The sequence below is a fragment of the Glutamicibacter sp. 363 genome, assembly GCF_052379505.1.
In the GTDB taxonomy this organism is placed as follows: Bacteria; Actinomycetota; Actinomycetes; order Actinomycetales; family Micrococcaceae; genus Glutamicibacter.
In genome coordinates this window covers 1-57,671 of record NZ_JBQSYR010000006.1, presented here as the reverse complement: position 1 = coordinate 57,671, position 57,671 = coordinate 1, and the positions used below count along the sequence as shown (strand labels likewise).

The 57,671-nt window shown below is 61.7% G+C and carries 52 protein-coding genes (1 of these 52 running past the window's edge); 38 read left to right on the top strand and 14 right to left on the bottom strand.

The genetic code is table 11. The features are described from left to right. From carB to ACT3UA_RS05055, 8 genes are all read left to right on the top strand, one after another. Positions 1-2,388: the 3' portion of a carbamoyl-phosphate synthase large subunit gene (gene carB, locus ACT3UA_RS05090; protein ID WP_096284776.1), read on the top strand. Its footprint begins 891 nt before the window's first position; only the last 2,388 of its 3,279 coding nucleotides appear in the window; its start codon lies beyond the left edge, outside the window; it ends in the stop codon at positions 2,386-2,388. After that, positions 2,381-3,214: an orotidine-5'-phosphate decarboxylase gene (pyrF, locus tag ACT3UA_RS05085; protein WP_096284774.1), complete on the top strand. Its 834-nt coding sequence runs from the start codon at positions 2,381-2,383 to the stop codon at positions 3,212-3,214. Before carB ends, pyrF begins: the two co-directional genes overlap by 8 nt. Positions 3,215-3,347: 133 nt before the next feature. Continuing rightward, complete coding sequence (gene mihF / locus ACT3UA_RS05080; protein WP_047119171.1) at positions 3,348-3,683, top strand: integration host factor, actinobacterial type; 336 nt, start codon at positions 3,348-3,350, stop codon at positions 3,681-3,683. Between the two features lie 3 nt (positions 3,684-3,686). Then, positions 3,687-4,250: a guanylate kinase gene (gmk, locus tag ACT3UA_RS05075; protein ID WP_096284772.1), complete on the top strand. Its 564-nt coding sequence runs from the start codon at positions 3,687-3,689 to the stop codon at positions 4,248-4,250. 10 nt (positions 4,251-4,260) lie between these two features. Continuing rightward, the gene (rpoZ, locus tag ACT3UA_RS05070) at positions 4,261-4,521 is read left to right on the top strand and encodes a DNA-directed RNA polymerase subunit omega (protein WP_444615655.1); all 261 of its coding nucleotides are present in this window, start codon (positions 4,261-4,263) and stop codon (positions 4,519-4,521) included. Positions 4,522-4,588: 67 nt separating this feature from the next. Next, positions 4,589-5,824: a bifunctional phosphopantothenoylcysteine decarboxylase/phosphopantothenate--cysteine ligase CoaBC gene (gene coaBC / locus ACT3UA_RS05065; RefSeq protein WP_096284768.1), complete on the top strand. Its 1,236-nt coding sequence runs from the start codon at positions 4,589-4,591 to the stop codon at positions 5,822-5,824. A 77-nt stretch (positions 5,825-5,901) separates the two neighbouring features. Beyond that, positions 5,902-7,107: a methionine adenosyltransferase gene (gene metK, locus ACT3UA_RS05060; RefSeq protein WP_096284766.1), complete on the top strand. Its 1,206-nt coding sequence runs from the start codon at positions 5,902-5,904 to the stop codon at positions 7,105-7,107. A 7-nt stretch (positions 7,108-7,114) separates the two neighbouring features. After that, positions 7,115-9,076, top strand: coding sequence for a primosomal protein PriA (locus ACT3UA_RS05055; RefSeq protein ID WP_096284764.1), 1,962 nt, complete (start codon positions 7,115-7,117; stop codon positions 9,074-9,076). A 7-nt stretch (positions 9,077-9,083) separates the two neighbouring features. On the opposite strand, the gene ACT3UA_RS05050 is transcribed toward ACT3UA_RS05055, so the two are convergent. Both ACT3UA_RS05050 and ACT3UA_RS05045 read right to left on the bottom strand, forming a co-directional pair. Next, entirely contained in the window at positions 9,084-9,950 is an 867-nt protein-coding gene (locus tag ACT3UA_RS05050) for an alpha/beta fold hydrolase (RefSeq protein ID WP_096284762.1), read from the bottom strand. Positions 9,951-9,959: 9 nt separating this feature from the next. After that, entirely contained in the window at positions 9,960-10,997 is a 1,038-nt protein-coding gene (locus ACT3UA_RS05045; RefSeq protein ID WP_255248381.1) for a sugar-binding transcriptional regulator, read from the bottom strand. A gap of 78 nt (positions 10,998-11,075) precedes the next feature. Here ACT3UA_RS05045 and ACT3UA_RS05040 point away from each other — a divergent pair, with 78 nt between their 5' ends. The 3 genes from ACT3UA_RS05040 to glpK are packed head-to-tail and all read left to right on the top strand — an operon-like array spanning position 11,076 to position 15,079. Continuing rightward, the gene (locus ACT3UA_RS05040) at positions 11,076-12,755 is read left to right on the top strand and encodes a glycerol-3-phosphate dehydrogenase/oxidase (RefSeq protein WP_255248380.1); all 1,680 of its coding nucleotides are present in this window, start codon (positions 11,076-11,078) and stop codon (positions 12,753-12,755) included. A 54-nt stretch (positions 12,756-12,809) separates the two neighbouring features. Beyond that, entirely contained in the window at positions 12,810-13,541 is a 732-nt protein-coding gene (locus ACT3UA_RS05035; RefSeq protein WP_096284758.1) for an MIP/aquaporin family protein, read from the top strand. Between the two features lie 17 nt (positions 13,542-13,558). Further along, positions 13,559-15,079 (top strand): glycerol kinase GlpK, encoded by a 1,521-nt coding sequence (gene glpK / locus ACT3UA_RS05030; protein ID WP_096284756.1) that lies wholly within the window; start codon positions 13,559-13,561, stop codon positions 15,077-15,079. Between the two features lie 111 nt (positions 15,080-15,190). Here the strand turns inward: glpK and ACT3UA_RS05025 are convergent, their stop codons facing one another. After that, positions 15,191-16,981, bottom strand: coding sequence for an HNH endonuclease signature motif containing protein (locus tag ACT3UA_RS05025; RefSeq protein ID WP_096284754.1), 1,791 nt, complete (start codon positions 16,979-16,981; stop codon positions 15,191-15,193). Between the two features lie 143 nt (positions 16,982-17,124). On the opposite strand from ACT3UA_RS05025, the gene ACT3UA_RS05020 reads away from it, so the two are divergent. From ACT3UA_RS05020 to holA, 6 genes are all read left to right on the top strand, one after another. Further along, positions 17,125-17,409: a hypothetical protein gene (locus tag ACT3UA_RS05020; RefSeq protein WP_255248379.1), complete on the top strand. Its 285-nt coding sequence runs from the start codon at positions 17,125-17,127 to the stop codon at positions 17,407-17,409. A gap of 262 nt (positions 17,410-17,671) precedes the next feature. Further along, positions 17,672-20,191 (top strand): leucine--tRNA ligase, encoded by a 2,520-nt coding sequence (leuS, locus tag ACT3UA_RS05015; RefSeq protein ID WP_444615669.1) that lies wholly within the window; start codon positions 17,672-17,674, stop codon positions 20,189-20,191. A 9-nt stretch (positions 20,192-20,200) separates the two neighbouring features. Then, a complete protein-coding gene (locus tag ACT3UA_RS05010) occupies positions 20,201-21,133 on the top strand; it encodes a DegV family protein (RefSeq protein ID WP_105569044.1) in 933 nt (310 codons plus the stop codon). A gap of 21 nt (positions 21,134-21,154) precedes the next feature. After that, positions 21,155-21,787 (top strand): ComEA family DNA-binding protein, encoded by a 633-nt coding sequence (locus ACT3UA_RS05005; RefSeq protein WP_105569045.1) that lies wholly within the window; start codon positions 21,155-21,157, stop codon positions 21,785-21,787. Next, on the top strand, positions 21,784-24,054 hold the full coding sequence (locus ACT3UA_RS05000; protein ID WP_444615654.1) for a ComEC/Rec2 family competence protein: 2,271 nt from the start codon (positions 21,784-21,786) through the stop codon (positions 24,052-24,054). The genes ACT3UA_RS05005 and ACT3UA_RS05000 overlap by 4 nt, the downstream gene beginning before the upstream one ends. Before the next feature lie 34 nt (positions 24,055-24,088). Next, on the top strand, positions 24,089-25,081 hold the full coding sequence (gene holA / locus ACT3UA_RS04995; protein WP_096284746.1) for a DNA polymerase III subunit delta: 993 nt from the start codon (positions 24,089-24,091) through the stop codon (positions 25,079-25,081). Positions 25,082-25,098: 17 nt separating this feature from the next. On the opposite strand, the gene ACT3UA_RS04990 is transcribed toward holA, so the two are convergent. From ACT3UA_RS04990 to ACT3UA_RS04980, 3 genes are all read right to left on the bottom strand, one after another. Then, positions 25,099-25,530, bottom strand: coding sequence for an SRPBCC domain-containing protein (locus ACT3UA_RS04990; protein ID WP_176484119.1), 432 nt, complete (start codon positions 25,528-25,530; stop codon positions 25,099-25,101). 163 nt (positions 25,531-25,693) lie between these two features. Then, on the bottom strand, positions 25,694-25,954 hold the full coding sequence (gene rpsT / locus ACT3UA_RS04985) for a 30S ribosomal protein S20 (RefSeq protein WP_096284742.1): 261 nt from the start codon (positions 25,952-25,954) through the stop codon (positions 25,694-25,696). Between the two features lie 170 nt (positions 25,955-26,124). Then, positions 26,125-26,691 carry a type II toxin-antitoxin system PemK/MazF family toxin gene (locus tag ACT3UA_RS04980; protein ID WP_096284740.1) on the bottom strand — a complete coding sequence of 189 codons (567 nt, stop codon included), beginning with the start codon at positions 26,689-26,691 and terminating at the stop codon, positions 26,125-26,127. A gap of 112 nt (positions 26,692-26,803) precedes the next feature. On the opposite strand from ACT3UA_RS04980, the gene lepA reads away from it, so the two are divergent. Both lepA and hemW read left to right on the top strand, forming a co-directional pair. Continuing rightward, on the top strand, positions 26,804-28,648 hold the full coding sequence (gene lepA, locus ACT3UA_RS04975) for a translation elongation factor 4 (RefSeq protein ID WP_096284738.1): 1,845 nt from the start codon (positions 26,804-26,806) through the stop codon (positions 28,646-28,648). After that, on the top strand, positions 28,649-29,878 hold the full coding sequence (hemW, locus tag ACT3UA_RS04970) for a radical SAM family heme chaperone HemW (protein ID WP_096284736.1): 1,230 nt from the start codon (positions 28,649-28,651) through the stop codon (positions 29,876-29,878). It begins immediately after the preceding gene. Positions 29,879-29,895: 17 nt separating this feature from the next. Here hemW and ACT3UA_RS04965 read toward each other — a convergent pair whose 3' ends face one another. Both ACT3UA_RS04965 and ACT3UA_RS04960 read right to left on the bottom strand, forming a co-directional pair. Next, a complete protein-coding gene (locus ACT3UA_RS04965; RefSeq protein WP_096284734.1) occupies positions 29,896-30,297 on the bottom strand; it encodes a DUF4870 domain-containing protein in 402 nt (133 codons plus the stop codon). A gap of 91 nt (positions 30,298-30,388) precedes the next feature. Next, on the bottom strand, positions 30,389-31,258 hold the full coding sequence (locus tag ACT3UA_RS04960) for a DUF3097 domain-containing protein (RefSeq protein ID WP_096284732.1): 870 nt from the start codon (positions 31,256-31,258) through the stop codon (positions 30,389-30,391). A gap of 125 nt (positions 31,259-31,383) precedes the next feature. On the opposite strand from ACT3UA_RS04960, the gene hrcA reads away from it, so the two are divergent. Genes hrcA through ACT3UA_RS04945 form a run of 3 tightly spaced genes read left to right on the top strand, consistent with a single transcriptional unit; the run spans position 31,384 to position 34,349 of the window. Beyond that, positions 31,384-32,397: a heat-inducible transcriptional repressor HrcA gene (gene hrcA, locus ACT3UA_RS04955; protein WP_096284730.1), complete on the top strand. Its 1,014-nt coding sequence runs from the start codon at positions 31,384-31,386 to the stop codon at positions 32,395-32,397. Positions 32,398-32,448: 51 nt separating this feature from the next. Beyond that, positions 32,449-33,573 carry a molecular chaperone DnaJ gene (gene dnaJ, locus ACT3UA_RS04950; RefSeq protein ID WP_096284728.1) on the top strand — a complete coding sequence of 375 codons (1,125 nt, stop codon included), beginning with the start codon at positions 32,449-32,451 and terminating at the stop codon, positions 33,571-33,573. Positions 33,574-33,575: 2 nt separating this feature from the next. Continuing rightward, positions 33,576-34,349: a 16S rRNA (uracil(1498)-N(3))-methyltransferase gene (locus ACT3UA_RS04945; RefSeq protein WP_096284726.1), complete on the top strand. Its 774-nt coding sequence runs from the start codon at positions 33,576-33,578 to the stop codon at positions 34,347-34,349. An 81-nt stretch (positions 34,350-34,430) separates the two neighbouring features. On the opposite strand, the gene ACT3UA_RS04940 is transcribed toward ACT3UA_RS04945, so the two are convergent. Next, positions 34,431-35,243, bottom strand: a complete 813-nt coding sequence (locus ACT3UA_RS04940; protein WP_096284724.1) for a GerMN domain-containing protein — start codon at positions 35,241-35,243, stop codon at positions 34,431-34,433. A 398-nt stretch (positions 35,244-35,641) separates the two neighbouring features. Here ACT3UA_RS04940 and ACT3UA_RS04935 point away from each other — a divergent pair, with 398 nt between their 5' ends. The 5 genes from ACT3UA_RS04935 to ACT3UA_RS04915 all read left to right on the top strand — a co-directional run bounded on the left by ACT3UA_RS04935 (position 35,642) and on the right by ACT3UA_RS04915 (position 40,878). Further along, on the top strand, positions 35,642-36,670 hold the full coding sequence (locus ACT3UA_RS04935) for a PhoH family protein (protein WP_096284722.1): 1,029 nt from the start codon (positions 35,642-35,644) through the stop codon (positions 36,668-36,670). After that, a complete protein-coding gene (gene ybeY, locus ACT3UA_RS04930; RefSeq protein WP_096284720.1) occupies positions 36,667-37,140 on the top strand; it encodes an rRNA maturation RNase YbeY in 474 nt (157 codons plus the stop codon). The genes ACT3UA_RS04935 and ybeY overlap by 4 nt, the downstream gene beginning before the upstream one ends. 3 nt (positions 37,141-37,143) lie before the next feature. After that, positions 37,144-38,436 carry a hemolysin family protein gene (locus ACT3UA_RS04925; RefSeq protein ID WP_096284718.1) on the top strand — a complete coding sequence of 431 codons (1,293 nt, stop codon included), beginning with the start codon at positions 37,144-37,146 and terminating at the stop codon, positions 38,434-38,436. Continuing rightward, positions 38,426-39,388 (top strand): GTPase Era, encoded by a 963-nt coding sequence (era, locus tag ACT3UA_RS04920; RefSeq protein WP_096284716.1) that lies wholly within the window; start codon positions 38,426-38,428, stop codon positions 39,386-39,388. The genes ACT3UA_RS04925 and era overlap by 11 nt, the downstream gene beginning before the upstream one ends. Positions 39,389-39,642: 254 nt before the next feature. Beyond that, positions 39,643-40,878, top strand: coding sequence for a serine hydrolase domain-containing protein (locus tag ACT3UA_RS04915; RefSeq protein WP_096284714.1), 1,236 nt, complete (start codon positions 39,643-39,645; stop codon positions 40,876-40,878). 166 nt (positions 40,879-41,044) lie between these two features. Here ACT3UA_RS04915 and ACT3UA_RS04910 read toward each other — a convergent pair whose 3' ends face one another. The 3 genes from ACT3UA_RS04910 to ACT3UA_RS04900 all read right to left on the bottom strand — a co-directional run bounded on the left by ACT3UA_RS04910 (position 41,045) and on the right by ACT3UA_RS04900 (position 43,743). Further along, positions 41,045-41,863 carry a type II CAAX endopeptidase family protein gene (locus ACT3UA_RS04910; protein WP_096284712.1) on the bottom strand — a complete coding sequence of 273 codons (819 nt, stop codon included), beginning with the start codon at positions 41,861-41,863 and terminating at the stop codon, positions 41,045-41,047. A 39-nt stretch (positions 41,864-41,902) separates the two neighbouring features. After that, a complete protein-coding gene (locus ACT3UA_RS04905; RefSeq protein ID WP_444615653.1) occupies positions 41,903-42,478 on the bottom strand; it encodes a DUF4396 domain-containing protein in 576 nt (191 codons plus the stop codon). Between the two features lie 92 nt (positions 42,479-42,570). Continuing rightward, the gene (locus ACT3UA_RS04900; protein ID WP_096284710.1) at positions 42,571-43,743 is read right to left on the bottom strand and encodes an FAD-dependent oxidoreductase; all 1,173 of its coding nucleotides are present in this window, start codon (positions 43,741-43,743) and stop codon (positions 42,571-42,573) included. Between the two features lie 344 nt (positions 43,744-44,087). Here ACT3UA_RS04900 and leuA point away from each other — a divergent pair, with 344 nt between their 5' ends. From leuA to ACT3UA_RS04885, 3 genes are all read left to right on the top strand, one after another. Continuing rightward, positions 44,088-45,827, top strand: coding sequence for a 2-isopropylmalate synthase (gene leuA, locus ACT3UA_RS04895; RefSeq protein ID WP_096284708.1), 1,740 nt, complete (start codon positions 44,088-44,090; stop codon positions 45,825-45,827). A 93-nt stretch (positions 45,828-45,920) separates the two neighbouring features. Then, entirely contained in the window at positions 45,921-46,670 is a 750-nt protein-coding gene (gene recO, locus ACT3UA_RS04890; protein ID WP_096284706.1) for a DNA repair protein RecO, read from the top strand. After that, positions 46,667-47,473, top strand: a complete 807-nt coding sequence (locus ACT3UA_RS04885) for an isoprenyl transferase (RefSeq protein WP_096284704.1) — start codon at positions 46,667-46,669, stop codon at positions 47,471-47,473. The genes recO and ACT3UA_RS04885 overlap by 4 nt, the downstream gene beginning before the upstream one ends. On the opposite strand, the gene ACT3UA_RS04880 is transcribed toward ACT3UA_RS04885, so the two are convergent. Beyond that, complete coding sequence (locus ACT3UA_RS04880) at positions 47,470-48,507, bottom strand: alpha/beta hydrolase (protein ID WP_176484118.1); 1,038 nt, start codon at positions 48,505-48,507, stop codon at positions 47,470-47,472. The two genes, ACT3UA_RS04885 and ACT3UA_RS04880, sit on opposite strands and share 4 nt — an antisense overlap. Before the next feature lie 61 nt (positions 48,508-48,568). Here ACT3UA_RS04880 and ACT3UA_RS04875 point away from each other — a divergent pair, with 61 nt between their 5' ends. Continuing rightward, positions 48,569-49,633 carry a quinone-dependent dihydroorotate dehydrogenase gene (locus ACT3UA_RS04875; RefSeq protein WP_096284700.1) on the top strand — a complete coding sequence of 355 codons (1,065 nt, stop codon included), beginning with the start codon at positions 48,569-48,571 and terminating at the stop codon, positions 49,631-49,633. A gap of 374 nt (positions 49,634-50,007) precedes the next feature. Here the strand turns inward: ACT3UA_RS04875 and ACT3UA_RS04870 are convergent, their stop codons facing one another. Next, positions 50,008-50,601, bottom strand: a complete 594-nt coding sequence (locus ACT3UA_RS04870) for a DUF3043 domain-containing protein (RefSeq protein ID WP_096284698.1) — start codon at positions 50,599-50,601, stop codon at positions 50,008-50,010. A gap of 69 nt (positions 50,602-50,670) precedes the next feature. Here ACT3UA_RS04870 and ACT3UA_RS04865 point away from each other — a divergent pair, with 69 nt between their 5' ends. The 7 genes from ACT3UA_RS04865 to ACT3UA_RS04835 all read left to right on the top strand — a co-directional run. Next, a complete protein-coding gene (locus tag ACT3UA_RS04865; protein ID WP_096284696.1) occupies positions 50,671-52,080 on the top strand; it encodes a dipeptidase in 1,410 nt (469 codons plus the stop codon). 134 nt (positions 52,081-52,214) lie between these two features. Continuing rightward, positions 52,215-52,589, top strand: coding sequence for a HesB/IscA family protein (locus ACT3UA_RS04860; RefSeq protein WP_096284694.1), 375 nt, complete (start codon positions 52,215-52,217; stop codon positions 52,587-52,589). Positions 52,590-52,802: 213 nt separating this feature from the next. Next, positions 52,803-53,693 (top strand): aa3-type cytochrome oxidase subunit II, encoded by an 891-nt coding sequence (ctaC, locus tag ACT3UA_RS04855; RefSeq protein WP_096284692.1) that lies wholly within the window; start codon positions 52,803-52,805, stop codon positions 53,691-53,693. A gap of 5 nt (positions 53,694-53,698) precedes the next feature. Next, the gene (ctaD, locus tag ACT3UA_RS04850) at positions 53,699-55,417 is read left to right on the top strand and encodes an aa3-type cytochrome oxidase subunit I (RefSeq protein WP_096284690.1); all 1,719 of its coding nucleotides are present in this window, start codon (positions 53,699-53,701) and stop codon (positions 55,415-55,417) included. A 2-nt stretch (positions 55,418-55,419) separates the two neighbouring features. Next, positions 55,420-55,821: a cytochrome c oxidase subunit 4 gene (locus tag ACT3UA_RS04845; protein WP_096284688.1), complete on the top strand. Its 402-nt coding sequence runs from the start codon at positions 55,420-55,422 to the stop codon at positions 55,819-55,821. Between the two features lie 84 nt (positions 55,822-55,905). After that, complete coding sequence (locus tag ACT3UA_RS04840) at positions 55,906-56,688, top strand: GntR family transcriptional regulator (protein ID WP_096284686.1); 783 nt, start codon at positions 55,906-55,908, stop codon at positions 56,686-56,688. Positions 56,689-56,896: 208 nt separating this feature from the next. Then, positions 56,897-57,671: DUF4158 domain-containing protein (locus ACT3UA_RS04835; protein WP_444615652.1), on the top strand; the 775-nt coding region annotated here is incomplete at its 3' end.

The window sequence follows — 57,671 nt, the reverse complement described above, 5'->3', positions numbered from 1 at the left end:
ATCGAGATGAATCCGCGCGTCTCGCGCTCCAGTGCGCTGGCCTCCAAGGCCACCGGCTTCGCGATCGCCAAGATCGCCACCAAGCTGGCCGTGGGCTACACCCTGGATGAGATCCCGAACGACATCACGAAGAAGACCCCGGCCTCCTTCGAGCCGGCCCTGGACTACGTGGTGGTCAAGGTTCCGCGCTTCGCCTTCGAGAAGTTCCCGGCGGCCGACAAGACCCTGACCACCACGATGAAGTCCGTCGGCGAGGCGATGGCCCTGGGCCGCAACTTCACCGAGGCGCTGCAGAAGGCCCTGCGCTCGCTGGAGCAGAAGGGCTCCGAGCTGTCCTTCGAGCCGATCCCGGAAGCGGAGCACGAGGCCGTGCTGGCCTCCATCGTGAAGGGCTCGACCGAGCGCCTGTCGCTGGTCCAGCGCCTGCTGTTCTCCGGAGTGTCCATCGAGCGCCTGTTCGAAACCACCGCCATCGACCCGTGGTACCTGGATCAGCTGGCGCTGATCAACGAGACCGCGCAGCTGATCGCCGCGAACAAGGACCTGTCCGAGGAGCTATTGCGCGAGGCCAAGCGCCACGGCTTCTCCGACGCGCAGATCGCGGCGTTGACCGGCAAGTCCGAGGCGGTCATCCGCGGGATCCGCCACGCGCTGGGCGTGCGCCCGGTCTTCAAGACCGTGGACACCTGCGCTGCCGAGTTCGAGGCGTTCACCCCGTACATGTACTCGACCTATGACGAGGAAACCGAGGTGGTCGCGCATCAGAAGCCTTCGGTGATCATCCTCGGATCCGGGCCGAACCGCATCGGCCAGGGCATCGAATTCGACTACTCCTGCGTGCACGCGGTGATGGCGCTGCGCGCCGCCGGGCACGACACCGTGATGATCAACTGCAACCCGGAAACCGTGTCCACCGACTACGACATCTCCGACCGCCTGTACTTCGAGCCGCTGACCCTGGAAGACGTGCTGGAAATCATCCACGCCGAAGAGCAGTCCGGCGGGGTGCTCGGCGTCTTCGTGCAGCTGGGCGGGCAGACCCCGTTGAAGCTCGCCGCCGAGCTGAAGGCCGCCGGCGTGCCGATCCTGGGTACCTCCCCGGAGGCCATCGACCTGGCCGAGCACCGCGGCGCCTTCCAGCAGGTGCTGGACAACGCCGGGCTGATCGCCCCGAAGAACGGCACCGCGGTGTCCTTCTCCGACGCGAAGGCCATTGCGGACTCCATCGGCTACCCGGTGCTGGTGCGCCCGAGCTACGTGCTCGGCGGACGCGGCATGGAAATCGTGTATGACGAGGCGCATCTGGAGCGCTACATCGCCAACGCCACCGAGATCACCGTGGACCACCCGGTGCTGGTGGACCGCTTCCTGGAAGACGCCATCGAGATCGACGTGGACGCCCTGTTCGACGGCACCGACCTGTACATCGGCGGCATCATGGAGCACATCGAAGAGGCCGGCATCCACTCCGGCGACTCGTCGTGCACCCTGCCTCCGATCACCTTGGGCCCGGATGTGCGCGACCGCGTGGCGGCAGCCACCCGGGCCATCGCCGAGGGCGTGGGCGTGCGCGGGCTGATCAACATCCAGTTCGCGCTGGCAAGCGACATCCTCTACGTGATCGAGGCGAACCCGCGTGCCTCGCGCACCGTGCCGTTCACCTCGAAGGCCACCGGCGTGCAGCTGGCCAAGGTCGCCGCCCTGATCGGCGTCGGGCACAGCATCGCCGAAATGCGCGGCACTTCGCTGCCGGCCACCGGCGACGGCACCCACCTGCCGGATTCGGCACCGATCGCGGTGAAGGAAGCGGTGCTTCCGTTCGCTCGCTTCCGCACCCCGGAGGGCAAGGTCGTCGACTCGCTGCTGGGCCCTGAGATGCGCTCCACCGGCGAGGTGATGGGCATCGACAAGTACTTCGACACCGCCTTCGCCAAGTCCCAGGCGGCGGCGAACAACCCGCTGCCTACCGGCGGCAAGGTCTTCGTCTCGGTCGCCAACCGCGACAAGCGCTCCATCGTGATCCCGGTCAAGCACCTGGCCGACATCGGGTTCGAGATCCTGTCCACCGGCGGCACCGCCGAGGTGCTGCGCCGCAACGGCATCCCGACCCAGGTGGTGGGCAAGGTCCACGAAGGCGGCGAGTCGATCGTGGACTTGATCAACGCCGGCCAGATCGGCCTGATCCTGAATACTCCGACGGGCTCCGAAGCCCGTGGGGACGGCTACGAGATCCGTGCCGCCGCCGTTTCGGTGGGCACCCCGATCATCACCACCGTGGCCGAGTTCGGCGCCTGTGTGCAGGCCATCGACGCGCTGCGCGAATACGAGTGGGACGTCACCAGCTTGCAGGAGCACGACAAGAACCTGCGCGGGGCCCGCAATGCCTAACTTCGGAACCCGCCTTCGGGCGGCGATGGAGGCCTCGGGGCCCCTGTGTGTGGGCATCGACCCGCACCCGGGGCTGCTCCGGGCGTGGGGGCTGGAGGACAGCGCCGCCGGAGTGCGATCTTTCTCACTGACCGTGGTGGAAGCCATGGCCGGGGCGGCCGCAATTCTCAAGCCGCAGGTCGCTTTATATGAGCGATTTGGCTCGGCCGGATTCGCCGCCCTGGAAGAAACTCTGCGCGCAGCAAAATCCGCGGGAATTTTAACCCTCGCGGATGCCAAGCGTGGCGACATCGGATCGACCATGGCAGCCTATGCGACCGCGTGGTTGGACGATGCCTCGCCACTGGCCAGCGACGCGGTGACGCTGAGCCCATACCTGGGCTACGAGTCCCTGCGCCCGGCCATAGACCTGGCCGCGCAGACCGGTCGCGGAGTGTTCGTCTTGGGGCTGACTTCGAACCCGGAGGGGCCCTCCGTGCAGCATGTAGGCGGGGAAAAGTCGGTTGCAAAATCGATTATTGACCAAGTCAGTGCCGAAAATGCGGATGCTGAAGATATGGGCCATGTGGGCTTGGTGGTCGGCGCAACGATCGGAGATGCCCCCAAGAAATTGGGCATCGACCTGAGTCTGACCAAGGCTCCCTTGCTCACCCCGGGTCTCGGCGCCCAAGGGGCTACAGCACAGGATATCGCCACCGCTTTCGCCGGCAGCTACCGCCAGGTGCTAGGCACGAGCAGCCGCGACATCCTCCAGGCCGGGCCTAGTGTAAACGCATTGCGCGCAAAAGCGTTGCAAGTACGCGATGAATTATTGGCCGCCGGCTAAATAAATAGCAGAATCGCGTTGTGGCTATTACAGTTTCTGGTAGCCACAACGCGATTACTCTTGCAAAAACCGCGTTTGATCGCTATGTTCACAACATAGCCATAGTCCACTACACATTAAGGATGGCTGAACGATGGTACTGCGAGAACTCTCAGACGAAGACCGCATCCGGGCCCGCGCCAAGGCATTGGCCGCCCGCACCCGCCGTGCGGAAATTAAAGCCCAGTTCAGTGCCGGCAAAATCTCCATCACGGAGGTACTAGACTTGGTATACGAAGATGAGGCTGTGGGACGCATGCGTGTCATGGACCTCTTGGAGTCGGTGCCGGGTGTCGGCGAAGTGCGCGCAGCGAATCTGCTGGAGCGTCTTGGCATTTCCCCTTCGCGTCGCTTGCGCGGATTGGGACGCAAGCAGCGCACGGCAATCACCGAACACTTCAAACAATCTCCGCCAAAAACGAAAGTGTAGTCAATGACCGCTGCGTCGGTAACCGTTCTAGCCGGCCCTACGGCCGTAGGCAAGGGCACCGTCTCTACCTACATCCGTGACAATTATCCTGATGTCTGGCTCTCGGTGTCGGCAACGACACGGGAGCCTCGGCCGGGGGAACAAGATGGAGTCCACTACTTCTTTGTGGGCCCGGAAAAGTTCCATCAGCTGGTGGACAACGACGACATGCTGGAATGGGCGGTGGTGCACGGGCGCAATAGCTACGGCACCATTCGCTCAACGGTTAATGACGCGGTGGCCAACGGCAAGAAAGTACTGCTGGAAATAGATTTGCAGGGCGCGAGGCAGGTTAAAGAGACGCTGCCCGATGCGAAGTTCGTCTTTTTGGCCCCGCCATCCTGGGACGAATTGGTGCGCCGGCTGATCGGGCGCGGTACCGAAACCGCCGAAGAGCAGCAGCGCCGGCTAGAAACCGCTAAACTGGAACTTGCGGCCGAATCGGAATTCGATGTAACCATCGTTAATGACGATGTTCCACGTGCCGCCGAAGAGCTTGTTGCCCTCATGGGGCTGAAGAATGACTAAAGGGAGTCCTGTGTCCAATCTAGAGGGAATCATTAACCCATCGATCGACTCGTTGCTTGAGACCAACGACTCGAAGTACGCGCTGGTGCTGAATTCGGCCAAGCGCGCACGCCAGATCAACGCCTACTACGCACAGCTGAACGAAGGCCTGTTCGAGTATGTTGGTCCATTGGTTGAGACCAAGTTGAATGAGAAGCCATTGACCATCGCACTTCGCGAACTGGACAATCAGCTGCTCAAGGTCTCGCGGGCCGAGGCCACCGAAGACTAATAGCAAAGATGGCGTCCCGAGCGGACGCCATCTTTTTCTTTAACCACCAGGTTATAAATCACCAAGGATGAACTGCGTGAAGCGTATCGTTTTGGGCGTCTCGGCCGGGATCGCCGCCTATAAGTCAGTGTTGTTGCTTCGCTTGCTGCGCGAGGCCGGGCATCACGTGGACGTGATCCCCACCGAGAACGTGGCTAACTTCGTAGGCAACGCCACCTGGGAGGCCCTTTCCGGCAACCCGGTGACCTCCAAGGTCTTCGACGCCGTCGAATCGGTGAACCACGTGCGTCTGGGCCAGCAGGCAGATCTGGTGCTCGTCGTCCCGGCCACCGCGGATATCATGGCCAAGGCCGCGGCCGGGATCGCCGATGATCTGTTGACCGGCACGCTGCTTGCCACGCGCGCCCCGGTGGTAATGGCCCCGGCCATGCATACCGAAATGTGGCAGCACCCGGCCACACGAGCAAATGTCGACACGCTGCGCGGCCGCGGAGTGAAGGTTATCGAACCCGCCAGCGGGCGCCTGACTGGCAAGGACACCGGCCCCGGAAGGCTTCCGGAGCCCGAAGAGATCCTCGCCGAGATCGCGCCATTGCTGAGCACCCCCCTGCTGGCCGGACAGCGCGTCCTGATTACCGCCGGGGGCACGCGCGAGCCGCTGGATCCGGTGCGCTTCCTGGGCAACCGTTCCTCGGGCCGCCAAGGCGTCGCTCTGGCGCAGGCCGCCCGTGATGCCGGTGCGCAGGTGACGCTGCTCGCGACGCACCTTGAGGTTCCGGCCCCGCATGGGGTCCGCCTGGTCCACGCCTCCAGCGCACTGGAACTGCGTGCTGCGGTTTTTGCCGAAGCGCCGGGAAACGATGTGCTGATCATGAACGCGGCCGTCGCCGACTTCCGACCGGCTTCCATCGAGAATTCGAAGATCAAGAAACGCGACGAGCACTCCGCCCCGGTGATCACCCTGGTGCGCAATCCGGACATCCTTGCCGAGGTGGTCCAGGCGCGTTCCGCGGACGCCACCCTGCCCGGGTTGATCGTTGGCTTCGCCGCCGAGACGGGCGATGAGCACGGCAGCGTGCTGGACTACGGCCGCTCCAAGCTCGAACGCAAGGGCTGCGAAATGCTGGTGGTCAACGAGGTCGGCGCGCAGCTGACCTTCGGGGAGGACACCAATAGCGTTCAGGTGCTTTTCGCCTCGCAGGCGCCCAGCGTGCAGGCCCAGGGAAGCAAGCTGGACGTGGCACGGGTCGTCATAGAGCAGATCGCCGACGCAATAATCGGACATTCACGCGTCACAAAGTGAGCCGCGCCATATAGCGCTTGGTCACGTAACGTCGCAACTAAAAGCAATCGGTCGGTCAGACCAGATAGAGTAAAAAGGTGACTTCAACTAGCCCCGAACTTCGTCTTTTCACCTCGGAATCCGTCACCGAGGGACACCCGGACAAGATTTGCGACCAGATCTCGGATGCAATCCTCGACGCCATGCTGGCGCAGGATCCGAACTCCAAGGTTGCGGTCGAAACGCTGACCACCACCGGACTGGTGCATGTGGCCGGCGAGGTAACCACCAACGGTTATGTCGAGATCCCCGAGATCGTGCGCAGCACCATCCTGGATATCGGCTATGACTCCTCGGCCAACGGCTTCGACGGCGCCCGCTGCGGCGTGTCGGTCTCCATCGGCCAGCAGTCCCAGGAAATCCACGACGGCGTGTTCAACTCGCTGGAATCCCGCGAGGGTACCGCCGAGGGGCCGCGCGACCTGCAGGGCGCCGGCGACCAGGGCCTGATGTTCGGCTACGCCTCGGATGAAACCGATTCGCTGATGCCCACCCCGATCTTCCTCGCTCACCGCCTCTCCGAGCGGTTGACCCAGGTGCGCAAGAACGGACGCATGCCGTTGCTGCGACCGGACGGCAAAACCCAGGTGACCATCGGCTACGACGGGGACACCCCGGTCTCGGTGGATACCGTGGTGGTTTCCAGCCAGCACGCCGCCGAGTACGAGCTGGAGACGCTGAAGGCCGATCTCGCCGAAGAGGTGGTTGCGCCGATTCTGGAGCGCGTGGATCTGGATACCTCGAACGTGAAAATCATTCTGAACCCTTCGGGCCCGTTCGTCATCGGCGGTCCGGTGGGGGATGCCGGGTTGACCGGCCGGAAGATCATCGTGGACACCTACGGTGGTTTCGCCCGCCATGGTGGTGGCGCGTTCTCCGGCAAGGACCCTTCGAAGGTTGACCGTTCGGCGGCCTACGCGATGCGCTGGGTAGCCAAGAACGTCGTCGCAGCAGGCCTGGCCCGCCGCGCCGAGGTGCAGGTGGCCTACGCCATCGGCGTGGCGCGTCCGGTGGGACTCTATGTGGAGACCTTCGGCAGCGAAACGGTTGACCCGGCCAAGATCACCCACGCCATCAACGAGATCTTCGACCTGCGCCCGCTGGGCATTATCGAAGATCTGGACCTCTTGCGTCCGATCTACCGCAAGACCGCCGCGCACGGCCACTTCGGCCGCGACGACAACGATTTCACCTGGGAGCGTCTGGACCGCGTGGACGCGTTGCGCAACTGGTTCAACGCCTAGGAACCAGGTGCAGCAGGATGCCCTGATCTCAGCACCCGAGCCGGCCCGTATCAAACGGGTTGCCCGGGTGCTGATTGATTCTTCGGTCCCGCACCTGGACCGGCTCTTCGACTATGAGGTGCCGCCCTCGATGGTTCAAGGCGCGAGAGTGGGTGCGCGCGTCAAGGTGCCCTTCGGCCCGCAGCAGCTGCCCGGGTTCATCACCGAAATCCTCGAAGACCATCCCTCGCCAATCAAGCTGAAGGCGCTGGCGAAACTAGTCAGCGACCAGGTTGTATTGCACCGTCCGGTCTTCGAGGTCGCCGAGCTGGTGGCCAACCGCTATGCCGGCACCGTGTGGGATGTGGTGCGCCTTGCGGTGCCGCCGCGCGCGGCGAAGGTGGAAAAAGAAGAGCTGCTCGACCAGCTGCCCACCCTGCCCGAATCACCGAATCAGCTAGAGCACTACGAGCAGGGCGCCCAAGCGCTGCAAGCCTGGGCCAATGGGGACACGTTGCGGGCGGTGGCCACCTGGGTGCCGAACTTCTTTGGCTCCTGGCCAGGATTCCTGCTGGATGCCTGCCGCCCGGTGCTGGCGCGCAAGGAACGGGTCCTGCTCCTGGTGCCCGATGCCAGCGATCTGGAACGCCTAGCCGAGCATCTGGACGAGCACTATGGCAAGGATTGCTATGCGCGCTTGCAGGCCGATGACGGGCCGACTCCGCGCTACCGGAATTTCTTGCGCGCCATCGGCGGCCACGTGCACATCGTGATCGGCACCCGTTCGGCGGCCCAATGCCACGTGCCGGACCTCGGGCTGATCGTGCTGTGGCAGGATTCGGACCAATCCCATCGCGAGCAACGCGCGCCCTACCAGCATGCGCGCGAGGTGGCGTTGTTGCGCAGCACGCACGGAAACTGCTCGTTGCTGATCGCCTCGCCATCACGTTCGGTGGAGGCCCAACGCCTGGTCGCTACCGGCTGGGCCATCGAGTTGAAGATGCCGCGTGAGATTTTACGCGCACACACCGCCCGCGTGGTGGCGACCACCAATGATTTTGAACTGGAACGAGATCCGGTGCTGGCCCGGGCCCGAATCCCGTCCCTCGCCTGGCGTGAGGCCACCAAGGCCCTGGAAACCGGCCCGGTGCTGGTCCAGGTGGCCCGCACCGGGTTCATGCCCGCTCTAGCCTGCCAGGACTGCCGCACGCTCGCGCGCTGCCCGCAATGCCAAGGTCCGCTGCAGCTGGGCGGCTCCGGTCATCATGTGGCCTGCAAATGGTGCGGAGAGCAGTATCGCGAGTACCGGTGCGCAGAGTGCAGCTCTCCGCGCATCCGCGCCGCCAGCATCGGCGCCGACCGCACCGCCGACGAGTTGGGCCTCGCCTTCCCGAAGGTGCCGGTGATTTCCTCCACCGGTGCGAAGCCGGTGCGCCGGCTGAGCGGCAAGCCGGCGCTTGTCGTCGCCACTCCGGGGGTCGAACCCTTCGTGGAAGCCGGATACCGTGCGGTGCTCCTCTTGGACGCCGACAAGATGATGGCCCATGACTCCTTGCGCAACACCGAAGAGGTGCTCAGCCGGTGGTTCACCGCAGCCTCTCTGGCCAGCAGCTCCGGGGTCGTGGTGCTCACCGGAACGCCCAGCCCGGCCGGGGCCGCGCTGGTCAGGTACGACCCGGCGAGCTTTGCCGAGCGGGAGCTGGGGGAGCGGCGTGAACTTGGCCTGCCGCCAGCGGTGCGCAGCGCCGTGATCTCCGGCCCCGGGGCCGAACGGCTGATCGCCGCACTGGACCCGGCAATGCGCGAACGGCTTCAAATCCATGGGCCGACCATTATCGACGGGCCACCGATCGAACACCGTTATGTGGTCTTCTACTCCTACGCCGAGGGAGCGGCAGTGACCTCGGCGCTGCGCGCCCTGCGCGCGCGGATGTCCGCGGCCAAGGACCCGGTGGTCAATATCGCGGTGGATCCCGACGAGGTGCTCTGATCCCCGTTTAGGCGTCGATCCGAGCCAGGAATTTGGTGATCGCCGCGGCGGTCTCGGGTGCTTTTTCGTAGTGGATCAGGTGTCCGACGTCTTCGAGCATCACCAGTTCGGCGTGCGCGAAGCTCGCCCGCAGGGTTTCCTGGGTTTGCGCGGTGCCCAGCTCATCGAGCATGCCGCCAACCAGCAAGGCCGGGATGCCGATTGTCCCGGCGTACCCGCCCACCGTGCAGCTGATCGATGCTTGGTAGGACTGGGCCAGGGTGTCGCGTGAATGGAAACCGCCGAAGTAGGCGCGGTGTTGCTCGCGCACGTACGCACGCATTGCCGGATCCTTGCTTTTGGTCATGACCAGGCTCATCGCGTCGGAGAAGAGCTTCGAGCGGAGCACCGCCTCGCCAAGGGGCGCAGGGAGTTTGGCGCACAGCGTGTAGTAGCAGCCGGTGAGCTTGGCGATGAAGGCTTGGGAGGATTCGAGGGCCAACTCGGAAATGGGATTGAGCAGCAGCAGGGCGGAGAAGCCGCGCTGTGTGGCGAGTTTGGCGGCGACCAGCGAGCCGAAGGAATGCCCGAGCAAGATGCTGTGCGCCGGCAGGTGAAGTTCGTCGGCCAGGTCGTTGAGCGCCAGGGCATAGCCGTCGACGTCGTGAGCCAGCTGCATCGAGGTGGATGCGCCGAACCCCGGCAGGTCCGGCACGATGATCGTATATTGCGGCAGCTGCTCGATGATCCGGGTCAGTCCGTGATGATCCCCGCGGAATCCATGGATCGCAAAGATGACCCCGGCGCTGCTTGCGGTGCTGGCCGGATAGCTGAAGACCCTGGTGTTCGAGCCGTGCAGGGCGTGGGTGGTGACCAATTCGGTGCGTGGGCTCATAGCTTAAGCCTACCCGTCCAAGAGGGCCATCGCGGTGCCCTCGTCTATGACCAGTTCGGTGATCAGCCCGCCATTGAGTGCGCCGCGAACGGCGTTGATCTTGCCTCGGCCGGCCACCACGCAGAAGCGCCGTGGCACCTGGCGCAGCGCGGCGAGGGTGGGGCCGGTAGCCCGGGCATTGATCTCGATTTTTGCGTCATTTCCATGCTTGTCGAAGAACACGGTGGCCACGTCGCCCACCACACCCTTCTCTCGCAATTGCCTCGTTTCGGCTTCGCTCAGGTAACCACCGCGGTACACCTGGGAGGCGAGTTTTGAGTCGGCCGCGCCGAGCGAGAAGACCGCCAGGTTCATTTCCTCCTGAATATTCAGCACGCGTCGCACGGAAGTTTCCTGCCACATCGCTTCCCGCGTGCTGGCCTTGTCGAAGAAGGCCGGGACCGGGAACTGTTCGGTGCGCGCGGTGAAGGCCTGGCCGAAGCGGGTGAGGATTTCGCTTGCATAGCGCACACCGCTGGATACCGGGTTGGCGGCCCCATTCAATTGGACGACCACCGAATCATGGGTGGGATGGCTGTTCAAGGCGGCGGAAACCGCTTGCATGGTTTGCCCCCAGGCCACGCCAATGGTCATCGATGAGGAGACCATGGTGCCCAAGTGGTAGGCGGCGTGCGCCGACACGCGTTGGAGGAGTTCGGTATCGTCCATCGAACCGTCGGTAGGCACCAAATGCACGCTGATCCCGTATTGCTCGGCGAGCTGGTTGCCGAGCAGCGCGGACATATTTGCGGAAGGGTTGATCTTCACCGACACCATGCCGGTGCGTTTGGCATGAGCGAGCAGGCGGGAGACCGTGGAGCGTGAAACCCCGAGTTCACGGGCGATTACCTCCATCTTGATGTCCTGCAGGTAATACAGCTGGGCCGCCCGCAACGCATCCTTCGCTTTGGGGCTGGCTTGCACGGATGTGCCAGGATTTGGCAGTTTGTACGGACCGGAGCTGGGGGATATCTGCATCAATGGGACCTTTTCTGCACGTTTGTGCATTTCGTTTGACCGTTTCGTTCCATGGTGACCAGACTAACTGTTGACACGTACCAATCGTCAATAAAGGGGCATGTAATCGTGAATCGGGACCAGCTAGAGCAACTTCGTGCACGGCCAAAGGCGCGCGTGCTCGTTGTCGGCGGCGGCATCAATGGCGTAGCAACTTTCCGCTACCTGGCGATGCAGGGAATCGATGTGGCGCTGGTGGAACGCGGGGACTACTGCCAAGGCGCCTCGGGTGCCAGCTCGCATATGATCCACGGTGGCATCCGCTACCTGGAGAACGGAGAGTTCCGTCTGGTCCACGAATCGGTCCAGGAACGCAACTCCCTGTTGGAGATCGCCCCGCACTATGTGAAACCGCTGCAGACCACGATTCCGATCTTCTCCACCTTCTCCGGCATGCTCAGCGCTCCAATGCGCTTCTTGAGCCACAAGTCGGGAAAGCCCACCGAACGAGGTGCGGCGCTGATCAAGGCCGGCCTGATCATGTATGACGTCTTCGCCGGCATCGGCGGACGCAATACCCCATGGCATAACTTCAAGGGAGCCAAGGCCGCCCGCAAGGATCTGCCCGCTTTGCGCGACGATGTGAAGTACACCGCCACCTACTTCGACGCCTCGGTGCATAACCCCGAGCGGCTCACCCTGGACGTCTTGCGCGACGGACTGAAGGCCAGCGACCAAGCGCGCGCCTCGAACTACGTGGAGCTTGCCGGCGTTGAATCGGGAACCGCGAAATTGCGCGATGTGCTCAGCGGCGCGGAATTTGATTTCGACGCCGAGGTCATCATCAATGCCACCGGCGCCTGGGTTGACCTGACCAACGCGGAGCTTGGCAAGGAAACCAAATGGACCGGCGGCACCAAGGGCTCGCACATCGTGCTGGACCACCCGGAACTGCTTGCCGCCACCGGCGGGCGTGAGATCTTCTTCGAAAACGAAGACGGCCGCATCGTGCTGATTTACCCGATGCTCGGCCGCGTCCTGGTGGGCACCACCGACCTGGAACACGATATGCGTGATCCTGCGGTGTGCACCGAGGCGGAAGTGGACTACTTCTTCGACCTGATCCAACAGGTCTTCCCGCGGATCGAGGTGGCCAAGGAAGATATCGTCTACAAGTTCTCCGGCGTGCGTCCGCTGCCAAACCACGACGATACCGCTCCGGGCTTCGTTTCGCGCGATTACCAGGTGAAGGAAACCCGCCTGACCGATAGCACTACGATGCTTTCGCTGATCGGCGGCAAATGGACCACCTTCCGCGCGCTGGCCGAGAACCTCGGGGGCAAGGCGTTGGATTTCCTGGGCGAAAGCGCGAAGGTCAGCACCGAAGGTGTGGCCATCGGCGGAGGCAAGAACTTCCCGAAGAACGACGGCGAACTTGCCGCCTGGTATGCCGCCCGCGAGCAGCGTGCGCCGCATTCACGCCTGCGCGTGCTGCTCGAGCGCTACGGCACCGGGGCCGACAGCGTGCTGGAGCAGCTCGGCCAGCACGAGCAGCTCCTGGAGCACAGCAGCGAACTGTCCGTTGAAGAACTTGCCTACTTAGCCGAGCATGAGCAGGTCGGTCGCCTGATCGACGTGTTCATCCGGCGCACCAACCTCGCCTTCCGCGGGCTGGTCACCAAAAGTTTGGTCATCGAGGTCGCCTCGCACCTCGTGACGCCAATGGGCTGGGATCAGTCCCAGACCGAAGCCGAGATCGACCATTCGCTCTCGGTACTTGCAGATAGCCATGGGGTCATCCTCGCGTAACCTGCACCGGCCGGCGGCAGGTTGCCGTCGGCCTACGAAATCACTAAGAGGTCAATGTTGTCCACTCACGTGTTTCTTGCCGAATTAGCCGGCACATTCATTCTCCTACTCATGGGCGGCGGTGTCTGCGCCAACGTCGCGTTGAAAGGCACCCTCGGTAGCGCCGCCGGATGGCTTGCCATCAGCTTCGGCTGGGGTCTAGGCGTCTACTGCGGTGTCTGGATCGCCGGTATTTCAGGTGCTCACCTGAACCCTGCGGTGACCCTGGGCTTGATGATCAACCCAGATATCACCGAATACGCACCGGGCGTCGCCATCACCTTCGCCAACACCATGCTCTATTTCCTGGCGCAGCTCGTTGGTGCCTTCCTTGGCGCCGTTGGCGTCTGGCTGGCCTACAAAAAGCACCTCGATGACAAGCAGAACGCCGGCAGCCAGCTTGGCGTCTTCGCCACCGGTCCGGCGATCCGCTCCTATGGCTGGAACGTCGTCACCGAGGTATTCGGCACGTTTGTGCTCGTCTTCGTCATCGCCGGTCTGGGAAAGACCCCGCACCAGCTCGGCCCGCTAGCGGTCGCACTGCTCGTGGTGGCCATCGGCCTGTCCCTCGGTGGAGCTACCGGCTACGCCATCAACCCGACCCGTGACCTCGGTCCGCGACTAGCACACGCTATCCTTCCTATCAAGGGCAAGGGTTCTTCCGACTGGGCCTACTCCTGGGTGCCCATCACCGGTCCGGTCATCGGTGGTCTACTTGGCGGCGTCGCTGCCGGCTTCCTGTTCTAGAAAGAGAGATGTGAATCATGAGTGAAAAATATGTCATCGCCATTGACCAGGGAACGACCAGTTCCCGAGCCATCGTCTTCGATCATGCAGGCGAGGTTGTCTCGGTAGGCCAGCTGGAGCACGAACAGATTTTCCCGGCCGCTGGTTGGGTTGAGCACGACGCAGCGGAAATCTGGAACAACACCCGAGAAGTCATCGGCCAAGCCCTGTCCAAGCAAAACCTGACCCGCCACGACATCGAAGTTGTCGGCATCACCAACCAGCGCGAAACCGCCGTGGTCTGGGACAAGAACACCGGCAAGCCGGTGTACAACGCGATCGTCTGGCAAGACACCCGCACCCAGGACATCGTCGACGAGTTGGCCAAGGACGGGGGAGTCGACCGCTACAAGGACCGCGTCGGCCTGCCACTGGCCACGTATTTCTCCGGAACCAAGATCAAGTGGATCCTGGACAACGTCGAAGGCGCTCGGGAGCGTGCCGAAGCCGGCGACCTGATCTTCGGCACCACTGATACGTGGGTACTGTGGAACCTGACCGGCGGCGTGGACGGCGGCGTGCACGTCACCGACGTGACCAACGCTTCGCGCACCCTGTTCATGGATCTGAAGACGCTGACCTGGGATGAGCAGATCCTGGCGGACTTCGGTGTGCCAGCTTCGATGATGCCCGAGATTCGCTCTTCCTCAGAGGTGTATGGCACCGTGGCCGGCAATCAGCTGCTGCGCGAAGTACCCGTGGCCGGCATCCTGGGCGACCAGCAGGCAGCCACCTTCGGCCAGGCCGCTTTCACCGCCGGTACCGCGAAGAACACTTACGGCACCGGTTGCTTCTTGATCTTCAACACCGGCACCGAGATCGTGCATTCCTCTAACGGTTTGCTCACCACCATGGCCTACAAGCTGGGCGATGCCGCTCCGGTCTATGCCTTGGAAGGCTCGATCGCCGTGGCCGGTTCGCTGGTGCAGTGGTTGCGTGACAATATCGGCATGATCGCCACGGCTCCCGAGATTGAAGAGCTGGCGGCCAAGGTGGAGGACAACGGCGGGGTCTACATCGTCCCGGCGTTCTCGGGCCTGTTCGCCCCGTATTGGCGTGCCGAGGCTCGTGGCGCCATTGTGGGCCTGACCCGCTTCGCGAACAAGAACCATATTGCCCGCGCGGCGCTGGAGGCCACCGCCTTCCAGACCCGCGAGGTGCTTGATGCGGTCAACGCCGACGCCGAGGTGCCTCTGACCGAGCTGAAGGTTGACGGTGGCATGGTTGCCAACGAGAGCCTGATGCAGTTCCAGGCGGACATCCTAGGTGTCCCGGTGGTCCGTCCAAAGGTTACCGAAACCACGGCATTGGGCGCCGCATATGCCGCAGGCCTGGCCGTGGGCTTCTGGAAGGGCCTGGGCGAGCTGGAAACCAACTGGTCCGAGGACAAGCGTTGGGAACCGGCCATGGGTGAAGAAGAGCGCGAGCGCAGCCTGCGCCTTTGGAAGAAGGCAGTGACTCGCACCTTCGATTGGGTGGATGAGGACACGAAGGCCTAACTCGGCCTCGCCGCCCTCGACCTTGTCGATGAGCCGATAGCAGCGGACCCCGAATCAACTGATAATCGTTGATTCGGGGTCCCGCTGTCGTTAACCCTCAACGCCGGGACATCACTCGTCGTTCTCCGGTGGCTCCGGACCAGCTACATCGGGGTCGGGAGCATCACCGAGCTGCAGCGCATCCCAATAGGTGTTGCGCCGCGGTTTCTGCTCCGGGTCCAGATGCGGAGGCAGGATGACGTGCGGCAGGCCGTTGACGTCCACGATCTTAAGCTGTCCGAGATGGCGGCTATGGTGGCCATCGGGGCAGACCGCCGCCCCGGATTTAACACTTGTGGTGCCACCCTCGGCCCAGGGCAGCTTATAGTGATCGATCTCCACGTGATCGGGAGCCGTGGTGCAGCCGGGCACAATGCATCCGCGATCACGCGCCAGCACACCCGCCCGCACGTAGCCCTCGTGGTAGCGTCTGGATCTTCCCATGTCCAGGGGTTGGCTGTTGCCGCCGAGCACCACGGGGATCACATTGGCTTTGGCAAGAGCCCGTCTGAGCTCGCCGGGCGGGAGCCGAACGCCGTTGGAAGTAGTCCCATAAGCGCGGTCCAGATTCTGCAGATCGCTGAGCCACATGTAGACAATGAATCGCGGGATGACCGCCTTGGCCTTGCCTCCTGCGGGGGTGGCGAGAATCGCCATGAGCGCGTTGAGCCTGCGCAGTGCGACGCTGACCTCCTCGCGGTCCGAGGCAACTTCTGCGTTGGCCGGGATGCTCTTCCCGGGCGTTGCTTCAGCATCGTCCGCTGGCAGCTCGGGTTTGGCTCCGGAGGGTTCTTCCGCTGCGCGGGCCCAGTCGGGCATGGGATTTTCGGTGCGCAGCCATGTTGGTGCTCCGGCTGTTGGTTCCTCGGCGGTGCCGGACCGGTCGATAGATTCGGCGGATTCCGCCGCCCGGGCAGCCGTTGGCTCGGTGGCGGGCTGATCGGCTGCTTCGGTGCTGCCATCGGGCTGCACGGGGGTCCGGGCTGCCTGGCCGGCCTTGGTGCGCGGGGCGCTGGCCTGCACGGCGATCGAACGGATCAGCTGGGCCTGCGTGGCTAGGGTGCGAAGGGTGAATTCGTGCACGCCTTGGACCACCGGGCCGATGAACAGCCCGAGCTTCGGTGGGAGCTTGTCGCCTTTGAGCTGCTTGTAGAGACTGATCCGGGAGCTGATGTCTTTGCGTGCTTCATCTGGCCCCAGGCTCCGCAGTGACTCGGCGGCATGCTCCTCCAGGAAGCGGCCGTCGGTGCCGCGCGCCTTCAGCTCGGTGGGCACGCCGTCGAAGGTGGTGTCGGTGGCTTCGAGCTTCTCCAGGCGACGTGCGGTGGCTGCGATGCTGCGGCGGTCGGCGCCGCCCTTGGCATAGACCTCGGCCAGCTGGGCGAAGCGCGGCTCGCAGATCGTGCCTTGCGGCGTACGGCGGCCGATGAGCAGGTGGGCATCGTCGATACGGCGTTGGGCCTCGAAGTAATTCAGTCCAAGCCAGGCGGCGAGCAGATCGCCGGTGCTCTGATAGCAGGTGCGGCCGGCGGCTAGTTCGGGCTGCGCCTCGAAGCTGCAGGTGCCGTCGCGCAGCCCGTCGTAGGTTTCCAGACTGAGCGCGTGCGCGCCGCTGGCCTCTGCATCCAGTGCGGTGGTGAGCTGGGCGAGGTGGACCTGTTGGGAGAACTTCTCGACCAGATCCGCATGGGCCAGGACCAGGCGCGGGTCGCGGGTCTGGTGGACCAGCTGGCCGATGGCGGTGAACAAGGCCAGACAGAGGATCCCCAGGCGCACGAGCATGGCACCGGTGAGGTGCGCCCCGAGCTGAAGCGGGGCCCTGCACAGGGTGTGCAGCGCTGAGATGAGTGCTGGCGTGTTCATGCCTCCATGATTACGCCGGGGCGGCCCTGCGCCGCGGCTTCGTCCGCGGGTTGTGGATAGCGTGGCGGAATATTTCTTGCGCCGGCCTTGGGCGCGATGGAAACCCCCGGCATTTCGTATCCAGCGGGGAGCCCCTGGGCTGGATGCATGCGGCAGAATGGTCCGCGTTGGGCGAGGACTTCGACAGCCCGATCTGGCCCCGTGGAATCTGGCCAGGGGAGCGCTGGGTGTTCATCGACTGGGATGCTAGCGAGCCGAGTACCAGATTGGGGGACTTGGCCTATGCCGCGCAGGCTTTTCGGGCAATGACCCGGCGGATCTCAGCGCGTTCCTCGACGGCTACCAGGCCGCTGCCCGCCATGATCGAACGGATCGGCCCCATGCACGGGCTGCTGGATTCGCCGAGTATCCGCGGCGTCGAAGCGTAGGGATCCATGTTTGCCGACGGGTAGGGGGTTCATTGGGCTGCGGTGCCAGCCGGCGGCCGGGGAAGCGATCGTGGGCATGCCGTTTTTGCCGTGGCGCAGCGCGCACTTCATCGATGCACCTCTGCGGCTGGAACTGCGATAGAATCGCTGTATGCATTTTCAGCGCGACCTAGTCTAAGAGCGGCCTGCGGCCGTACCCCCGAGTGGATATTTGGGGGCTTTTGTTGTGTCTGGAGACAATACCAAGTTTTTCCGTCAGGAAATTTTTCCGCAAGTTTGTGAGACGAGCTCAGTGACATCATCGACGAACGAGACCAGAACCTACGACTTCAAGGACCTCGAGTCCAAGTGGCTACCGGTTTGGGATGAACTAGAAGTGTTCAAGCCGGCCGACGATGGCACCCGTGAACGTCGCTACGTGCTGGATATGTTCCCCTACCCCTCCGGTGACCTGCACATGGGCCACGCGGAGGCCTTTGCCATGGGCGATGTCGTCGCACGCTACTGGCGCCTGCGTGGCTTTGACGTCATGCACCCCATCGGCTGGGATTCCTTCGGCCTGCCGGCGGAGAACGCCGCGATCAAGCGCAATGCGCACCCGGCCGAGTGGACCTATAAGAACATCGACACCCAGGCCGAGAGCTTCAAGCGCTACGCCATCTCCGCGGATTGGGATCGCCGGCTGCACACCTCGGATCCGGAGTACTACCGCTGGACGCAGTGGCTGTTCAACAAGTTCTACGAAAAGGGCCTGGCCTACCGCAAGGACCACCCGGTCAACTGGTGCCCGAAGGACCAGACCGTGCTGGCCAACGAGCAGGTAGTCAACGGCGCCTGCGAACGCTGCGGCACCGCCGTGACCAAGAAGTCGCTGAACCAGTGGTACTTCAAGATCACCGAGTACGCCGACCGCCTGCTCGAGGACATGGATGCGCTCAAGGGCCACTGGCCCGAGCGCGTGCTGCTGATGCAGAAGAACTGGATCGGCCGTTCCGAAGGCGCCCAGGTCACCTTCCAGATCGAAGCCCACGAGCAACTGGCCGAGGTGCAGATCCCGGTCTTCACCACCCGCCCGGACACCCTCTACGGGGCGACCTTCATGGTGGTCGCCGCGGATGCCGCGCTGGCCAACGAGCTGGTCACCGAGCAGCACCGCGAAGCGCTGGAAGCCTACCAGGAGCAGGTCAAGACGCTCTCGGAAATCGAACGCCAGTCCAGCGAGCGCGAGAAGACCGGCGTGTTCACCGGCCGCTACGCGATCAACCCGCTCTCGGGTGAGAAGCTGCCGGTCTGGGCGGCGGACTACGTGCTGGCCGACTACGGCACCGGCGCGATCATGGCCGTGCCCGCGCACGACCAGCGCGACCTGGACTTCGCCCGCACCTTCGACCTGCCGGTGCGCGTGGTCGTGGAGACCGGCGAAGAGGACCCGGCCGTGTCGGGAACCGCCACCGCCGGCGAGGGCAAGCTGGTCAACTCCGGTGAGCTGACCGGGCTGGACAAGACCGAAGCGGTCGCCAAGGCGATCGAAATCGTGGAAGCCGCCGGCACCGGCGAACACACGGTCAACTACCGGCTGCGCGACTGGCTGCTGAGCCGCCAGCGCTTCTGGGGCACCCCGATCCCGATCATCCACTGTGCCGAATGCGGCGAGGTCCCGGTACCCGATGACCAGCTGCCGGTGCGCCTGCCCGATAACCTGCGCGGTGAGCAGCTGGCGCCGAAGGGCACCAGCCCGCTGGCCGCCGTGGCGGAGTGGGTCAACGTGCCCTGCCCGAAGTGCGGGGCGGACGCCAAGCGCGACACCGACACCATGGACACCTTTGTGGACTCCTCCTGGTACTTCCTGCGCTTCGTCTCCCCGAACTACACCGAGGGCCCCTTCGACCCGCAGGCGGTCCGCGACTGGATGCCGGTAGGCCAGTATGTCGGCGGCGTCGAGCACGCGATCCTGCACCTGCTGTACTCGCGCTTCTTCACCAAGGTCATCCACGATCTGGGCCTGATCGACGCGACCGAGCCGTTCAGCGCGCTGCTGAACCAGGGCCAGGTGCTCAACGGCGGCAAGGCCATGAGCAAGTCCCTGGGCAACGGCGTGGACCTCGGCGAGCAGCTGGACAAGTTCGGCGTCGACGCGGTGCGGCTGACCATGATCTTCGCCTCCCCGCCGGAGGACGACGTGGACTGGGCCGATGTGTCCCCAAGCGGTTCGCAGAAGTTCCTGGCCCGCGCCTGGCGCATCGCCCAGGACGTCACCAGCGCACAGGACGTGGACTACACCACCGGTGAGAAGGCGCTGCGCCAGGTCACCCACCGCACCGTGCACGAGGCAGCCGCGCTGCTGGATTCGGGCAAGTTCAACGTGGTGATCGCCAAGACCATGGAATTGGTCAACGCGGCGCGCAAGACCATCGATTCGGGAGCCGGCGCCGCCGACCCGGCCGTCCGCGAGGCGGCCACCGTCACCGCCCAGCTGCTGAGCATGTTCGCCCCCTACACCGCCGAGGACATGTGGGCCGAGCTCGGCTACGCACCGAGCGTCGTGAACAGCGCCTGGCCGGAGGTCGATGAGTCGCTGCTGGTTGACGATACGGTCACCGCCGTGGTCCAGATCAAGGGCAAGGTCCGCGCACGCCTGGAAGTTCCGATCGACATTTCCGAGGATGACCTGCGCGAGCAGGCCTTGGCCCATGAGACGGTGATTCGCATGCTCGACGGCAAGGAGCCGTTGAAGGTCATCGTCCGTGCGCCGAAGCTCGTGAATGTGGTTCCGGCACCGTAAGCTCAAGGCATGAACGAACGCACCAAGGGCCCACGCGCGGGCTGGCTGCCTAAATGGCTGGCCCCGCGTGGGCTTGCGCGTACCCGAATCGGCGTAGTCACCGACTCCGCCGCCTGCCTGCCAGCACAATTGCTGGACAGCGAAGACTTCGCCTGCCTGGGAATCCCGATCATCGTGGACAACCACGTGCACGGCGAAGATCTGAACGCCCTGATGATGGGGCTCGCCATGGGAAAATCCGTCAAGACCTCGCGTCCGGCGCCCGGAGAATTCGCCCGGGCCTACCGGGAGCTGGCCGCCGCCGGTTGCGAGTCGATCATCTCCATTCACCTCTCCGGGCAGCTTTCCGGGACGGTGGAGGCCGCGCGCTTGGCCGCCGCCGACATCAAAATCCCGGTGCAGGTCATCGATTCGCGCACCGTCGCGATGCCCCAGGGCTTTGCGGTCACCGACGTGCTGGCCGCGCGCGATGCCGGAGCCCCGCTGGAAATGCTCGAGCAGATCGCCCGCGGCGCGGCGCGGAATTCCGTCTACTTCGCCGTGCCGAGCCTGGAGCAGCTGCGCCGCGGGGGACGGATCAGCACCATCTCTTCGGTGCTGGGCAACCTGCTGAACGTCAAACCGATCCTGAGCATCGAAGCGGGTGTGATCCAGCCCATCGAAAAGCCGCGCTCCTTCGCCCGGGCCCAGGCGCGGCTGGTGGCGCTTGGCGCCCAGGCTGCTACCGCGGCCCAGGGGCCGGTACGCATCGGCGTCATGCACTTCGGCGCGGCCGAACTTGCCACCGAGATCGCCAACGAGCTCGCTCCGCTCAGCGCGCAGCAGGTGCTGATCGAATCCCTGCCGGCGGTGCTCGCGGCGCATACCGGCATCGGGGTGCTCGCCGTGGCCGTGGGGCCGCTGAATCCACAATCCGAGCCGGAGGACACCCTCCCTTCGTAGTAGTGGCGCAAACTATCGGCCATGGGGCGCCACGACTTCTTCAGTAAATTTGCGCCACGGCCGACCAGGTTGCGCTTCGCCGTGTCGCGGGTCGCTGCCCTCGTGCTGGTCCTCGTGGTCCTGGCCTGGGTGGCCTTTTCGATCATCTTCTCGCCGCCGCCGGCGGCCGAAGAGCTGGATTCCATTCCGCTGGTGGCCGACCCCGAACACCCGGCCGCCACCGAACCGCTGGCTACGCTCACCGTGCATGTGGTCGGGGCCGTGAAAAAGCCCGGCGTCTACGAGCTTCCCGATGGTTCGCGGATCACCGATGCGATCGAAGCAGCCGGCGGGATGAGCAAAAAAGCCCGCCCGGAGCTATTGAATTTGGCGGCCAAACTCGCCGACGGGCAGCAGATCATCCTGCCCGGAACTAGTGATGCCTCGGCAACTCCGGGCGCCCCGCAAGCCCAAGGGCCAAACGCGAAGATCTCGCTGAACCAGGCCGATGCGCAGACCCTGCAGACCCTGCCGGGCATCGGCCCGGCACTAGCCAAACGCATTATCGACTTCCGGGACAAAAATGGCCCGTTCACCAGCGTCGCGGAACTCGACGCTGTCTCTGGAATAGGCCCGGTGCTCTTGGGGGAGCTGTCGGAATTGGTGATCCCATGAAGACGGACTTCCGCGGGCTTTGGATCTTGGCCGGGGCCTGGGTGACCGCATACCTGCAACCGCCGCTGCTGGGCACCCTCATCGTGCTGCTGCTCTTCCTCGGGGGCTTCGCGCTGCTGCTGCGCCGGCGCCACGATGCTCCCTCCTCGGCTCCCTGGTTCACCGGACCGCTGCTGCTGCTCCTGGCCTCGATCAGCATCAGCTTCGCCGCCCTGGGGCAGAACGACTGCCAGCTGCCCGAGGGAGCAGAACAGCAGCGGCGGGTCATCGTGGCCTTTAACGATCCGCCGCGCCTCGGCGAAGACGGAACGAACAAGGGCATTGCGCAGATCGGAGAATATTGGCACCAGGAGCAGTGGGTTGCTTGCCCCATTCCGATATATCTGAGCCTGCCCTACCCGCTGGAAACCGGCGCGGATAGTTTCGAAACAATTCTGGACCTGCAATCTACCGGGGCAAAAGGTGCATTCCACTGGTGGGCTCGGGCACAGAGCGAACCGGTGGTGAAGACCTGGAAGGAACCGACACCGGCAGATCACTTGAAAACCAGATTCGCGTCGAGCCTGAAAGAACTACCCGACGAGGCCCGCGGGCTCCTTCCGGGCATGCTCTACGGGGACCGCTCGGGGCAGGGCGAAGAACTCTCCGCGGCAATGAAAGACAGCGGGCTGAGCCACCTCACCGCCGTCAGCGGGTCAAACGTGGCGTTGCTCGGTGCCATGGTGCTGGTGATCCTCAGGCTTTGCGCCGTGCCCAGGGTGCTGGCCGCGCTGCTGGGCATCGGCTTCCTGGCCTTATTCATCTGGTTCGTGGGCCCTGACCCGAGTGTGCTCCGCGCCGGATTAATGGGAATCATCGCAACAATCTCGCTCATGCTGGGCCGCGGGCGCGGGTCCTTGGGCATCTTGAGCCTGTCGGGGACCATTTTGCTGCTGATCGATCCGTCGCTAGCAGTGGAACCGGCCTTCGCCTTATCCGTACTGGCCACCTTGGGCATCATCGTACTGACACCGGCCCTCACCGACATCCTTTCACGCCTCTTCCCGTCGTGGTTTGCGCAATTGACGGCAATTTGCTGCGCCGCGCAATTCACCTGTCTGCCGGTGATCATCGCCTTGAACTCAAATTTCAGCCTGTACTCGCTGCCGGCCAACCTCTTGGTCGCACCATTGCTGCCCCTGATCACCAGCGTGGGGGTGATCTGCCTGCTGTGCTGCACTCCATTGCCGGCGGTCACCGGCATCTTGTTATGGGTGCCTGGCCTTCCGGCGGGATGGATTGGAAAGCTCGCGCTCTGGGTAGTCGAGCTGCCCGGTGCCGCACGTCCATGGCCTCCTGGGATTGCCGGCATCTCTCTGGCAGTGGGATTCTCGGTGGTGTTCGCCGTCCTGCTGCTGAGCACCTATGAAAGCGAGCACGCGAGTATTCATCGGCTGGCCGGCGCCGGATTGGCGGTGCTCGTGGTGCTCCTCGTGTCGCTGGTGCTCCCGGCGACCCTGTTCTACCGTCCGGCCATCCCGGTGACCTGGAATATCGCGATGTGCGATGTCGGCCAGGGTGACGCGTTCGTGATTCGTACTGGTCCCGCTGAGGGGTGGCTCTTGGACGCCGGACCCACCGATGGGGGCGTGGCTGACTGCGTGAATCAGCTGGGAATCAAAAAGTTATCCAAGATTTTCATCACGCATGAACACGCCGATCATCTTGGCGGGATCGCCGCGGTGGAAGGGACGGGATTGCAAATCGATCAGCGTCTGGTTTCGACCGGCTTCGACCCTAGCCGCTGGGCCGAGACCACAGTGCTCAAACCGGGGGATAGCGGTGGCACGGACGCGGTGCACTACCGGGTGATCGGGCCAAATGACATCCGTGCGCGTTATGCCGAACCCAATGACACCTCCTTGGTGATCGTTTTCGACTTTCTTGTCCAAGGGCAGGTGCTGAGCTTCTTTACCGCCGGCGACCTGGAGGAAGCAGCGATGCATCAGCTGCTGGCCGAGCTGCCGCAACCTCCGGTCCAGGTGCTCAAGGCTTCGCATCACGGCGCGCGCAATGGCGGCACGGAAGTCATTGAAACACTGCGGCCGCAGGTCCTTTTGATATCTGCCGGAAAAGACAATTCCTATGGTCATCCGCATCAAGAAATACTCGATGCCGCGCGAGCCACCGGCGCGCGCGTGATCAGATCCGACCTCGAGGGTACGGTTCTGCTCACATTCGAACCGGACAAGGTGCTCGCCACAGCGATCGGGCCTGCAGTTCGGTAGGATCGAGGTAACGCACGACGCATGAAGGAGCTCGATGGCACGCGCGCAAGCATCTCCGGGAATTTCTTGGCGGGATTTAACACCCCAACCCTTGATTCTGCTGACCGGATCCGAACAATATCTGGCTTCGCGCGCCTTCGAGCTGTTGCGCAGCCAAGCTGCTACGCGCGAGGACATCCAGCATACTCGGCTCAACGCGGCCAGCTACGAGCCAGGCGAACTGTTGCTGGCCACGAGCTCCTCGTTGTTTTCCAGCGCGAACCTCGTCGAGGTACACGACCTGGCATCAATGAACGAGTACTTCCTCAAAGATGCCTTGAATTATCTGAAGGATCAGGCACCGGAGAATGTGCTGATCATGCACCACTCCGGGGGTACCCGCGGCAAGAAATTACTGGATGCCATAAAGGCCGCCGGCGCGTTGCTCGTCAATTGCCAGCCGATTAAACGCGACGCCGAGAAAATCGACTTTGTGCAAGCCGAATTCAAGTCGGCAAAGCGCCGGATCACCAATGACGCGGTGAAGTCACTAGTCGCCGCGGTTGGCAATTCCTTGGCAGAGCTTGGATCCAGCTGTCACCAGCTGATTCAGGACACCACCGGAACCATCGATCAAGAGGTGGTCGATCGGTACTATGGTGGCCGTATCGAAGCGACGGCCTTCAAAGTGGCGGACGCCGCCTTGGCCGGAAATGCGCAATTGGCCTTGACCACGTTGCGCCACTCCCTGGATACCGGAACAGATCCAATTCCCATCGTCGCGACCTTGGCGATGAAGATCCGTCAGCTGGCGAAGGTGCTCGGAGTCAACGAGCCGGCGGCGTCCTTGGCCTCCGAGCTGGGCATGGCGCCGTGGCAGGTTCAGTCAGCGCAGCAGCAAGCACGCGGTTGGAAACGCGCTGATGTCGCGCAATGCATTGAGAACATCGCCCAAACAGATCGCATGGTCAAAGGCGGCGGGCGGTCACCAGGCTATGCCTTGGAACGTGCGATCTTATTTATTGCTTCCAAAGCACCGCAGCGATAGCTCGGCTTGCCTGGCACTTAGCTTTCGTTCCGCTTGGGATCGGTGGAACGGGCCAGTTCTTCGTAGAGCGTCCAAAAATCCACCATGTCGCGCGGCTTGCCGGCGAGCAGATCTTCCAGATACCGCAGATGAGTATGCCAACCGATCAGGTAGTCGGCGGCCTTATCCGCTAACCCCCGGTGTTCGAGGTGCAACCCGGTGCTGGATTCTCGCCCGGTAAGTTCGATCCGCAACTCCGAGGGCTCTTCGTCGGGGAACTTCCAGGACATGGCCAAGAGCTTGAGCGGATCAATTCCTCGCACCTGTGAGGTGCAGGGGTAATTCGGTGCGTGTTCGACCGTGACTACTTCACCGGAGCGAAAGGTCCCAGAGACCAGCGTCCCGAGCCACCCCGATAACGGCGCGGACTCGGTCAGCGCGTGCCACACCTGGTCTGCCGTGGCTGGCATTTCCCAATGGTGCAGGACACGTCCTGCGAAAATATTTACTGATCTACCGACTAATGGCATAGCTGAACACTAGCGCAGTGCCGCAGGGCAGAGAAGCGGTGCTTAAAGCACAAGATCCCCGAAACCCAAGGGCTTCGAGGATCTTGCTGAAGTTTAGCGTTGCTTAGAGGGCGTTAACCTTCTTGGCAATGGCCGACTTACGGTTAGCAGCATTCTTCTTGTGAAGAACACCCTTGCTAACAGCCTTGTCGAGCTTCTTGCCAGCCAGACGCAATGCGTCAGTTGCCTTATCCTTGTCACCGGCGGCAATTGCGTCGTTGACGTTACGGACCACGGTCTTAACTTCCGAGCGGACTGCTACGTTACGCAGACGAGCCTTTTCGTTGGTAAGGTTACGCTTCTTCTGGGACTTGATGTTTGCCACTTTAATAAACTCTCTCGTTTATTGCGAAATACGGTCGGTAGAGGGTTCATCCTTCGGGCCATCGACTGAGCGGTGTGGGGCACCTATGGCGACCCAAAGGGGGCGTGTCACCCAACCTGCGTGACACACAAGAATTAACTCTAGCAGAACGCCGCGGCAACGACCAACGCCTAGCGGCCGTTATTTAGGGCGTTCACCACATTGCCGAAACGCTGCTCGTCGAGAATGGCCCCTTCGCGACGTACTGCACTTTGCGACAGGCGGATGATTCGGTCGAGCTTGACCTCGCTGGGACGGCGCTCGCGGTCCCAGGCGCCGGTTCCGATGTCCATGTAGTCCGGATTGCTGTGACCGCCATTGTTCTTGTCTTTGCTCGTCAGCATCAGGCCAAGCAACCAGCTGTCATCGCGGCCGATAATCAGCACCGGGCGGTCCTTTCCCTGGCTGTGGTCTTCCTCGTAGGGAACCCAGCCCCAAACCACTTCGCCGGGATCGGCCTCGCCGTCGAGGCTCGGGTTGTATTCATAGTGGACGGTGCCGCGGAAATCGCCCGGGTAGGCCGATTCGCGGAGGTTATTCCCGCCATTGCTGCTGCCATGCCGCTGCTGAGCCCGGCTCGGAGCATTGCTCGGCCGGCGGGTAGTGGGGGAGGTGTTTGACCCATTGGCGCGAGTGGAGTTGAAAACCTTAACTGCACGCACAACGAGGGAAAGAATCTTCTGCACATTCAAAGCCATGATCGACAAACTATCAGGGCGCGCGGTACCAAATAGGTAGTGACGCGTAAATCATGACAGAATGGAGCCTAATTCCGCGTCTATTCTTAGTTTGCAAATGAGGTCTGTTTAGGTGTCTCCATTGGCCCGCACCGCCCAGGTGCCAGCCGCGACCGATCCGTCGCTCATCCGTAACTTCTGCATCATTGCCCATATCGACCACGGTAAATCCACCTTGGCCGACCGCATGCTGCAATCCACCGGCGTGGTCTCCGCACGCGACATGAAGGCCCAGTACCTGGACCGCATGGATATCGAACGTGAACGCGGTATCACCATCAAGTCCCAGGCTGTCCGTATGCCTTGGGAAGTCGATGGCGTGACCTACGCGCTGAACATGATCGACACGCCTGGCCACGTCGACTTCACCTATGAGGTTTCCCGTTCCCTGGCGGCCTGTGAAGGCGCGGTCCTGCTCGTTGACGCAGCACAGGGCATCGAAGCACAGACCCTGGCGAACCTCTACCTGGCCATCGAGAGCGATCTGAACATCATTCCGGTGCTCAACAAGATCGATCTGCCAAACGCGCAGCCGGAGAAGTATGCCGAAGAGCTGGCAAACCTCATCGGTTGCGATCCCGATGACGTCTTGAAGGTTTCAGGTAAGACCGGCCAAGGCGTTGAGGCTCTCCTGGATGAGGTCATCAAGCAGCTTCCGCCGCCCGTTGGCGTGGCCGATGCTCCTGCACGGGCCATGATCTTCGACTCCGTCTATGACACCTACCGCGGTGTGGTCACCTACGTTCGTGTCGTCGACGGCATGTTGCGTCCGCGCGAACGCGTCCAGATGATGTCCACCGGCAGCACGCACGAACTGCTCGAAATTGGCGTCTCCGCCCCCAACCCGGTTCCAAGTAAGGGACTGGGCGTGGGTGAGGTCGGCTACCTGATCACCGGTGTGAAGGATGTACGCCAGTCCAAGGTCGGAGACACTGTCACCAATAGCCTGAAGCCTGCCGCTGAGTCCCTCGGCGGATACGAAGATCCGAAGCCGATGGTGTTCTCGGGACTTTACCCGATGGACGGTACTGATTACCCGGCGCTGCGCGATGCTTTGGATAAGCTTCAGCTCAACGACGCCGCCCTGGTGTACGAGCCAGAGACTTCCGTCGCTTTGGGCTTCGGGTTCCGCGTTGGCTTCTTGGGGCTCTTGCACCTGGAAATCACCCGTGAGCGTTTGGAGGCCGAGTTCAACCTCGACCTGATTTCTACCGCTCCGAACGTGGTCTATGAGGTCATGGGCGAAGACAAGCAGTTGACCACCGTGACCAACCCCTCGGAGTTCCCCGAAGGCAAGATCCTCGAGGTTCACGAACCACTGGTCTCGGCAACTATTCTCGCTCCATCCGAATTCATCGGCTCGGTCATGGAATTGTGCCAGGGACGTCGCGGCACCTTGCGCGGTATGGATTACCTCAGCGAAGAACGCGTAGAAATGCGCTACACGCTGCCGCTGGCCGAGATCGTTTTCGATTTCTTCGACCATCTGAAGTCACGTACGCGTGGTTACGCATCCTTGGACTGGAAGGCCGACGGAAGTCAGGTTGCAGACCTGGTCAAGGTCGATATTCTACTGCAGGGTGAGCAGGTGGACGCGTTTAGCGCGATCACCCACCGCGACAAGGCGTACTCATACGGCGTGATGATGACCGGCAAGCTGCGTGAACTGATTCCACGCCAGCAGTTCGAGGTGCCGATTCAGGCTGCCATCGGTTCGCGCATCATCGCCCGCGAGTCCATTCGCGCCATCCGCAAGGATGTGCTGGCCAAGTGCTATGGCGGCGATATCAGCCGCAAGCGCAAGCTGCTGGAAAAGCAGAAGGCCGGTAAGAAGCGAATGAAGATGGTCGGCCGCGTGGAGGTTCCCCAGGAAGCCTTCATCGCCGCGTTGTCCACCGGCGAAGAGAAAAAGAAGTAAATGCCCTCAGTTTTGCCTGATGGCGATCCGGCTCCGGCCGATGGTCTGCTCCCCGCATTGTGTTCACACAATGCGCAGGAGCGGACCATGTCCTTTTATGTACATATTCCGTTCTGCACGGTGCGCTGCGGATACTGCGACTTCAACACCTACACCGCAAAGGAACTTGGTTCCGGGGCGAGCCAAGCCAGCTATGCGGCCACCGTCAGCCAGGAAATCAGCTTCGCTCGGCAAGTGATGGACAAATCTGGCTTGCCGCATCGTGAAATCGAGACCGTGTTCTTCGGTGGCGGCACCCCGACCCTACTGCCAGCCAGCGACCTGGTGTCGGTTTTGGCACGCATCAACAGCGAATTCGGGCTGAAGCCCGGCGCCGAGGTCACTACCGAGGCGAACCCGGATTCGGTGACCCGTGAAAGCCTGCAAGAGCTCAAGGACGGCGGGTTCACCCGCGTGTCCTTTGGCATGCAGTCGGCGGTGCCACATGTGCTGGCGGTGCTGGAGCGAACCCACGATCCCAAGGGCGTGCCGCAGGTGGTCCGCTGGGCTCGCGAAGTGGGTCTCCAGGTGAGCGTCGATCTGATCTATGGGACTCCGGGGGAGTCCTTGGAGGATTGGCGCACCAGCGTGGAAGCGGCTTTGAGCTATGAACCGGATCACATTTCGGCCTACGCGCTGATTATTGAAGAGGGCACCAAGCTTGCGGCGCAGATTCGCCGCGGACAGGTACCGAACATCGACGATGACGATCATGCCGAAAAGTATCAGCTGGCCGATGAAATGTTCGCGGCCGCGGGCTTCCGCTGGTATGAAGTTAGCAACTGGGCCAAGGGCGAAGGGCATGCTTGCCGGCATAACGTTGCCTACTGGCAAGGCGGAGACTGGTGGGGCGCCGGACCGGGTGCCCATTCGCATGTTGGTGGCCTGCGCTGGTGGAATGTGAAGCATCCTTCGGCCTACCAGCAGCGGATCGACGGCGGGATTTCCCCGGGCCACGGCCGCGAGTTCCCCGATGCCGAGGCAGTCAAACTGGAGCGCACGATGCTGCTGACCCGGTTGGGCAGCGGCATGCCGATCGCCGAATTGGATGAGCATGGCCGTCGGGCAGTTGCCGGACTCATTGCCGACGAGCTGATCGAACCGCAGTCGGCCTTTGCCGGAACGATCGTGTTAACGCAACGAGGTCGGCTCCTGGCCGACCTTGTAGTGCGGGAACTGTTGGACTTCTAAAGTTTCAGCAAGGATTGTTACTTCATTAGCCGCAGGTTGAATGCGTAGCGGTATGGGCGTCCCTTGTTAGCCTGGATGGCTGCACGGGCGCCCATCAGCGTCATATAGACCCAAAGCGCCACGGTGGCTACCGCGAACGCCCAGCCAAACCCGGGAACCAGGGTGAGCACGTTCAGCACGATGGCCAAAATGGTCAGCGGAAACGTGAAGTTGAAGGCTTCTTTCGACTCCTGCGAGGTAAAAGGTCCACGGTCGCGGTACACGGCGAAGATGATGGCCGCGGGAATGCATCCCAGTACCGCGCCGAAATGCGACATCATGGCCCATTGGCGATCCTCGGAAGGAGTCAAGGGCAAAGCCGAGACCTTGGAACCTTCGAAACGTGAATTTTCCGGCGGTACGGTCTTGCGTGCAGTCACGTGGCGCTTCCTTGTTTAGCAGTGGGTGGTCGATCTGATTCTATCGAGGATCTAGCGACGCAGAGTACAACCCGCCCTAAAAATCCAACTATTAGTCAATCGTTAGGAAACCGTAATCTTCGCTGGTTAGAAAATCGATGAGCTCCTCGACCTTACCCAGCAGCTGCGGTTCAAGCTGTGCGTAGTGGTCAACTCGGGAAAGGATGCGCTGCCAACCCAGCCCGATGTCCTCGGCAGTTGAATGCGGCCAGCCGAACGCGCGTAATATTCCGGTTTTCCAATCCGTTCCACGGGGGATCACCGGCCACTTCTCAATATTAAGTGCTGCCGGTTTCACCGCCTGCCACACGTCGACATACGGATGACCAAGAATCAGGACATGATTCGCCGCACCGGGAACCGCCATCGCTTCCTTCACGATACGTTCTTCCTTGGTGCCCGCAATCAGGTGGTCAACCAAGATCCCCAGACGCCGTTCGGGCGAGGGATTGAAAGCGCGAATGGCGCCGGCAAGATCGTCGACGCCATGCAGAGGCTCAACGACGATGCCTTCCACGCGCAGGTCATGGCCCCAGACTTTCTCCACTAGTTCGGCATCGTGCTTGCCTTCGACCCAGATCCGGCTGGCGCGTGCCTCGCGGGCCTTCAAACCGGTGACCGCCCGGGAACCGGAAGCTGAAACCATGTTCTTTGGCGCCAATGCCTTGGCTTGTGGCTCAACGATCTCCACCGGCTCGCCTTCGAGCAGGAAGCCGAAGCCCGCTTGGAAAGAGCGGGTCTTGCCCCGCCGGTCTTCTAAAACGATCACCCGCATTCCTCCGGACTTCTCGGTACGCACCACTTCGCCGACCCAACCGCTGTCCACGTCTTCGAGTAGTAGGCCCATTGATATCGGAACTTGACGCAGTTTTTTCGGTGCAGGTGCACTGAGGTCGTGGGCTCCCCAGGAGTAATTGGTCACGTACTGCCTTTCGCTGTGATCGAATACGCTCGAAATCCAATGCTAGCAACCGATGTAGGTATTAGACTTGGCACTTGATAGGTTAGAGTGCCAAATCCTTGCCGGAGTTCATAGGAGGTGTTGACGTGAGCGAGTTTCGACGTCTGGACGTTTTACGCGCCATTGTGGAGGACTACGTCCAGTCGCATGAACCGGTAGGTTCAAAGGCTTTGCTTGATCGGCATAACCTGGGAGTTTCTGCTGCCACGATTCGCAATGATATGGCCTTGCTGGAAGAAGAGGGGCTCATCGCTGCCCCGCACACCTCCTCGGGAAGAATACCCACGGAAAAAGGCTATCGCCGATTCGTTGACCAGATCGGCGAGCTTAAGCCGTTGTCTCGGGCGGAGCGCGAGGCCATCAACAAAATCTTGGATAATTCCCAGGATTTAGATGAAGTCTTGCATAGCACCGTGCGCTTGCTGGCACGTTTGACGAATCAGGTGGCGTTGATCCAGGTGCCGCACTATGACACCGCATCGCTGCGCAATCTGGACCTAGTCGGACTTGGCTCATCCCAGGTATTGATGGTCATGATTGCCTCCAATGGCACCGTCGACCAGCGGATGATCGGCACTTCCAGGGCGTATAGCGACGACGAACTGCAGGGTATGAAGCAAGGCGTGCTCAAGGCCTTTGGCGGTCGGCAGTTGGCAGATCTCGTAGGTTCGCTGACCACCGAATCAATTCCGCTCCAGCTTCTGGAAGATACGCTGTTCATGACGGTGCTCGGTTCCTTGCAGGAGATGGCACGTGCGGCTAACACCCAGCGCATCGTGATGGCGGGGACCGCGAACCTTGCCCGTTCGGTGGGAGATTTCCCGCTGACGCTCACCCCGGTGCTCGAAGCGCTTGAAGAGCAGGTGGTGCTGCTGAAGCTGTTCTCCGAGTTGGAAGCGGACTCTCGGGGCGTGGCGGTAGCCATTGGCACCGAGCACCATTACGGGCAGCTTTCCGACGCAACGGTCATCGCGACAACCTATGGCTCGGACACCAGGAACAAGCTTGGAGTGCTCGGTCCGACGCGGATGAATTATCCAACCTCCATGTCTTCGGTCCGGGCGGTTGCCCGTTACCTGTCAAAGATTTTGACGAACTAGTTTCGTCAGCAACAACGTTTTATATTTTTACGAAAGGACACGGCGAATATCGTGAGCTCGCATTACGAGACGCTGGGTGTTGCCCAGGACGCGACCCCGCAGGAAATCAAGAGCGCCTACCGCAAGCTGGCGCGCAAGCTGCACCCCGATGTCAACCCAGGCGAGGGGGCAGCCGAGCAGTTCAAGCTCGTCACACGAGCCTACGAAGTCCTTTCCGACGAAAAGAAGCGCGCCAACTTCGACGCCACCGGCGACCTGAACGGCAACGGCCAGCAGGGATTCGGCGGCGGAGGCCAGAACTTCGGTGGCTTCGGCGACATCTTCGAACAGTTCTTCGGCGGCGGGCAAGCCCAAGGGCCGGCCTCGCGCACGCAGGCCGGCCGCGACGCGCTGATCACCATCACCATCGATTTGGTCGACGCTGTCAAGGGCACCGTATACCCGCTCGAGATGGAAACGGCCGTCACCTGCAAGGTCTGTGAAGGCTCTTGCTGCCGGCCCGGCACCAGCCCGGTTACCTGCGAAACCTGCCGCGGTGCGGGCCAGATCCAGCGTCCGGTGCGTTCCTTCCTCGGCCAGATGATGACCGTGGAAACTTGCCCGGCCTGCCGTGGCTTTGGCACGACCATTCCGGATCCATGCAATGAATGCAATGGCGAGGGACGCGTGCGCGAGCACGTCTCGAAGTCGCTGAACATTCCGGCCGGTGTCGATGCCGGCACTCGTATCCAGCTGCGCGGACAGGGCGAAGCCGGTCCCGGCGGTGGCCCGAACGGAAACCTCTTCGTCGAAATCGACGTACGCCGCCACAAGGTCTTCGAACGCGCGCAGACCGACTTGCACGCGAAGATGGCCATCCCAATGACCGGCGCCGCCCTCGGTTGCGAGCTGAAGCTGGAAACCTTCGATGGTGAACAGCAGATCACCGTGGAATCGGGCGCCCAGGACGGGGACACCATCACTCTGCCAGGGCTGGGTGTGCCGCGCCTGCGCGGTGGCAAGCGTGGCGACATCGTGGTGCACCTGCAGGTGGAGACTCCGACGAAGCTGGACGCCGCACAGCGTGAGCTGCTCGAGCAGCTGGCGGCATTGCGTGGCGAAGAGATGACCGCCGGCCGCGTCGAACAGTCCGGTGGAATGTTCTCGCGACTGCGTGACAAGTTGAACCAACGCTGAGCATGAGCAATCACAGCTTCGTGATCGACGCTCAGCAAGCAGCTGAGGCCATGGTGGGGGACAGCTTGGAGCTCACCGGGCCCGAGGCCCACCATGCGGTTGCGGTCAAGCGTGTGGCGCCCGGCGAGGAGCTGGACTTGCTCGACGGCACCGGGCTCCGGTTGCGAGTCAAGGTCAGTGCCGCGGCCAAGGACCTGCTCAGCGTGACCGTGGTGGAACGCATCGAAGAAGCGCCGCCGGTCCACCCGGTCGGCCTGGTGCAGGCGCTGGCCAAGGGCGACCGGGATCTACAGGCCGTGGAATCGGCGGTGGAACTGGGAATTTTCACGGTCCGCCCCTGGCAGGCCGATCGATCGATTGTGCGTTGGAATGGGCCGAAGGCCGAAAAGGCCTTAGCTAAATGGCGTTCGCAGGTGCGTTCGGCACAGAAGCAGTCACGCCGCGCCTTCGAACCAAAGGTCTTGGACCCGCTCGGGTCCAAGGCTCTGGCCGGACAGATCGCGCAGCTTGCTGCCCAGGGCGAGCTGGTTCTGATCCTGCATGAATCAGCTAAATGCTCGGTGGCCGAGGAAACCCGGTCGTGGCTCGATTCGGCCCCGGCGCATGCGGGGGTGACGTTGGTAGTGGGCCCCGAAGGCGGGATCAGCGACGCGGAGCTCGATCAGTTTGTCGGCGCCGGAGCCAAGGCCGCGCTCTTAGGCGAGCACGTGCTACGCGCTTCGACGGCCGGGCCGGCAGCCCTCGTTCTGGTTCGGCATCTGCTCGGAGAACTGTAGCCGCCGAAAGGTTCAGCAATTAAGAAGTTCCGCAGGCCGACGGCCTGCGGAACTTTTTAATTGGTAGCGAATATTCGCAGCCTATTTAATGGTGAACTCGCTGGATACCGAGGCGATCTTTTCTTCGGATCCGGATTCCCTGCCCCAGAAGGTGAGTTTGTAGGCGCCTACGCTCAGCTGCTTGGTGAAATCAAAGGAGCCATCGGGATTGACCTTATCTTCCGGGATTGGCTTCTCGGCGGTGAGCACGGTGAGCTTTCCCGACTTGTCCTTGCTCTCCAAGCTGTAATAGATGCCGTCGCTGAACTTCGAGGCGCGAGCATTGAACTGGATCTGACCGGCCTTGCGGGTCGACCCGTATTGCGGGTCGATAATCCAAATCGGGGCCATGAATGAGGCATCGCGGTCGTAGGAGTCCGCCAGTCGCAAGTCGCCGAAGACCGTGGCGTTGGCCCGGCCGTCAACCAGAATTCTCACTTTCGGTGGCAGCGAGCCAACGAGGAGGCCTGCGTTGGACGCGGCGGCGGTGGCGGTGAACACCAGCTGCTGAATTGTGCGTTCGGAAAGGCCACGATCAAGCTTTGCACCGAAGACCTTCTCCGGTAGGTCCAGGGTGATCACATTGTCCTGGTTCATGGACACGCCAACTTCACCCGAAGGCTTCAGATGCGTGTACCACTCGGCATTGGCCGGCTTTTCGTTGAGCAGGTAGGAGATTGAATCGCCGATCGGCTCGCCAGTGGCGTTTTTTGTGGCGTACTCGCGGTAGAGGAAAACCCCGAGGTCCATATTTTCAAGCCAGTAGATCGGGAGCCTGTCGATCGGGGAATGGTGCTCCACCGAATCGTTGGCAGGAGGCAGTCCCACGGTACCCGCGGCAGTACTGATCGGCATTTCGTGGGATTCTTCGCGCGAGGCAAGACCGCAGCCAGCTGCTACGACGAGAGTTAAACAGACTCCGGTGACGGTTACCCGCTTGGAGATCAACCTCGTAATTCTTCCTTGCACTACTTACCAATCCGTTGATTATTCACTTGACACCTTGCTGTAAACCAGCTCTGGCGCTCAAATAGTTTGGCACATGATGGCGCCCGGGATCGCCAAAAAGGAGTCTAACGAAGGATTCGTAACCAAATCTATACCTTTACCACCACAGATGCTTTAGAATCACTTCAGATTTTTGTGCTCTAGCTACCTGCGAAATTATCCCCTAAGCGTGCTGAACTAGATAGACTGTAGGGGACAAGAACAATAATCATTGCCAAGCTCAGCAAAGGGGCACTAAGCACTGCATGCAGGTTGAACAGAACAAGATGCCGGTCGAATCCGGCCCCGCGTCATTGACGATCACCTTCGACACTCCCGAACTCATGGTTGCCACGCTGGGTCCAAGCGATGAATTGTTGCGCATTCTGACCGGCGCCTACCCGCTGGTGCAGTTTCGCCCCAATGGCGCTTCCTTGACCCTGGTTGGCGAGCCCGTGCAGGTGCGCAAGGCTCAGCGTGTGACCGAAGAGGCCCGTGCACTTGCCAGCCGCGGCTCCCGGATGAGCGCAGACACCATTGAGCAGATCATCAAGATGCTCTCCGCCGGTGGTGCCGATGCGCCCACCGACGTCCTCGGGCTGAAGATTCTCTCCGGACGGGGACGCGCGATCCGGCCGAAAACGCTGAATCAGAAAAGCTATGTCGACGCCATCGAAGACAACACGGTGACCTTCGGCGTGGGTCCTGCCGGTACCGGCAAAACTTTCCTGGCCATGGCTATGGCCGTGGCAGCCTTGCAGGCGAAAGAAGTCAGCCGCATCATCTTGACTCGTCCCGCCGTAGAAGCCGGGGAGAAACTGGGCTTTTTGCCCGGAAGCCTCACGGAGAAAATCGATCCCTATCTGCGTCCGCTCTATGATGCGCTGCACGACATGATCGACCCGGAGACCATTCCACGGTTGCTGGAGGCAGGCACCATCGAGGTCGCTCCCTTGGCGTACATGCGCGGGCGCACCTTGAACGATGCCTTCGTGATTCTCGACGAAGCGCAGAACACCACCAGCGAACAAATGAAAATGTTCCTCACTCGTTTGGGCTTCGGCTCCAAGATGGTCATCACCGGCGATGTCACTCAGGTGGATCTGCCCGGTAACTCGGTCTCCGGGCTTCGCATGGTGATCGACGTGTTGGCGGGTATCGACGACATCGCCCTGTGCCGGCTGGATGCCGGCGACGTGGTGCGCCACCGCCTCATTGCAGATATCGTCACGGCGTACGATCGCTGGGACACCCAACAGCGCAAAGCACAATCCCGGGGACGGCACAAGTCATGAGCGTCGAAGTAAATAACGAAACAGACTACGAAGTGGATCTGCAGGACGTGCAGAAACTCGCTGACTCGATCACCCAGGCGATGTTCATTCACCCGGAAACGGAAGTTTCCGTCGTCTTCATCGACGAAGAGGCCATGAGCGAATTGCATGTGGAGTGGATGGACCTGGAAGGTCCCACCGATGTGATGAGCTTCCCGATGGACGAGTTGCGTCCGGGGTCGGAGAAGGCCCCGTCGGAAAGCGGCATCCTCGGGGATATCGTGATCTGCCCCACCGTCGCCGAGGCCCAGGCCAAGGCCGGTGGGCACCCGGTCCACGATGAGATCTTGCTGCTCACCACCCACGGCATGCTGCATTTGATGGGCTTCGACCACGATGAGCCTGCCGAAAAGGCCGAAATGTTCGGTCTGCAGCGCCGTCTGCTCGAGAGCTACACCGGGCGCCCGGCGCCGAAGGAAACGGTGGAATAGCCGGTGGGCATAGTCCTATTAGTCGTGGCGTTGGCCTTCATGGCCAGTGCCGCAATTCTCACCGCCGCCGATTCCGCCTTTTACGCCTTGTCCCGCAATGCGGCCGAACGGTTGCGGATCGAGTCGAATTCCAAAGCGATAAGCCATATCCTGGACGACAGCGAATCGCACGCCCAGGCGATCCGCTTCTGGCGTATCTGGTTCGAGACGGCCTCCGCGGTGGCCGTCGCGCTGCTGGTGGCCCGTTGGATTGATAATATCTGGATGGTCGGCTTGGTGGCGACTATGGTTATGGCGGCCCTCGGATTCGTCCTGGTCAGTGTCTCCCCGCGGCGCTATGGCCGCTCCAATGCGCGCAATGTCGTGCGCGCAACCGCACCGATGGTCCGGCTCTTGCGGGTGCTGCTCGGCCCGATCACCAACTGGCTGGCGAGCATCGGCACCGCGATGAGCCCGGGGCCCGGAAACGATGAAGACGGCTACCTCGGCAAGGAGCGCCTGCGCGACATAGTGGACCGTGCCAGCGAGGGAGAGGACCTGGACGAAGAGTCCGCGGAATTGATCTCCTCGGTGATGGATCTGGAGGAAACCAACGTCCGTGCGGTCATGGTGCCGCGCACAGACATGGTGGTGCTCACCGGCGAACATACGATCAACGGCGCGCTGGAACTGTTCATGGCTTCGGGCTATTCGAGGATCCCGCTGATCGGCGAAGACACCGATGACATCCAGGGCATCATCTACCTCAAGGATGTGATCTCCGAGATCCACGGCCTGCAGCAGGCCGAGCGCCTCGAGGATCTCTCCCGTCCGGTGCGTTTCGTCCCCGAGTCGAAAAACGCTGCAGAACTCCTGCAGGAACTGCAGCAAGAGGCAATTCACCTGGCGGTGGTCATCGACGAGTACGGTGGCACCGCGGGCCTGATCACCCTGGAGGACCTGCTCGAGGAGATCGTCGGCGAGATCGACGACGAGTATGACCGCTCGCGCACCGAGCTGATCGAAAACCCCGATGGCTCGCTCTTCGCAATGGCCTCGGTATCCATCGATGACGTCGCAGATCATTTTGATGTGTTCATCGATGATGAAGATGTAGACACCGTCGGTGGCCTGCTCTCCAAGGCGTTGGAATCCGTGCCCGTGCTCGGATCCACCGCCGATGTCTACGGTCTGCGCCTGACCGTGGTGGCCCTGGCCGGCCGCCGCAACCGCATCGGCAAAATCCATGTAGAGCGTCTGGAAACGGACGCATCCGATCATAAAGAGAACGACGAGGAATCCTCAGATGAGCGATAAAGACAAATTGCTGGCCACCAGCGGCTGGCCCGAGAACTACCGTTCGGGTTTCACCTCCTTCGTGGGGCGCCCGAATGCTGGCAAATCCACGCTGACCAACGCGCTGGTGGGCCAGAAGGTGGCCATCACCTCGGCCAAGCCGCAGACCACCCGGCACACCATCCGCGGGATCGTGCACCGTGATGACGCGCAGCTGATCCTGGTCGACACCCCGGGCCTGCACCGCCCGCGCACCCTCTTGGGGCAGCGGTTGAACGACCTCGTCGCGCAGACCCTTTCCGAGGTCGATGCGATCGGTTTCTGCTTGCCGGCCAATGAGAAGATCGGCCCCGGCGACCGTTTCATCGCCTCCCAGCTGGCCCAGCTGCAGCGCAAGCCGATTGTCGCCCTGGTGACCAAGGCCGATCTGGTGGACCGCGAACAGCTCGCCGCGCAATTGATGTCCGTCGCTGAACTGGGTGTGGAGAGCTTCGGCGAAGACGGCTTCGCAGCGATCATTCCGGTGTCCGCGGTGAAGGAATTCCAGGTCGAAGAGGTTGCCAACGTACTGGTCCAGCACCTGCCCAAGGGACCGCCGCTCTACCCGGATGGCGAGCTTACCGACGAGCCCGAGCTGAAGATGGTCGCCGAACTGATCCGTGAGGCCGCCTTGGAAGGCGTGCACGATGAGCTGCCGCATTCCCTGGCCGTGGTCGTCGAGGAGATGATCCCACGCGAGGGCCGCAGCGAAGGCAACCAGCTGGTGGACATCCACGTCTCGCTCTTCGTGGAACGCTCGAGCCAGAAGGCCATCATCATCGGCAAGGGCGGCTCACGCCTGCGCGAGGTGGGATCCAACGCCCGTCAGGGCATCGAGAAGCTGCTGGGCACCAAGGTCTTCTTGGACCTGCACGTGAAGGTTGCCAAGGACTGGCAGCGTGACCCGAAGCAGCTCGGCCGCTTGGGCTTCTAAGCTCAGCCCGGTAGATTACCCCACCCCCGGATCCCCTCTCCTCGAGAGGCGATCCGGGGGTTGGCTTTTAACCGGCCCCAGTGATCTGACCCTGCGGGATAGCGGGTTCGGCGCTCCGCGACACGAGTTGGATGCACTGGGTCGGCTTCATATTCCGTAGTTCTCGGCACGGCGCGAAAATGAACGGGGGAGGAAAGATTACTCGATGGTAATGTCCAGATAATAATTCGCGCAGCAATCGATAGGGAACGCATATGGACGGCACACAGCAGGAGCACACCCCCGCCGGAGTGAACATGAACAACTGGCGGCTTCCCAAGAACCTGCGCTGGTCCTTCCAACATATGGCCGACTTCCTGCCCACGGCACTGATATCCCGGGGCGAAGGAACGGTGGCGCCGCTTCCCGCGGCACACCGTGACTTGGACTCGGTGAGGCTGGCCCCGGCATTCCCTTCAGAAGCGCCGCTGAGCGTGGGCTCGGTGATGGCCGCCACCGAAACCGACGGGTGGATGTTCATGCACCGCGGCACGGTGCTGGCCGAGCAGTACTTCGGCCAGATGAAGGCCGACACCCCGCACCTGCTGATGTCCATGAGCAAGTCGCTGATCGGCGCGGTGGCCGGAGCGTTGATCGATTCCGGGGTGCTTGACTCCGACGCGCGCTTGACCGATTACCTGCCGGAGGTAGCCGAGAACGGCTATGCCGGGGCCAGGGTGCGCCAGTTGCTGGATATGCGTTCCGGCATCGATTTCTCCGAGAACTACCTGGACCCCAGCGCCGGGGTGCGGATGCTAGGACAGGCCATCGGATGGTCTGCGCTCAAGGCCCCGGGGCCCACCGGCATGTACCCGTACCTGAGAACCCTGGTGCGCAAGACCGCCCACGGCGGGGTCTTCGAGTACCGATCTTGCGAGACCGACATGCTCGGCTGGATCTGCGAGTCCGCGGCCAAGAAGCCCATGGCCACCTTGCTGAGCGAGCTGCTCTGGAGCAAACTCGGCGCCGAATCGGATGCCACCATCGGCGTCGACCAGTTCGGCACCGGAATATTCGACGGCGGGATCAACGCCACGATGCGCGATATGGCCCGTTTCGGCTCGCTCTTCCTGAACGACGGACTCGCGCCGAGCGGCGAACGGGTGCTCTCAAAAGAATGGATCGCCCAAACGCTGGCCGGCGCCCCGGACTCCCGCGACGCCTTTGCCGACGGCCCGGTGGACAACCTCATGCCCGGCGGGATGTACCGGAACCAGATGTGGTTCCCGTACCCCGGCAATGATGTGGTGCTCTGCCTGGGCATACACGGGCAGATGGTCTACATCAACCGGCCCGCCGAGGTGGTGGCGGTGAAGCTCTCCAGCTGGCCGACCCCGCAGGGACCTGCCAAGCTCTCCCGCACGCTGCGCGCCTTCGACGCTATCTCCGCGGCGCTATTGGTGGAGGCCAACACCGCACCACCTGCCTCGGCGGCACCAGCCGGCAACTAGCTGCCCGGGATACGGGATCCCAGGTTGGCCAGCGATTCGGCCGCGATGCCGCAGTGCAGCGCTCGTGCGCGGATCGGGCAATTGGCCGAAGGCTGCCTTCAGCCAAAGACGAGGGCACGGATTATGGCCAGCCCGCTGCCCTGAAACTGCACGTGCGCCCCGGAACCTAGTAGAAGAAAATCGGCAGCCAGTCACGGTTGTGCGCGTGCACCAGCGCGAGGAACAGTACGAAGTCGAAGATCAAATGCACCGAGACGACGTAGGTCAGCGACTTGGTCAGCTTGAAGGTATAGCCCTGCAGCAGGGCGAAGGGGAACGTGAGAAGCGGACCCCAAGCCTGGTAGCCGATCTCCCAGAGGAAGGAAGAGAAGATCACCGCCTGCAGGATATTGGCGAGCCAGTCGGGGAAGTGGCGTCGCAGCAGCGTGAAGGTGGTGCAGATGAAGAACAGCTCATCCCAGATGCCCACGGCGTTCACTCCGAGGAAGAGCCGCCAGAAGATGGTCGGATCCGAGGCGTCCGGCCAGTTCTGGAAGACCCCCGTGCTGATCAGGTACACCGGTAAAATGAGGAAGCCCAGCGCTACCACGCCGAGCAGATACAGTTTGGCGGCCAACGGCCATTTACGTCCGGTGTTCACCGGAAATTTGATGATCTGCTCGCGGTAGGCAAACCGTGAGACCAGCCAGGGCACCAGCACGGCCATGCCGAGCGCACCACCCATCTGGAGCATGTGCCCGATGCTCAAATCGGCATTGAGCGGAACGAAGCTGATGATCGCCAGCCCCGCCGCGATCAGTCCCAGGTGGCGGGCGAGCTGGCGATCGATAAATGCTGCCGTGAGCACGCTGAGCACGAGCGTAGTGTAGCCCGCCGGGTCATTGGCTACGGCGAAGAGCAGCACGCCGGAGAGCGAGAGCAGTACCGCCGGCAGCAATTTCCAGCTGAGCGCGGTGCGGGGCGGATCATCTAGGGTGAGCTTCACACCACCAGCATGCCACCTCCGCCCGCGGCGCAAAAGGGTTCAGTGCAGCAGCGTGCCGAGCGAGGCGACGAAGCCGCCGAGCAGAAAAGCGCCGACGCCGATGGCCAGCGGCCGGTTGTCCATGCCCGCGCCTCCGCCCAGTGCCTGGTGGGTTACCGCGTGCCCCTTGCCGCGGCGCAGCTGGGCCCGGTTCACCGGCCAGGCGACGAAGAAGGCGACGGTCAGGGCGAGGGCCATGGCAACCCAGAAAACGGGGTTGAGGACCCCGGAGTCCATGGCTCCGGGAATGAGCAGCATGACGAGGTTATCCACGATCTCCATCGTCACGATGGACAGGGTGTCGGCGGCGAGGACCAGGCCCAGGGCGGCGGACAGGGCGATGCCGCCGCGCACCAGCGGGATGGCCGACAGTGCGTAGCCGAAGAGGAAGGCCAACGAGATGGACAGCGCCACCGTCGGCAGGTTTGCCCATCCGGCCGCGGTGCCCACCAGCAGCCCGATGATTTCCCCGATGGCGCAACCGGTCAGGCAGTGCAGCGTTGCGCCCACCGCCATCGACGACATGTCATGCCCGGCGCCGTGCCCGGCGTGCTCACCGTTCGTATCGTGTTCCATGGATCTCCTTCCGGGTGCTTTCAGGAATCGGCTAGCCTTCCGCGGTTGTTCAGCATCATACCGCCGGCACCGTGGCCGGCTACGTGCCCACGCTATGTGGCGATGCGCTTGAGGATCTGCTTGGCCACCAGCCGGTCTGCTACGGGCAGATGGGTTGCCCGAACGATCCAACGGCGCACCAGCAGCTGCAGCTTGTTCTTCGGCAGGAAGGTATTCGCCGCACGCCGCCCCGAGGCCTGCGCGGTGGCGATGACCGGACGCATGGCCCGTTCATAGCCGGCCAGCGCGTTCGGCAGCCGCGCCGGTTCGGTGACTGCGGCCAAGGCCTCGCCGAGGGCTGCGGCGCCGGCAATGGCCATGGAGCCGCCCTGACCGGCAAGCAGCGATACCGCGGCCGCCGCATCTCCGAGCAGCACCACCGGACCGCGGTGCCAGCCGGGCATGACCACCTGCGCTACGGCATCGTCGTAGGGATGCTCCGGGCATAGCCGAAGAAGCCGATCCACCCGTCCATCAACTCCGGCGAAGGCCTTGCGCAGCCGCTGCCGGGGATCGCTGGGCGTCGCGTCTTCCGGTTGGCGATACACCAGGAAGGCGGCAACCTCGGTGGAACGCAGCCCGTAGATCCCGGCGGTGCGGTTGACCGTATCGCTGAGCACCAAACGGTTCTTGAACTCCCGATTCAGCTGTGGCTCTTCAACGATGAAGGCCGCCGCCCGCATCCCCAAGGGCCGCAGGTAGTCTTCTTCGGGTCCGAAGACCGCGGCCCGGACCATTGAATGGATCCCGTCGGCACCTACCAGGAGCTCCCCGGATTCCGGATGCTCTTGGCCTGCAAGCTGCACCTGTACCCGAGCATCCGTCGTTTCGATCCGCTCAACCCACGCGCCGTAGCGGATGCTCACTCGGCCCGGGGCAACATCCTGCAAGGCCTTGCGCGCCGCACCTTCCATATCCGGGCGCAAGAGCGTAAGCACTCGCCCGCCTGCCAGGTCCGAGAACTTCTGGTAATCCAGGCTTGCGGTGCGCCGGCCCTTCGCGTCAACGTATTCGGCGGCCTGCACCCGGTAGGCAACCTCAGTCAGATAGGGGTAGAGCCCAATGCGTTCGGCGGCGCGCAGGCCGGGGCCGAAGAAGTCCATCAGGTAGCCCTCGGGGCGCGGCTCCTTAGAGCGTTCAAGCACCAGCACCTGCCAGCCGGCCAACCCGAGCTGGCGCGCCGCCACAAGCCCGGCAATTCCCGCTCCGATGATGATCGCCTTCATCCGTAGCCCTTCCCTCAGCTCCACCGCCCGGGCCCGCGTGCAACCGGGCCTGAAATCCCATTGTTCGCACGTTTGCCCCGAGCTGTCCATGGCCATCGAGCCGATCCCGAAGATCGCTTCCACCGGCCGATGTCCACTATTTGACACAATTGAGTAGCAAATCCCGTCGCAGTTCAAAGCGGTGTTATGCTCAAAAAGTGCATTTCGAGCTTCTACTTCTAATCTGCCGCTGCGAGGATCCAAGAGACCGTTAGTGGTCTATTCGGCCGACCTTCTCGCCGCGGAGTAGCTCTTGTCTGGCCCCACACAACTAAGCACCAACATTGTCTAGGGGATACACCGAAATGCAGAACATGCAAAAATCTTCGAACATGCCAATCCACAAGTATGTTCCCTTCCAGGACCAGATCGAAGTCAACCTGCCCGATCGCACCTGGCCAGATAAGTACATCACCACCGCCCCGCGCTGGTGCGCGGTTGACCTGCGTGATGGAAACCAGGCACTGATCGACCCGATGAGCCCCGAGCGCAAGCACAAGATGTTCGACCTGCTGGTGGAAATGGGCTTCAAGGAAATCGAGGTGGGCTTCCCTTCCGCCTCGCAGACCGACTTCGACTTCGTCCGCCAGCTCATCGAGCGCGGCATCCCGGATGACGTGACCATCCAGGTGCTCACGCAGTCCCGCGAGCACCTGATCGAGCGCACCTATGAGGCGCTGGAAGGCGCCAAGCAGGCCATCGTCCACCTGTACAACTCCACCTCGGTGCTGCAGCGCGAAGTCGTCTTCCGCCAGGACGAGGACGGCATCGTGGACATCGCGGTGCAGGGCGCGCGGATGTGCAAGAAGTACGAAGAACAGCTGACCGGCACCAAGATCACCTACGAGTACTCGCCAGAGTCCTACACCGGCACCGAGCTGGCCTTCGCCAAGCGCATTTCCGAGGCCGTGGCCGAGGTGCTGGAGGCGACTCCGGAAAACAAGATGATCTTGAACCTGCCTGCCACCGTCGAAATGGCCACCCCCAACGTCTATGCGGACTCCATCGAGTGGATGCACCGCAACCTGGCCAACCGCGATTCGATCATCCTCTCGCTGCACCCGCACAACGACCGCGGCACCGGAGTCGCGGCCGCGGAGCTGGGCTACCTGGCCGGCGCGGACCGCATCGAAGGCTGCCTGTTCGGCAATGGCGAACGCACCGGCAACGTCGACCTGGTGACCTTGGGCATGAACATGTTCGGCCAGGGCATCGACCCGCAGATCGACTTCTCGGACATGGACCACATCCGCCGCACCGTCGAGTACTGCAACCAGCTGCCAGTGGCAGAACGCAGCCCGTACGGCGGCGACCTGGTCTTCACCGCCTTCTCCGGATCGCACCAGGACGCCATCAAGAAGGGCCTGGAAGCCATGGAGGTCAAGGCCTCGGCTGCCGGCAAGGAACTGAACGATATGGTTTGGGCGGTTCCGTACCTGCCGATCGATCCGAAGGACATCGGCCGCTCCTACGAAGCGGTGATCCGCGTGAATTCGCAGTCCGGCAAGGGCGGAGTGGCCTACCTGCTGAAGAACGACTACAACTTGGATCTGCCACGCCGTGCGCAGATCGAGTTCTCCGGGGTTATCCAGAAGAAGACCGAAACCGAAGGCGGCGAGGTTTCCTCGTCCACCATCTGGAACGTCTTCCAGGATGAGTACCTGCCGGTCAGCGAGGACTCCGGGCTGAATGCCTGGGGCTACTACGAGATCGCCTCGGCGACCGCGGCCTCCGCCGAAGACGGCAGCTTCCAGCTGGACGTCAAGCTGATCGTCGACGGCGTCGCCCACGAGCGCAGCGCCCAGGGCAACGGTCCGCTGTCGGCCTTGGTGAAGCTGCTTAACGATGACGGAGTGGACCTGCGCGTGCTGGACTACAGCGAACACGCCATGAGCGAAGGCGGCAACGCCCGCGCCGCGGCATTCGTCGAATGCGCCGTGGGAGATCGCATCCTCTGGGGGATCGGTTTGGACACCAACACCAACATCGCCGCGCTGAAGGCGGTCATTTCGGCAGTCAACCGGGCAATCCGCGACGCCGCCTAACCGCTGGAAGATGCTGAACGCCACGGGGCACAACTTCGGTTGCGCCCCGTGGCGTTTTTAGTCCTGCGCGGTTGAGGTGGGAGAATTGGGGATGTGTCACGTTCCGGATTCGCCTCGCGCAGCTACCGCACCCGCGGTCTGGTGTTGCGCACCCATAAACTTGGCGAAGCGGACCGCATCATTACGCTGATCACCCCCACGGGCTTGGTCCGCGCCGTCGCCAAAGGCGTACGGCGCACCTCTTCGCGCCTCGGCGCCACGCTCGAGCCGTTTATGGAGGTTGATGCGCTGATCGTGATGGGACGAAATCTCGACGTCGTCTCCCAGGCACAGCTGCGCACCCCCTACGGCCAGCAGCTGGTCACCGACTATGCGAGCTACACGGTAGCCACCGCCATGGTTGAAATTGCCGAGAAGCTGCTTGAAGCAGATGCCGATTCGACCAATAAGCAGTATCTGTTATTGCATGGTGCGATCGCGTTGCTCTCCAAGCATCGGGTTGATGACGGAGCCGTGCTGGATTCCTATATTCTTCGCGCTCTGTCCATTGCCGGCTGGGCCCCCTCGTTCACCGATTGCGTGCGCTGCGGTGCAGCGGGGCCGCATGAGGCACTGAATGTGCACCTGGGCGGGGTGGTTTGCCCCGCCTGCCGGCCAGCGGGATCGCTCGCCCCGCATCCGATCACCATCGGGTACCTGCAAGCCCTGCTGACCGGCGACTGGGACACGGTCGCCCAGGGGGGACCTCGAGCGAAAAAGCAGGCAGCGGATATCGTTGCCAGTTACCTGCAATGGCACCTGGAACGTGCCGTGAAGTCATTAAGACACGTGGAGAGAACATGAGCAAGCTTCGCCCCATCACCGGCCGTCCAGGTCCGGTCGCCCCATACCCGCACCCGGATAACCCGGTGATGCCAAGCATTCCGGCGGCGCTGATCCCCGAGCATATCGCGATCGTCATGGACGGCAACGGGCGCTGGGCGAACCAGCGCGGCCTGCCGCGTACCGAAGGGCACCGGGCCGGGGAGGCCGCGTTGCTCGATGTCATGGCCGGCGCCGTGCAGCTGGGCATCAAGCACGTCTCCGTCTACGCGTTCTCCACGGAAAACTGGAAACGCAGCCCGGAAGAGGTGCGCTTCCTCATGGGGTTCTCCCGCGATGTGCTGCGCCGCCAGCGCGATACCTTGAATTCTTGGGGTGTGCGGATCCGCTGGTCCGGGCGTGAACCGCGCCTGTGGAAATCGGTGGTCAACGAGCTTCGTGCGGCCGAGGAGCTAACCGAAGGTAATCTCGGTTGCCAGCTGACCATGTGCGTGAACTACGGCGGCCGCGCCGAGATTGGCGATGCGCTGTCCGCGATTGCCAAGGACGTCGCAGCCGGGAAGCTGAAGGCCTCGGCGGTGGGGGAGAAAACTCTCGGCAAATACCTCTACGCCCCAGAGCTTCCGGACGTAGATCTTTTCCTGCGTACCAGCGGCGAGCAGCGCACCAGCAACTTCCTGTTGTGGCAGTCGGCCTACGCGGAAATGGTCTTCCTCGATCAGCTTTGGCCAGATGTGGACCGCAGGACGTTATTCACCGCCGTCGAGCAATTTGCGCAACGCGATCGACGTTACGGCGGGGCAGTGGATAAGCCGAAGAATTAGCGCGGCCGGTCGAGGAGCCGAAGCCACAGCGCCAGATCGCGGTAGGCGGCGGCCCTGGCAGGCTCTGCCGAGGTGAAGACGTCATGCATGGCCCCGTGGATTTGCGCGAGCGTCACGAAACTTCCCAACTTCAAGGCACGCAATCGGATCTGGTGTATGTCAATCACCGAGTCGGTGCTCTGCATTGCCGGCGAATAGCTGGTGCTGAAATGCGAAGCGTCAGAACTGATCACAAATATAGGTTGCGTCAGGTTCAGTCCCTTGGCGACGGTGGCGTGTCCGTCGAGAATGGTTTTCATCCAAGCGGTAGTCGGCTGGAATGCCAGCCGCGGCCGCCATAGCCGATGGATGTCCCATTCCCCGACGCCTTGATCGCTCAAAGAATTCCAATAGTGGTCAAATTCCGGCAGTGCCAATTTACGCCGGCCATTGGTGCGGCCGATCGCTTCGAGAATTCCATGCATCGGAACGCGCAAAAATGCGGTGCCTTGAAATTCGAGCCACGGCGCATTGAGCACCAGGGCCTGGATGCGCGGGCCGGTGCGTGCCACCCACAGGCTAAGGATCAGCCCGCCTTGCGAGTGCCCCTGCCCGATGATCGGCAGGTCGGGATGGGCCGTGCCGAGCAGGTCCATGGCGGCTTCTAGTTCCTGGTCATATACCGCGAGGTCATCGACGAAGCCTGGAATTTCGTGTTCGGCCCGAAGACTGCGCCCGTAGCGCCGCAGATCCAAAGCGTAGAAATGGTATCCACGCTGATGCCAGAATTCGGCAAGTTCGCGGTTGAAGAAGTAGTCGCTCCACCCGTGGACGCTGAGCACCACCCCGTTGAACTTTCTCGGTAGGCGGTTGCGCCAACCGGCGGGCTTGTAGCGCACGAGCGTGCCCACTGCCGGCCCCTCGGAATCGGTACCGAAGTCCAAGGTCGTATATTCGAAGCCCTCGCCTAGCGGATCTGCCACCCATTGCCCTGGGTTGGTCGTGGTGGTGAAGTCCGGCCACTGCCCGCTAGGTAAATTCGATGAGACCTTCATATGTTGAAGCATACCGACCGCAAGTTGTCTGAATCGGGAACTTCACGAGAAACTAGTAACCATGCGCATTTATCCCCTGGTCTTCAAGCATGTTTTCACCAAGATGGATCCTGAAAAGGCCCATTACTTCGCCTTTGACGCCATCAAGCTCATGCAACGTGTGGGATTGACCAAGGCAGCCCGAAAGTTTTTTGCCCCCGATCCGAAACTCCAGCGAACCGTGATGGGGATAGATTTTCCATCACCATTCGGCCTGGCAGCCGGGTTTGATAAGGGGGCCACCGGTATTTTGGCGCTGAGCGACATCGGTTTCGGCCATGTCGAAATCGGTACCGTGACCGGTCAGGCCCAGCCGGGCAACCCCTTGCCACGGCTTTTCCGTCTTGTTGATGACCGTGCGGTGATCAACCGCATGGGCTTCAACAATGAAGGAGCCGAGGTCGTCGCCGCCCGCGTCGCCACCGCACGTCAGCGGCTCAAGTCCGACTATGCCGGCACCCGCCCGGTCATCGGAGTGAACATTGGCAAGACCAAGTTGGTCGAACTTGACGATGCGGTGGGCGATTACCTGCAGTCCACGCGTCAGCTGGCCAACCATGCGGATTATTTGGTGGTCAATGTTTCCAGCCCGAACACTCCGGGCCTGCGCCTGTTGCAAAGCGTTGAGTCGCTGCGACCGCTGCTCAGCGAAGTCGGGCAGTTGGCCGATCAGGTCTCCGGCCGCCACATCCCGCTATTGGTGAAGATCGCACCGGATTTGAGCGATGAAGATCTCGTCGATGTCGCGACGTTGGCTACCGAGCTAGGCCTGGACGGGATTATCGCCACCAATACGACGATTGGACGCGAAGACTTGTCCAGCGATGCCGCCAAGGTCGAAGAAATCGGCGCCGGTGGTTTGTCCGGTGCTCCGTTGAAAGAACGCTCGCTGGAAGTGCTTCGCCAGCTACGTGAATTGGTCCCCTCGAAGATGGCCATCATTTCCGTCGGCGGCGTGGAGAACGCCGCCGACGTCGAGACACGGCTCGCTGCGGGCGCCGATCTCGTTCAGGGGTACACCGCGTTCCTCTATGAGGGTCCGTTCTGGGCACGCGCCATCAACAAGGAACTAGCTAGCCGCCGGTAATCTGCTGTCGAAGGATCGGTCTGAAGCTCCCGAAATACCGTTTCGGGAGCTTCGCTGTCTCTGGGTGCCATTTCCCGCATGAAAAACCGCCCAACGCTGGGGGAGAAGCTGGCCAGCCCAATGCGGCCGTGCTCATCGGCACCATCTGTTACCAAATCCAAACCTTGTGGATACTCGCAAAGGGCTGGTAAACCCGTTTACAAGGGCAAATGTGATGCAGCAGTGGTGGCACAGGCTTTCGACTTTTATAACCTTGTAAAGCGATTCACAAGATTTCTATTTTGTGAAAGGCCTCGCTTTATGCGGGGCTGAACGACATAAAAGAAGGGCGGATTCCATAAGGAATCCGCCCTAAGAAGATTTGGACAATGAAACTAGTCGATGTCGGCGCCGCGCTTAATCTGCGGCTTCGGCAGGCGCAGCTTGCGGAACTGCATGCCGCGCATCGCCGCGTACATGCGGATTCCACGATCCATGGAGCCGAATTTAGCGACCAAGCGGCGCTTGAGCAGCACCGTAGTGACGATCAATTCGATGATCACCAGGGCGATGACAACCCACAGGGCACCCTGCACGTACATCTGTACCGAGAGGTTCTGATTGAACGTCAACGACAAGATCAGGAATGCGAAGATTACGAACATCATGAATTCGCTGAACATCCAGCGCGAGTCGATGAAGTTACGGGCATAGCGCTTCTGCGGACCCTTGTCGCGAGGCATCAGGTAGCGTTCGTCACCGGTCTCATTAGCGATGCGCAAGCGGTTCTGGGCTTCGATGCGTCGTTGACGATCGGCTTCCTTGGCTGCCTTGCGATCGGTAGGCACTAGTGGGCGCTGGCGGCTGGCTTGCTGCGCGCTGCGCTTAGGGGTCGGGCCAGTCTTGCGGCCGTCAGTTGATTCGGGAGCCAGTGCAGTCGGCTCCTCATTTGCGGGGGATTGAGAGTCATCTTTTTTACGTCCAAACACGCCCCTATCCTACCGGGTTGTTTGCGGCACAGTGACATTAGCAACCTAGGTCATTGCTAGGCTGAAGTCATGACAAATAATTCTTCAGTCGTCGCCTCGAACCATGGCGTCGATGTCACTGCCCTGAAAAGTCATATCGAGAAGAACTTTGAGAAGATCCTCAAAGAGCTCGGTTCGCTGGTAGCCATCCCTGGCGTCGCTTGGGAATCCTTCGATCCGGCCAATCTGGAAGAAAGCGCTCAGGCCGTGGCCGCGCTGGCGCGTGACGCTGGCATGGAGAGCGTTGAGATTCTGCGCGAGCCAGCCGCGGATGGCGTCATGGGCGCACCGGCGGTGGTGGCTCGCCGCATGGCCCAGCCTGGCAAGCCAACCGTCCTGCTCTACGCGCATCACGATGTGCAGCCTCCTGGCAACGAAGAAGACTGGAACACTCCGGCCTTTGAAGCCACGAAGGTGGGGGAGCGGCTCTATGGCCGCGGTGCCGCGGACGATAAAGCGGGCATCATGGTGCACATTGCTTCCCTGCGCGCGGTGCTGGATTCCGTGGCGGATTTTGGTGTCGGCGTCACTTACTTCTTCGAGGGTGAAGAAGAGGCTGGTTCGCCGTCCTTCAGGAACTTCCTGGAGGCGCATCAGGACAAGCTCGCCGCCGACGTTATCGTAGTGGCCGACTCCTCTAACTGGGCCGTGGGAACTCCCGCCCTGACCAGCTCGCTGCGCGGCATGGCGGCCGCGGAAATCACCGTGCGCTCGCTGGGGCACGCAGTTCACTCGGGCATGTTTGGCGGCCCGGTGCTCGACGCACCGGTTCTTGCAGCGAAACTCATTGCGTCATTCCATGATGAAAATGGTTCGGTTGCCGTGCCCGGGTTGGTGGCGAACGATATCGCCGAGGTTGACTTCGATGAGTCCGAGTTCCGCCGCGACAGCTCGGTGCTTGAATCCGTTCAACTGGCAGGCACGGGCAAGATCACGGACCGCTTGTGGAATAAACCAGCGCTCAGTGTCATTGGAATGGATATGCCTAGTGTTGATCGCTCGTCCAATACCCTGATCCCGCAAACGCGCTTCAAGGTATCGATGCGTTTGGCTCCAGGGCAGGAACCAAGCCAGGCCTTGGCCTCGCTGGAAGCTCATGTGAACTCCGTGGACCTGCGTGGTGCCGAGGTGCAGTTTGTGGCTACCGAAGCAGGTAGCGCCTATCAGGCGGATCTTGAAGCTTCGGCTAATGGCACCGCACGCTGGGCCCTGGAGCAGTCGTGGGGAGTTGAGCCGGTCAGCATGGGCCTGGGTGGATCGATTCCGTTCATTGCAGATCTGCTCGACGTATTCCCGCAGGCCCAGATCCTGGTGACCGGCGTGGAAGACCCCGACTCGCGGGCGCACTCGGCTAATGAGTCGCTTCACATTGGGGACTTCCAGAAGGCGATTGTCGCAGAAGCCTTGCTGTTGGCGCGGATTAATTCCGAAGGCCTGTGAACCGCGTCATACAAGGAGAAGTTCTGAGAGCATTTTCAGCGACCGCGACGTAGTATTGAATCAAGAAAAGGCGCCATATAACCTGAAGATATTCGGGCCGACGGTGTCACACCAAGCAGTATGGGAGGAAAATCATGACTGCAGCAGTTGACCAGACCAAGGGTGACTCAACCGAGCTACCAACCCACGAGGTAGAAATTTCCGACGTGGCTGCGCAGAAGGTGCGTTCACTTCTGGAGCAGGAAGGCCGTGACGACCTTCGTTTGCGTATCGCCGTTCAGCCTGGCGGCTGCTCGGGCCTGATTTACCAGCTCTACTTTGACGAGCGCATGCTCGAGGGTGACGCGCTGCGTGACTTCGACGGCGTAGAGGTCATCGTCGACAAGATGAGCGTGCCGTATCTCTCCGGCGCTTCGATCGATTTCGAAGACACAATTTCAAAGCAGGGCTTCACCATTGATAACCCTGCAGCCTCCGGCTCCTGTGCCTGTGGAGATTCCTTCCACTAGGCCTTAGGGAACTAACGCCGCCGTTCAAACGTTGAAGAAATTTCTCGTTAGAACGGCGGCGTTTTTCGGTATTCTGGGGTCGAAGAGGGTAAGCTCTACATTAAGTAGTAAAACTATGTTTCCCTTCGTGAGCCACCTCACCGTGCAACTCGTTTAGCCGCGAGGTGACTTATGAAGACCACATTCTGCACCAACAAAGAGGAAGGGCCGTCTGTGAGTTCGCAACACCGAACCGGCAGTCTCGGATCCGCCAAGGCAAAAGTTATTGCCTTGGTTGGCGCCGGCGCATTGCTGCTGACGGGATGTACAGCGGAGGCTAAACGCGGTTGGCTCCCAAATGTGGAGCGCGATACCACGAACCACACTGGAGCAATCCAGGATCTATGGGTTCACTCTTGGATCGCCGTGATCATTATCGGAATTCTGACCTGGGGTCTGATGCTTTGGTGCGTCGTGGCTTACCGTCGCCGTAAGACCGATACTGGTTACCCACGTCAGCTGAGCTACAACCTGCCATTGGAGATCTTCTACACGGCCATTCCTTTGGTCCTTGTTTTGGTCTTCTTTAGCTTCAATAACACTGTTGAGAAGTCAATCAACGCACCTGTGGATTCCGAGGTCGTCGTAGACGTCCGCGCGAAGCAGTGGTCGTGGGACTTCAACTACAGCTACCAGGGCCAGGAGAAGTACTTCGCTGGCGAACAGGCTCACCTGAACAAGGACGGCTCGGCTGGCGTGAAGGAATCACTGCCTACCTTGTACCTGCCTGCAGGTAAGTCGGTAACGCTCGAGCTTAACAGCCGCGATGTTATCCACTCGTTCTGGGTTCCAGCATTCCTTCAGAAGCTGGACATGATTCCAGGCAAGACCAACTACATCTACCTGACCCCGCAGGTTGAGGGTAACTTCGATGGCAAGTGCGCCGAGCTTTGCGGCGAGTACCACTCGGAGATGCTCTTCAACGTTGCGGTCGTTAGCGACGCAGAGTTCAAGGCTGAACTTGCCAAGCTGGAAGATGGCCACATTGGTGAGGAATACGACCGTCAGCCTAACAAGGTCAACTCCATCGTTGTGGAGCACGGTCACGCAGAGGAAGGAGAGTAATCGCTATGACTACGTTTGAGTATGCTACCGACGACGTCAAGTCGATTGCCCCATCCGTCGTGCCGAAGTCAAAGGGTCGACTCTTTGTCGACTACATTACTTCGACCGACCACAAGAAGATCGGGTACATGTACCTGATCACCTCGTTCATCATGTTCTGCATCGGTGGCGTCATGGCGCTGCTGATTCGTGCGGAACTGTTCGAGCCAGGTATGCAGATCCTGCAGACCAAGGAACAGTACAACCAGCTGTTCACCATGCACGGCACCGTCATGCTTCTGATGTTCGCAACCCCGCTCTTCGCAGGTTTTGCCAACGTGATGATGCCACTGCAGATCGGTTCCCCGGATGTGGCCTTCCCACGTCTGAACGCATTGGCCTTCTGGTTCTTCTCCTTGGGCTCGACTATCGCCCTGGCTGGCTACCTCACCCCTCAGGGTGCCGCTAGCTTCGGTTGGTTCGCTTACGCACCATTGTCGAACACCACCTTCTCGCCAGGCATCGGTGGAGACCTTTGGGTCTTCGGCCTTGCACTGTCGGGCTTCGGTACCATCCTTGGCGCCGTCAACTTCATCACCACCATCATCTGCTTGCGTGCTCCTGGCATGACCATGTGGCGCATGTCGATCTTCGCGTGGAATACCTTGATCACCTCGATCTTGGTCCTGATGGCCTTCCCACCGCTGGCAGCTGCGCTGTTCGCCTTGGGTGCAGATCGCCGCTTCGGGGCACATATCTTCGACCCGGATAATGGTGGCGCCGTTCTCTGGCAGCACCTGTTCTGGTTCTTCGGTCACCCAGAGGTCTACATTATTGCGTTGCCGTTCTTCGGTATCGTTTCGGAGATCTTCCCGGTCTTCAGCCGTAAGCCGATCTTCGGCTACAAGGGTCTGGTTTTCGCGACCATCTCCATTGCAGCTCTGTCGGTCTCCGTTTGGGCTCACCACATGTACGTGACCGGTTCCGTGATGCTGCCGTTCTTCGGCTTCATGACGATGCTGATCGCGGTGCCGACCGGCGTGAAGTTCTTCAACTGGATCGGCACGCTGTGGCGAGGTTCGATTACCTTCGAAACTCCAATGCTGTGGAGCATCGGCTTCCTGATCACCTTCTTGTTCGGTGGCTTGACCGGTATCATCCTTTCCGCTCCATCGCTTGACTTCCACGTTTCGGATACCTACTTCGTCGTGGCACACTTCCACTACGTGGTCTTCGGTACCGTGGTGTTCGCAATGTTCGCCGGCTTCTACTTCTGGTGGCCAAAGTGGACCGGCAAGATGCTCAACGAGCGCCTTGGCAAGATCCACTTCTGGCTGCTGTTCATCGGCTTCCACGGCACCTTCCTCATCCAGCACTGGCTGGGCGTTATGGGTATGCCACGTCGTTACGCTGACTACATGCCAGAAGATGGCTTCACCGCCATGAACCAGGTTTCGACCGTGTTCGCCTTCATCCTGGGCATGTCGATGATTCCGTTCTTCTGGAACGTGTGGGTCACTCACCGAAATGGCAAGAAGGTTGAAGTTGACGATCCATGGGGCTTCGGCGCATCGCTGGAGTGGGCAACCTCTTGCCCTCCACCACGTCACAACTTCCACTCGATCCCACGAATCCGCTCCGAGCGCCCAGCGCTGGATCTGCACCACCCAGAACTGAGTGGTCGTTCCACTCCTACTGCTGGTGCCGCAAAGATCTTCGGACCGGCTGACCAGAAGGACTTGTAAAGATGAAAGTTGAATCCTGGCTTTTCCTGGGTGGAATCTTCTTCTTCACCCCAGTGGCAGTTGTCTATGGCTACATGACCAATTGGAACGAATGGGTAGGCCTGCTGGCTCTGCTCATGCTCACCGGTTTGTCGGCCATGGTCGGCGGTTACCTGTTCTTCACCGCCAAGCGTGTTGGTGCTCGTCCAGAGGACCGCATTGATGGCGAAATCCACGAGAACGCCGGAGACCTCGGTCTGTTCTCGCCATGGAGCTGGTGGCCACTGGTACTTGCCGGTGCCGCAGCAATTGGCTTCCTCGGCTTGGCCGTTGGATGGTGGGTCTTCTACATTGGAGCAGGCCTATCGGTAGTCGCACTTGTTGGCTGGGTTTACGAATACAGCCGCGGCGATCACGCCCACTAAGTAGTTCTCTTAACGGGGTGACAAGTTTTTACTTGTCACCCCGTTAGTATTTTAAGCAGCACCGCCTTGTCAAAGGAGATCCTCGTGCGTTACTCGCCGACGCCAGCCGTTACCGCCACACTCGATGCACAGAGCAAGACGAGCAAGTATCGCCAGATCCGTGACATTCTGAAGACGCATGCCCGGGAGGCCTGCAAGCCAGGTTATAAGCTTCCACCCGAGCGTGAGCTGGCCGCTCACTTTGGCGTGGCGCGAAAGACCATCCGCCAGGCAATTGATGCCTTGGTCGATGAGCAGGTACTCAAACGCGTGGTCGGCATCGGCACCTTCGTGGTCCCGGAAAAAATGGATCTCCGCGTACGGCTGCACTCGTACTCCGAAGATATGATGCGCCGCGGCATGGTGCCCGACGCACGCGTGCTGGAGTTCGACGAACTCAAGGCCTCGGCCTACCTCAGCGCGCAGCTCATGGTTGACGAGGGCACGGCGGTGATCCGCTTCAAGCGTCTGCTGCTTGCGGACGGCACCCCCATGAGCCTGGATGAGAACTACATGCCCGCGGACCTGGTGCCAGGCTTCACCGACGGACCGCCGCCATCCAAGCTCTATCAGGCGCTCCACGAGCGCTACGGGATCTTGCTGGAGTGGGGCGAAGACCAGGTTGAAAGCACCGCCGCAAGCAGCGCGCAAGCGCTACTGCTCGGTGTTGAACCTGGCTTCCCACTTCTGCAGATCACCCGATATGCCTACATTGGCGAGCGGCTTGCCGACTATTCGGTCTCGCTGTATCGCTCAGACCGGTACAAGCTCTTTGTGCCGCTGCAACGGCTCGGAACGCGCACACCTCGCTATACGGAGAATTTCTAGGCTTAGAATCGCGTACAGCGGCTCTGGCGAGTGTTCCACCATTGCCTAATTGCTTCCGACCGCCCTCAGCGCCGTAGCTCTCCTGCGCTGACTACCGAATCAAAAATCATGCATTCGCTCCTGCTTTATTGTTCTGCGAGATTGGGGTCTGAGGAAGATCGGTACGGAAATTCACGCTAAAGAGTCTGAGGCCTGTTGAATGGGTTCCATGGCGGTCGATTTTCTAAGTGATGAGCAGGCAGCAGGGTTCGGCGGATTCCCCGACGAGGTATCGGCGGAGGACCTGGAACGTTTCTGTTGGTTGGACGATGCAGACCTGTCGGTAGTTGGTCGCCGTCGGGGAATGCACAATCGCCTGGGATTTGCTGTCCAACTGATCACGGTGCGGGTGGCAGGACGGTTCCTGACGGATCCATTGGCTGTTCCGTGGCCGGTGGTGGAATTCCTGGCCGGGCAGTTGGATATTGCGGATGCTTCCGTGCTCAAGCTGTATGCGCAGCGGGGACAGACCGGGTATGAGCATGCCGCGGAAATTTCCATCGTGTACGGGTATGCGGATTTCTCCGATTCGGCCAGCCACGCGGAGCTGAGGCTGTTCCTGGAGGCCCGGGCCTGGACGTCGTCGGAGGGACCGGTGCGTCTGTTTGAACGGACGGTGCTCTGGCTGCGTGAACGCAAGGTCCTTCTCCCCGGCGTCTCTACGTTGACACGACTGGTTATAGAGGTCCGTGCCGGAGCAAATGACCGCCTCCATTCCATGCTGGTTGACGCGGCCGGCCCCGCCTTGATCCTGGAATTGGAACGCCTGCTTCGCGTTGGGGAGGGATCACGGCTGACCGCGTGGGAAAGATTGCGGACCGGGCCCTCGAGGGTATCGGTGCCAGAGTTGTTGCGGCAGTTGGAGCGGCTGGGTCGCTTGCGGGCACTGGGTGCCGGGTCCATCGATGTGGAGATGATCCCCGAGGGTCGGATGAATGCCCTAG

Excerpts from the sequence above, each read along its gene's own strand:
- mihF (WP_047119171.1), top strand. The coding sequence starts at position 3,348 with ATGGTACTGCGAGAACTCTCAGACGAAGACCGCATCCGGGCCCGCGCC.
- ACT3UA_RS05045 (WP_255248381.1), bottom strand. The coding sequence starts at position 10,997 with ATGCACAAACGTGCAGAAAAGGTCCCATTGATGCAGATATCCCCCAGC.
- ctaD (WP_096284690.1), top strand. The coding sequence starts at position 53,699 with ATGACTACGTTTGAGTATGCTACCGACGACGTCAAGTCGATTGCCCCA.
- ACT3UA_RS04860 (WP_096284694.1), top strand. The coding sequence starts at position 52,215 with ATGACTGCAGCAGTTGACCAGACCAAGGGTGACTCAACCGAGCTACCA.
- ACT3UA_RS05005 (WP_105569045.1), top strand. The coding sequence starts at position 21,155 with ATGGGGCGCCACGACTTCTTCAGTAAATTTGCGCCACGGCCGACCAGG.
- ACT3UA_RS04980 (WP_096284740.1), bottom strand. The coding sequence starts at position 26,691 with ATGGCTTTGAATGTGCAGAAGATTCTTTCCCTCGTTGTGCGTGCAGTT.
- ACT3UA_RS04865 (WP_096284696.1), top strand. The coding sequence starts at position 50,671 with ATGACAAATAATTCTTCAGTCGTCGCCTCGAACCATGGCGTCGATGTC.
- ACT3UA_RS04905 (WP_444615653.1), bottom strand. The coding sequence starts at position 42,478 with ATGGAACACGATACGAACGGTGAGCACGCCGGGCACGGCGCCGGGCAT.
- holA (WP_096284746.1), top strand. The coding sequence starts at position 24,089 with ATGGCACGCGCGCAAGCATCTCCGGGAATTTCTTGGCGGGATTTAACA.
- ACT3UA_RS04875 (WP_096284700.1), top strand. The coding sequence starts at position 48,569 with ATGCGCATTTATCCCCTGGTCTTCAAGCATGTTTTCACCAAGATGGAT.
- ACT3UA_RS04935 (WP_096284722.1), top strand. The coding sequence starts at position 35,642 with ATGCAGGTTGAACAGAACAAGATGCCGGTCGAATCCGGCCCCGCGTCA.
- hemW (WP_096284736.1), top strand. The coding sequence starts at position 28,649 with ATGCCCTCAGTTTTGCCTGATGGCGATCCGGCTCCGGCCGATGGTCTG.
- ybeY (WP_096284720.1), top strand. The coding sequence starts at position 36,667 with ATGAGCGTCGAAGTAAATAACGAAACAGACTACGAAGTGGATCTGCAG.
- pyrF (WP_096284774.1), top strand. The coding sequence starts at position 2,381 with ATGCCTAACTTCGGAACCCGCCTTCGGGCGGCGATGGAGGCCTCGGGG.
- ACT3UA_RS04880 (WP_176484118.1), bottom strand. The coding sequence starts at position 48,507 with ATGAAGGTCTCATCGAATTTACCTAGCGGGCAGTGGCCGGACTTCACC.
- leuA (WP_096284708.1), top strand. The coding sequence starts at position 44,088 with ATGCAGAACATGCAAAAATCTTCGAACATGCCAATCCACAAGTATGTT.
- ACT3UA_RS04940 (WP_096284724.1), bottom strand. The coding sequence starts at position 35,243 with ATGCCGATCAGTACTGCCGCGGGTACCGTGGGACTGCCTCCTGCCAAC.
- ACT3UA_RS04915 (WP_096284714.1), top strand. The coding sequence starts at position 39,643 with ATGGACGGCACACAGCAGGAGCACACCCCCGCCGGAGTGAACATGAAC.
- coaBC (WP_096284768.1), top strand. The coding sequence starts at position 4,589 with ATGAACTGCGTGAAGCGTATCGTTTTGGGCGTCTCGGCCGGGATCGCC.
- ACT3UA_RS04900 (WP_096284710.1), bottom strand. The coding sequence starts at position 43,743 with ATGAAGGCGATCATCATCGGAGCGGGAATTGCCGGGCTTGTGGCGGCG.
- ACT3UA_RS05035 (WP_096284758.1), top strand. The coding sequence starts at position 12,810 with ATGTTGTCCACTCACGTGTTTCTTGCCGAATTAGCCGGCACATTCATT.
- ACT3UA_RS04845 (WP_096284688.1), top strand. The coding sequence starts at position 55,420 with ATGAAAGTTGAATCCTGGCTTTTCCTGGGTGGAATCTTCTTCTTCACC.
- ACT3UA_RS05000 (WP_444615654.1), top strand. The coding sequence starts at position 21,784 with ATGAAGACGGACTTCCGCGGGCTTTGGATCTTGGCCGGGGCCTGGGTG.
- glpK (WP_096284756.1), top strand. The coding sequence starts at position 13,559 with ATGAGTGAAAAATATGTCATCGCCATTGACCAGGGAACGACCAGTTCC.
- ACT3UA_RS04885 (WP_096284704.1), top strand. The coding sequence starts at position 46,667 with ATGAGCAAGCTTCGCCCCATCACCGGCCGTCCAGGTCCGGTCGCCCCA.
- era (WP_096284716.1), top strand. The coding sequence starts at position 38,426 with ATGAGCGATAAAGACAAATTGCTGGCCACCAGCGGCTGGCCCGAGAAC.
- gmk (WP_096284772.1), top strand. The coding sequence starts at position 3,687 with ATGACCGCTGCGTCGGTAACCGTTCTAGCCGGCCCTACGGCCGTAGGC.
- ACT3UA_RS05050 (WP_096284762.1), bottom strand. The coding sequence starts at position 9,950 with ATGAGCCCACGCACCGAATTGGTCACCACCCACGCCCTGCACGGCTCG.
- ACT3UA_RS05010 (WP_105569044.1), top strand. The coding sequence starts at position 20,201 with ATGAACGAACGCACCAAGGGCCCACGCGCGGGCTGGCTGCCTAAATGG.
- ACT3UA_RS05020 (WP_255248379.1), top strand. The coding sequence starts at position 17,125 with ATGCATGCGGCAGAATGGTCCGCGTTGGGCGAGGACTTCGACAGCCCG.
- ACT3UA_RS04945 (WP_096284726.1), top strand. The coding sequence starts at position 33,576 with ATGAGCAATCACAGCTTCGTGATCGACGCTCAGCAAGCAGCTGAGGCC.
- ACT3UA_RS04990 (WP_176484119.1), bottom strand. The coding sequence starts at position 25,530 with ATGCCAGCCACGGCAGACCAGGTGTGGCACGCGCTGACCGAGTCCGCG.
- ACT3UA_RS05025 (WP_096284754.1), bottom strand. The coding sequence starts at position 16,981 with ATGAACACGCCAGCACTCATCTCAGCGCTGCACACCCTGTGCAGGGCC.